We start from the raw sequence: 54948 nt of genomic DNA, 5'->3' as shown, positions 1-54948 counted from the left end.
GATACGGGGAGTCGGGTCAGTTACTGTGTCTGTGAGTACTGCTCGACCCACTCCTGCAGACTGATACCCATCGTCGCCTGCGTGATGGCGTTCGAGGAAGCCGAGTTCGCGCTCTTGACGAGTTCGGCTTCGAGTGTTCGCGTCGGAATTTCGCCGATGAAGTGTGGAATCGCTCGCTGGACCGCAAGCGGGCACCCAACTTCGTGTGCGAGCGCGTAGCCCGAAAGCGAGTGCGGAATCTCCTGTGTCGCGTACTCGGGGTCCGGGTTCGTCAGGCGGTCCTCGTCGACGAAGTCGACGTACTCGTAGCACTTTCCAACGTCGTGGAGGAGACATGCGGCGACGACGACGTCGAAGTCGGGGTCTGCACCGTGGAAATCTCGTTGTTCTTCGGCGGCACCGATGGCGATACGTGTCACGCCACGGACGTGCTCGACGTTCGTCACCTCGTGAATGTTCCACGCGTACGGGATGTCCTCGATATCTCGCCACCCGCCTCGTTCGAGGCCGAGACACCACGCGTCGACGACTCTCTCACGAAGGTCGTCGTCCTCAATGTCGGCGAGTTCAGGAAAGGCAGCCTCGACCTGTTTACGGTAGTCGGTGGCGTTCATCCGGCCATCACTCCCCCGTCACGTCTTTCTGGACCGTCTCCTGTCCGACGAACCGTGGCCGGTCTTCGAGCGAGAGGAAGTTATCGACGTCTTCGCGCGGGGCTTTGGCTTTCGGGTGGTCCGGGTCGTAATCACGAGACGACTCGTGACCGAGTCCCGCTCGGAGGGCGTCGAGACTCTCGAAATAGAGTTCCGCGACGCCGTCGAACTCGGCGTGTTCAGGGTCCGTCGGGACGACACGGGCGTAGCGAACGACGCCCGGAATCTCACGCGCGAGTGGCACGTGGTTGTTCGCCCAGTGGTCGAGGAACTCCTCGTGGGTCATCCCGTCCTTTCGGACGAGGAACGCGGAGTGTTTGTACAGACCGGTGGTGTCGCCGCCAGTCTCGTCTTTCTCGATGAATTCCTCTCCGATGAGTCGCGGGCGGCGTTCGATGTCGAGGAAGTTGTCCACGTCTACTCTGGCTTCCTTGGCTTTCCCCATCGCCGGGTCGTAGTCGCGCGAGCCCTCACTCCCGAGTGCGTCGTGGAGGGCGTCCAAGTCGTCGAAGTACAACTCTGCGATGCCGTCGAACTCGGCCGCCTCGGGGTCTGCCGGGAGCACCGTCTGATACCTGACGACGCCCTCGATCTCGCGAGCGATGGGCGTGTGGTTGGTCTGCCAGTAGTCGACGAACTCCTCGTGGGTCATCCCCTGCTTGCGGACAAGCAACGCTATATGCTTGTACATGCGTACACCATTCGGTTCACGTATACCGTCATAAATCATGAGGTATGGGCACGTGTCACGGCCGCCACCCACCGCGGCAACGTCGTCCCCGTCTACAACAATTTAATACGATGTTCGTGAGTGGTACTACCATGCCTTTCCACGAACGGGAATTCATGAGTGGAACCCGCGGTACGATGGCCGTCGACTGGGAGCAACGAATCGACGTCAAGCGTATGCGCGAGGAACGAAAAGCGCGTGCCCTCGAACGTATGCGAGACGCAGGACTCGGCAGTATGCTTCTCATCGACGACCCGAACATCCGGTACGTGACCGGACTGGCGATGACGGGTGGGTCGGGCGCAGACCACTACTCGCTGCTCATGGAAGACGGAAACGTCGTCCACTGGGACACCGCCGACCACGCGAGTAATCAGAAGTACAACTGCCCGTGGCTGAACGACATCAGATACGCCTGCCCCGGACTCGGGAACGTTCCGCGCGCGTCTGGCCGCGACTCCGCCCGCTCGTTCCTCATCGACAAGATGGCACAGACAGTCGTCGACGCGCTCGAAGACTACGACCTGACGAACGAGCCAATGGGTATCGACTCGGGACACACGGGCCTTCTGAACGCGTTCGAGTCAAAAGGCGTCGACGTTCGCCCCGCCGAGACGGCGCGGGTGATGGAAGACGCGCGGAAGACGAAGACCGACGACGAAATCGAGTGTCTTCGACAGGTCGCCGCAATCTGTGAAGCAGGGTTCCAGGCCATCGTCGACAACGCGAAACCGGGGAAACGAGAGTCAGAAGTGTGGGGCGACGCAGTCCGCGAACTGTGGCGACACGGCGCGATGGCACAAGGTGGCTACATCACTTCTGGGCCGAACACGTGGCCGAAACACCAGGCGAACACCACAGACCGAATGATTCGGCCCGGTGACCTCGTCTACGCGGACTTCTACAACATCGGCTACCTCGGCTACCGGTCGTGTTACTACCGGACGTTCTCGATGGGTGAACCGACCCGGGAACAGAAGGACGCCTACGAGACGGCACGAAACAACCTCTACGCCGTCCTCGACGAAATCGAACCGGGAAAGACCACGGACGAAATCGCGATGGCGTTCCCGGACATGGAGGGCGAACACGCCGACTGGTACGGTGCCGACGAACACTGGCAGCTGACGACGAACCACTGGGCACACGGACTCGGCCTCCAGCTGTACGAAGTCCCGCTCATCTGGCGTGGTCTCTCGCCGGACCACCCAATCGAGATCGAAGCGGGGATGACGATGGCAGTCGAGACACAGGAACCCGCCGGCAGACAGGGCGTCCGCGTCGAAGAGATGGTCGTCGTCCGCGACGACGGCGTCGAACTGCTCAGTCAGTGGCCCGTCGAAGAGATAACCGTCATCGACCACTGACGAACAGGGGACTGTTTCGACACGCTCGGCGTGGGCGTTCTCCCTGTTCCTCAACTATCCACTTATTTTGTCATTTCAGAGTGTCGAGCCCATCATACAGATTGTACAATTTTTACAATTTTTACAAATTGTAACTTCGATGGCGGTTCAAACCCATCTACAGGTAAGTGAGAAACGGGTTCATCCAGAACACTGTCGAAGATAGACCAATCAGATATATGATTATTCGTCGTCGAGTTCGGCTGGTTCGACCGATGCGTGTCTGACCACTGCATCGAAGTGTTCCAGCGGGAGTGCGTCGCCGTCTCCGATACCTCGGCCGGGAGTGTTCACGAGCATCTGGTCGACGAACCACTCCGCGACGAGTGCGTTGCGAGCGTCGTTCGAGGTTTCGAGTTCTCGTTGCGCGTTCGAGAGGAGGAGAGACGCCGTGACGACGTCGAAGACGTAGTCCGCGAGTTGCTTGGCCTCGTGTTGGGCGTACTCGGAGTCGGCGTCAGCGAGCGTGGTGAGCGCTCGCGTCAGGTCCTCGACTTCTCCGCGAACGGTGTCTACGAGGTGGTTGAGAGAGGGAGAATCGACTGACGAGAGCAGCGAGTCGACGTGAGAGAGAAGCGTCTCGGGCACACCGTCACGCTCGAACGTCCGTAGCAAATCGAGCGCGAGGATGTTCGACGTTCCCTCCCAGATTGGAAGCACCTGTGCGTCGCGGTAGAGTCGATGTGTGACGAAATCCGAAACGTATCCATTGCCGCCCTGAATCTCCATCGCGTACGACGCTGTATCGACGGCCATTCGAGCGGTCCGCTGTTTTGCAATCGGAGTGAGCGTCCGCATCAACCGGTACGCTTCGTCGTCGTCGTGGTCGCGTTCGTATCTGTCGAGCCACTTCCCGGCTTCCATCGCGAAGGCGAGTGCCGCCTCGTAGTCGACGGCCATGTCGAACAGGTCGCGCTTCATCAGTGGGTACTCCTGTACGGGATTCCCGAACGCGTCGCGGTTCGCCGCCTTGATTTTACTCTCCAGAAGCGCTCGGCCCATGATGCCAACTGCGCCCACCGCGTTGGTGATGCGCTCCCAGTTGAGCATCGTCGTCATATATTTGAATCCGCGTTCGGGTTCGCCGACGAGATAGGCCGTTGTCCCGTCGAACTCGACTTCGCCGGTCGGGACGCTTATCGTCCCGAGTTTGTCTTTGAGGCGGCGGTACAGTTGGTCGTTCAACGCACCGTCCCGAGTTTGGTGCGGGACGAGAAACAACGACAGGCCGGCAGTTCCGTCGGGTGCACCGGACCGGCGAGCAAGCGCGAGCGTTCCATCTGCGTCGATGTTGCTACAGAACCACTTCTCGCCTGTGAGTTCGTAGGTTCGGGGGTGAACCTCACCACCGTCTCCTTCGGCAGGCATCGGTTCGGACGAGTTGTCCTCCGAGGAATCGGAGTTAGACGGACTTGCATCTGAAAACTCGGTCTCGACAGGTTCTGCAATCGTCTCTACCGCCCCAACGTCGCTCCCACCCTGTTTTTCGGTGAGAAACATCGCCCCTTCGATGAGCGACTCGTACGAGCGACTCGTGAGTCTCTCGAAGTAGTCGTGGAGTTCGTCGGCGGTGTCGTGGTTCCGCAAGACGAGTGCCGCGCCGGCAGTCATCGACACCGGACAGACGAAGCCCGTATCGACGTACGAGAGCAGCAACTGCATCGTGAGCGTGTGAACGAGTCCGAGAGGTTGCTTTCGACCCGACGGCGGGTCGAACGCGTCCGCAACGATTCCTGATTCGTAGGTGAGGCGGTCGTTCTCCGCCTGGGCAGGATGGTATTCGACGTGGTTCCAGAGATCTCCGTCTTTGTCGTAGGTGTGGAGTTCGGGGCCGTTGTCGTCGACGACGTCGGCGTTGTCCGCGATGGTCCCGCCCACGAGTTCACCGAACTCGTCGAGACGACTCTTCGCCCACGAAAACTCACCGTTCGGGTAGACACGCTGGGCCTCCGCCCGAAGTGCGGGGTCCAGACGCCAGTAGTTGACCTGGCGTCCTTCGTCGAACACACTGTAATCGAACGGTGTCTTTGTCATGTGTCACCAACAATCACAATCCGTGGTAAATGTGTTCCGGAACTTCCTGTCGATTGCCACGAGTTTCTGGAGACTGCAGCCAGAACCCCATCGTCACGAATCGGTTCGACCGCGTTCGGCGATATCGAAAGAGAGCTGTCGCTGCAGCGAACGAGACGAGTCCCACGTGTCAGGAGACGAGGTGCGCCATCTCAGTGATGTTACTCCGGCCGAACGACTTCGTCACACGAATAACATTCTGCGAACACACCAGTTGTCCCCGCACTCGCTTCGTACTCGATGAGTTTCTGCCCGGGCGAAAGCTCAGCTCCGCACTCGGGGCAGTGGCCGATGGGCGATGAATCACTGTTCATAGTCTGTTGGGGGTGGAGTCCGGCGCGTCTGGTTTCGATATTCAACGCCCGTCACAATAGGCGTTTCCCGCGTCACGTGAGCGGGGCGGGGTATTTCACCACCTCCGCGTGACTGGGCCGTCACGAGTAGTACCGGTAGAGAACCGACACAAGTCCGATACCGCCACCAACGACACTGAGAATCGATACTCCACGGACCAGGTCAGTCAGTGAATCCTCGCACTCGACGACAATCGTCGGGTCGCCGTCGTATTGGTCGTGACAGGCCTGAATATCCTGGTGAACCCAGATACCAATCCCGAGGCCGGCGAGGAGGCCGAGAACCGACAACACGACTACCGTCCCCCGAATCAGACCCGTCGATTCCATCGACGATACTTGTCGACACAGTGAAAAAAGGTTGTGGTGACTCAGACTAACCGCTGTGGGCCGGATTCGACACACCCGATACCGACCGAGAACTCAAATCTTATCCAACCCCAGTGTGTGCAGTTTACCCATGCAACCACGCCCATCTACCTTCTCTATCGTCGCTCGCGACCCAGACCAGAACGCCGTCGGCGTCGCCGTCCAGTCGAAGTTCATCAGCGTCGGGTCTGTCGTCCCGTTCGTGAGTGCCGACGCCGGCGCAATTGCGACACAGAGTTTCGCGAACGTCGCGTACGGCCCGGACGGCCTCGACTTGCTCCGTGAGGGCCACACCGCAGACGAAATGGTCGAGAGACTCACTGAGGCGGACGACGACGCACCGAGTAGACAGGTCGGTGTCGTCGGCCAGGACGGGAGTGTCGCCGCGTTTACCGGGAGCGACTGTTTCGACGTTGCCGGCGACGTTCAGGGAGCGACCTACACCGTGCAGGGGAACATCCTCGAAAACGAGGAGACGCTCGACGCGATGGCGGAAGCCTTCGAAACGACCGACGGTGGACTGCCAGAGCGATTGCTCGCCGCCCTCCACGCCGGCAACGACGCCGGCGGCGACAAACGAGGCGAGCAGTCGGCGGCGATGTACATCGCCAAACCCGACGGCGGGTACGACGGTGGCAACGACCGCTGGGTGGACGTTCGGGTCGACGACCACGAACACCCGATAGACGAACTCGAACGCGTGTTCAAACTCTACGACATCACACTCCTCGAACGCGAGGAACCCGACGAGACGGTATCACTCTCGGGTGACACCGCAGATGCGGTCTGTGCGACACTCGCGGACCTCGGATTCCACGACGGGACGTCGTCCGGCGAGTTCGACGAATCCGCCCGCGACGCCCTCGAATCGTTTCGCGGGATGAACAACTTCGAGAACCACTCGCTTCCCGTCCTCGAAGACGCAATCGCTCGTGGCTGGGACGACGCAACTGGCGATGGAGAAGCGAGACTCGTGAACGCAATCTGGCACGGACTCACGCGACTCGACAGAAAATAAGTCGGCGACGTGCCGAGAGAGACCAAAAGTCGGCCACCTTCCGGGAGAGAAAATACGTCGGCGACTTACCGGGAGCGAACCCGTTAGTCGAGTTTCCCGTTCAAGACTTTTGCCGCGACGAGCACGGGGTCCCACGTCGGACTGAACGGCGGCGCGTACGAGAGGTCGAAGTACTCCAGTTCGCCGACGGTCGTCTCGGTGTGTACCGCGGCGGCGACGGTATCGATTCGTTTTGCGACGCCCTCACGACCCACCATCGCAGCACCGAGGACTCGGTTCGAGTCGCGGTCACCGACCATCGTGATGTGAATCGGTTCCGCGCCGGGGTAGTAGTGGGCCCGTGACCGTGATTTGATGGTGATGCTGACCGGGTCGAATCCGGCTTCACGTGCTTCGTCTTCGTCGATGGTCCCTGTCCGTGCTGCTTCGAGGTCGAACGCCTTCACGGCGGCCGTCCCAGCGATATCCCCGACCGGTGTCGGGTCGCCGGCCATCGTCTGTCCGATTGCTCGTCCAGCCCGGTTGGCGGTGAGCGCGAGAGGGACGTAGTCTGGAGCGCCGGTGACGACGTGCCGCGATTCAGCGCAGTCTCCGGCAGCAAAGACGTCGTCAGCACTCGTTCGCCCGTATTCGTCGGTTGCGATGGCCCCGGTTTCACCGACATCGATTCCGGCCTCACTAGCGAGTTCCGCGTTCGGGGCGACGCCGACCCCAACGAGTGCGAGGTCGACATCGTAGCGCTCGTCGCCGGCGAGAATGCCGTCGAGACGTCCATCAGTTCCCGAGAATCCGTCAACTGCCGTTTCTAGATGGAGTTCGACACCCACCTCTCGCAGGTGTTCTTCGACGTGTTCGGCGACCATCTCACCGAACGGTGCGAGGACGTGCGGGAGCATCTCGAAGAGGTGGACTTCGACGTCGTGCGCGTCGAACGCCTCGGCCATCTCGATACCGACGTATCCGCCGCCGACGATGGCAACTGCGGACGGTGACTCGTCTCTCACTGCGTCGTGGACGGCCTTCGCACTGTCGAGACTGTGGAGGGTGTGAACACCGTCGAGCTCCATTCCCTCGAACGGTGGTTCGATAGCCCGCGCTCCTGTCGCGATGAGCAGTTGGTCGTACGGTTGTGAGAACTCACCGTCTGGACCGTCGACGGTCACTTCGTGAGCGTCGGTGTCGATCGCGACGACTTCGTGATAGCGCCGCAGGTCGATATCCCTGTCTTCGATTAACTTCTCGGGAGGGACCTGGAGCAAGTCGTCGAACTCCTCGACGGCACCTTTGATGTAGTACGGCATCCCGCAGGCGGCATAAGAAACGTACTCGCCTTTCTCGAAGACGACGACGTCGCGCTCGGGATGTTCGCGCTTGAACTTACTCGCCGCGCTCAACCCTGCGGCGTCACCGCCGACGATGACTATCGGTTCCATACACGCATCTTCACAGAGGAGCCGTTAATATATTGCCCTGATTCTACAAGAGCACTAGTGAAACGGAACCGAGCCAGTCGCCGTGAAATTACGAAGAAAGTTCGTCGATGACCGAACGAAGCACGTCTTCGCCACGCATCCCGACGACGCGCTTTCTCGGTTCTCCGTCGGCGAAGAAGAGGACGTTCGGGACGCTCTGGACTTTGTATGCACTGGCGAGTTGCTGGAACTCGTCGATGTCTACTTTCGCGGCGACGGCATCGGTCTCTGCCGCGAGCGTCTCGACGATTGGTTCGAGCATCTTACACGGGCCACACCAGTCGGCGTAGAAATCCACGAGGACGACACCGTCGCGGCCAACGACGTCTTTGAACTGGTCGGTAGATTCGATGTGAATCGGTTCGTCTGTTGCGAGTTCCGAGTCGGACATGTACGGAACCGTACCCGCTCTAGTGCCTTAACGGTATTGTTTGATATTCACAATTCCCTCTGCGCACAATTCCACGCTTCAGAAGCAACTCTGCTTTTCAAACAGGAACGACAGAAGTAACAGGTGTCACACGCGGGTTTCGTTTCGTGTTATCTCTCAACCGAAGGAAGCGGGAGGAAAGAAAGGTCCGCTCACTTATCCGAGGAGGTATTTCAGGGCGGGGCGTTGCTGGACGAACTCCATCTTCTCGATGATGGCGTCGAGGCCGAGGATTCGGCCCGCGGCGAGGGTGCCGACGATGACGAACATCAGGAGACCGAAGAGGTCGCCGTTGACGTAGCCGTGCGCCCAGTCGGCGTTCCCGAGGTAGAAGAACACCATCAGGACACCGCCGAAGAAGGCGGCCAGACGGGTGAACGCACCGACGAGGATCGCGAGACCGATGAGCGCCTCACCGACGGGGATCATGAAGTTCGTGAAGGTGAGCAACCACGGGGTGTTCGCCGCGAAGACGAAGAAGCCGTGGATTGGCGACGCTGCAGTCGCGTTGGCCAGCCAGCCACCAGCGTTGAACGCTTCGGGGCCGATGAGTTTGGTAACCCCAGCGTGGAGGAACCAGTAGCCCGTCAGGATGCGGACGAGCACGAGCACGTATCCCGTGACGCCCTGCGAGTAGTCGAAGTCCATTCTGCTGCCGAATATCTCAATTTGTCCAGTCTGAGTCATTCTGATTCACCTTACAACTGAACAGTCGACTGGAAAGAGAATATAAAGAGAGCGTGGTTGCCAAATCCAGGGAAATGGGAATCACCGATACTTACGGCTGGAAAGTAGCATCCCAGAGCGTGTCAGTTTGTGACACGAATTGGGGGAATCCATCATAACTGTGCGATAAGGTCGCGCGAGATATCGTCTGCAGTGTAGACAGTTCCGCCGTATTCCTCGGCAAACGCATCAGCGTCGGCTTCGTCAGAAAACGGAATCAGGTCAGTGCCCATTGAGCCCTTGATGTCAGTCCCGACGGCGTAGAACAGGTCTTCAATCGGACCGAACGCTTCGGAGTCGAGATGTGCCGAGATGAACGTCGACCCACCCTTGTCGAAGAGTTCGTACTCGACGGAACTGTAGTCAGTGAGGTATCCACTCGATACCGTCCATCCATCGCCCTCGCGGTGGAATTTGTTGGCGAACGTCTCCCACGCACTGCAGAACCGAGCAGGATTGTCGTGGGCTTCCGGCTTGGTATCTTCGTAAAATAGTTGCCCGGCAGGCCCGGGATGCTCTTCGATGACCATCCCGCAGTGGTCACACTGCTTGTGTCCAGTCAATGCAATCGGACGAGGAACCTCGGCATCGCGACCATCGCCGAGACATCCCGCGAGCGCACCGGCCACAGCGAACCCAGTGACAGTCAGATATCGGCGTCTCGTCGGAGAGAACTCGAATGGGTCGTCGTCCATAGCCGACTCTAGCCGAGAGTTGCGCAAAAGTAGACTGGTTCAATCACCACAATACCAAGAAGAATATAATTGCTATTAGAGTCCGGTTGTCCCGTTTGAGTGAAAATAGGAGAATGGTATAGTTCTCGAATTGAATTACTCTAACAGAGGTGGGTTCGAAGTGCCGTTTTCACTGGTCAGCACCGACGCGAGGCCGAAGAACTCAACACATTTGAACCGAGCGCCCCTCTCGGTTCGTGAATGACGACGCCGACGCTCCTCGTCGCTGGGACCGCAAGTCACGTTGGAAAGAGCACCGTTGCGGCCGGACTCTGTCGTCTCTTTTCGGACCGTGGCCTCGTCGTCGCACCGTTCAAAGCACAGAACATGAGCAACAACGCCCGGGCGGTGGCAGTCTCGGACGGTGACGGATTTGGTGAAATCGGCGTCTCACAGTACGTGCAGGCTCGTGCCGCCAGAGTCACACCCGTGACAGACCACAACCCAGTCCTGCTCAAGCCACACGGCAACGGCGCTTCACAACTGGTCGTCCACGGGAGTGCAGTCGGTACCAACACCGCTGGCGACTACTACGCCGACGATTGGCACCGCGCCCGCGACGCCGCCCAAACGTCGTACGACCGACTCGCCGACACGGCCGACGTCGTAATCGCAGAGGGTGCGGGCTCGATCGCCGAGATAAACCTCCACGACCGAGATTTAGCGAACGTCGAGGCCGCTCGCTTCACCGACGCCGACATCCTCCTCGTCGCCGATATCGAACGCGGTGGCGTCTTCGCCAGTATCGTCGGGACGCTCGAACTGCTCCCAGCAGACCTCAGAGAACATGTCGTCGGTGTCGTCATCACGAAGTTCCGGGGCGACCCGAGTCTCCTCGAATCGGGACTGGACACCCTCGAAGAACGGACCGGCGTTCCCGTCCTTGGCGTCGTCCCGTACGACGACCCCGGACTCCCAGAAGAGGACAGTCTCTCGTTGCCAGCGGGCGGAGAGTGGAAAACAATCGGTGACGACGACGGTGTCCCCGACTCACAGTCGGTGACAATCGGCGTGCCACGCCTCCCGCGCATCTCGAACGCGACGGATTTCGAACCGGTGGCCGAGGTACCGGGCGTTCGGGTGTCGTACCTCCCACTCGATGCCTCACTCGCGGGTATCGACGGTGTCGTCCTCCCCGGAAGCAAGAACACCGTCGACGACTTGCTCGCGCTACGTGAGGCGGGGTTCGACGCCGAACTCGACGACTTCGACGGGCCACTCGTCGGCATCTGCGGTGGCTATCAACTCCTCGGAGAGCGTATCGACAACGCCGATATCGAGGGAATGGGAGACGACGAGACAGTCGATGGACTCGGCTACCTCCCGACTGTGACGACGTTCTCGACAGAGAAGCGAGTCGAGGCCGTCTCGGTCGAATTCGACGGTGCGGGCCCCTTCGCCAGTGTTTCGGGACCCGTGACGGGCTACGAGATACATCAGGGCACGACTCGTATCGTGGGCGATGCAGCGCGACTCGCCGGCGACGGGGCAGCAGTTGGGCGGGTCGCTGGGACGTACATCCACGACCTGTTCGCGAACGAGGCACCGCGAGACGGGTTCGTGAACGCGGTGTACGAACACGCCGGACGAGAGCGACCAGCAGTGAAGAACGAGACAGCAGACCCGTACGACCGAGCGGCGAATCTGATTGCATCCAACGTGAGCGTGGAGACGCTGCTCGACTCAGTCGGGTTGTGATTCGCGTCGTCAGACTTCTCGAATCGCTATCTTGTGGTGGCCGATGTGGAGATATTCGAGGCGAGAGACGGTTGGTGAGCGTGGAATGTCTATCATCCCGAGTGCTTCGTCGTAGTGAACTGCGCCACCTTGATTTACGACGAGTGTTCCAGAAACCACAGCACCGAAAACCTCTGCATGGCTAACGACCACAGACCCAGTTCCATCAGTTCCAGCGGGTGCGTAGATGACACCAACAAAGACTGGTGAAGCAGCACTGCTCGCTTGAATCGAGGCGTTAAACGCCGATGGTCCATAGACACGGAATTGCGGAGAGCTTTCGTTGTCAACGTAGACGGTCGACCCCTTACCCATGAGGAAATTACCCTCTTTCCCGTCTACTTTCGATTCGGCTTCACTGAGCATGTAGACGGTGACGTTTCCCGTCCCGTTGACGATGATGCGAGAGTATGGCGCGTTGTTCGAAGACGACATCGCGATGTAGTCACGAACGGCGATTGTGATGTCACCACCAGTCGTGTCGAGGTACAGTGTAGACTGGTCGATAGAGATAGTGGTCAGGTAGTACTGTCCAGCATCGAGTTCTTTGGGTCCGTCTCCCTCCCCAATCGTGATGCTATTATCCACAATGACACCAGGGTGGTCCGCATTATCGTTTGTAGTCCGAATTCTCTCGACTTCGTTGCTGATGAATCTGTCTATGGGCTCGATGGTTGCAACGCCGGGAATCTCGTACACATCGCCTGTGTGGGTGAACGAAGCTTTTTCGGCGTCGAACTCTGCTTTATCTACGACGTACGCGTTGCCGTCGAGCAACGGACCGCCGTTCGTGTCGATTGTCTCACCGACGTACAGGTCCCCTTGGATACTCGAATTACCACCGAGAATGACGCCACCGACGGCGGCAACGTCGCCGTTTTTCCCTTTCGTCGTGGCGTAACTACCGTTCGACGAGTTGTAACTATCTGTGTAAGACCCCGTGCCTGCTAGTTCGAACGTCCCAGTCCCCGACGTGGCGACGATTCCATTCTGAATCGAGAACGTCGACGGGAGCGCGAGGAACTTCACAGACACCGTCTCCTGTGCGTGGTCGTAGGTCACGATGCCGTCAGTCTCGTCTTCGAAGTATTGCCCCCACGCCTCGTAGTAGTCGCTCTGGACGGTCACGATGATTTTGGCGTTATCGAGTTTGTGCGGTCTGCCATCGGTCACGTTGGGGTACCAGCGCTCGAACGACCCCGTCTCGACAACTTCGACCTCTCCGTAGAGGTCGTTCGACTCGGTGATGTTCACGACAGGGATGGTGAGCGTTCCATTCCGGTAGTGGAACTCTGGACGTGCGACCATCGTCGCTGCGTCACCATCAGACCGCCAGACACCTCCGCCCTGGTATGCGACAGTGGTCTCTCCACTCTGGTAGATTGCGGTTCCGAGCGTGACGTTGAGCACCCGAGTTTCGGGGTCTGCGTAGTCGGTGTCGGCATCCTGAATTTCGACGCGCATCCACCCATCGTCGGTGGTCCACAGTTGGCCGTCACCCGCGGAGAGTCCGAGGTCGACGAGTGCTCGGTCGGAATTCTCGAAGGCGACGGTACTCGCCCCGGCGTCGAGTTGCCGCATGGCGTGTTCTGCCTGCGACACCTGCACGTTCTGGCGGCTATCGCCAATGGCCGCTCCACCGACGACGAGGACCGTCATCGTGCCGAGGAGGACCATCGAGAGCATAAGCACGACAGCGACTCCTTCAGACTGGGCAGTCGTATCTCGGACGACTGCGTAGAGCCACGGAACGCGAGCAGAAGACTGCCTCCGGGAACGACCTCCGTTGCGACGCGGCGAACTCATGAGATGTTCCTGCTCGTGTCGACGATAACCCGTTCACCGAGGTCGAGTTTGATGGTCTCGTTCAGGGCACGGTTGCCACGGAACTTCGGAATCGCGAGGTAGTTCTCGATTTCGTCGTCGTCGATGCGGGTCGAGAGCGCAAAGACCACGTCGGCGTGATAGAGCGTCGTGTCGCGTTCTTCGGGCACTCGATTTCCGTCGAGGCAGTGCAACACGGCGATGCCGTCAGTCTCGACCATCCGTTGCTTCAATCGCTGAAGGAGTTCGACGTACGACAGGTGGTCGAGTCGTTCGAGCACGTCCGTGGGGTCGATGATGAGCGTCGTCTCGTTGGGAATCGTCTCGATGAACGAACTGACACCTGCTGCCGGGTCAGCGAGGTCTACCTGCATGACTGTGACCGAATCCGCGTCTCCTCGTGCGTTCAAGACTGCTTCGACGGCGTTCTGAGACCGCTCAGTCGTCAGATATCGTGTCGGTCGCCGGGGCGCAAGTTCGTACAGAAAGAGTTCCGACTGGCTTGCAGGTGCACCGACGAGTGCGACGACACTCCCCATCGGAATGCCACCGAGGAGCATCTGGTCGAGAACGTCGATTCCGGTCGAGAGTCGGGTCAGCATCCACCCCACCTCCGTGGTCGAACTATCGCGTCGGGATTCGAGCAGTCGAAGGAGACCCGACACGAAAGCGAAGTGAGTACCATAATACAGCAGTACGTATGCGGGTATCACGCTTCGTTAGTCACACCCGACAGAAGTTCTGCCATTCCTGAACCGACGGTTACGGACACGTATCACGCGGTAAGACAGTCCTAACGAACCGAGTGTATCTGGTGGTGACGTGTGGAATCGACAGAAGTCAGAGTGAGTTACTCCAATTCGACGACAACGTCGACGAACGTGACCGACGAGCGCTCGCCGTCGAACGTGCAGGTGGTCGTCGTTCCGCTCACACTACACCCAGTCACACCGGGTTGTGATTCAAAGTACGCACGCCACGCCGTTGCCATTTCAGGAGAGGGCGAGACGAGACTCACCTCGACACCTCCAGACGTAGTGTTCGTTCGCGTCGCACCGCGTTCGAGTCGGATGAGAACGTCGGTCTGGCCGGCAACCGAATCGGTCGATGAGGCAGCCTTCGTGACAGGTACGAGAACGACCGTATCATCGAATTCGGACGCGACGACTTCTGGGTCACGAACGACGACGAATCCGCCGTCGGCCTGTTCGCGGAAGACTGCACCACCAACGTAGGTGATGCGAGTTCCATCCGACCCATCGTAGACGAGTGGACGGAGTGTTTCCGTCGCGAGGACACCACCAGATTCGTTTTTGACTGTGACAGTCACCGGGTCACCGAACGACAGACTCGCTTCGGAGAGTTTGACCTCAGTCGCCCGACTCGGTACACCGCGCACCGTGAGTTCGGTCACCGTGTCTGCAACGGTCGTCATCGAACGTTCGGCGTTGGTGCTGCGCTCGACATCCTGCACGTGTAGCAACGCGGGGTAGCCGAGCGCGAACACAAGGGCGACGGTGGTGATGACCAACGCGAACACGAGGACGAACGAGAGCAGTTCGCTCGAACCCCGGGTATCAGTCATCGCGCACCTCCATCGAATCGCCGTCGTACACGATTCGGAGCGTTTCGCCTTCGACACGAGTCGCGGTTACGTTCGTATCTGAGACGAATGGAACCGTCACGGAGTGTCCGGATCCTGTAGTCGTGAGCGTCAGGTCGTACTGGGGGCCGCTTCCCGAGATTGCAACCGAATAGCTCCCGCCCGAGACAGTCGGTAATTCGACTGTTCGTTCGACCGTGCCCGCGCTTCCAGTCGACTGAACGAGCACGTCGGTCGCTTCGAGTTCCGCGGCGAGTTGCGTTCCGGCGATGGTCAACCCCTCTGTCGTCGCCCGGTCGTGCTGGTCGGTGACGATGTCCGCCGCGACGAAGACGAGACCCGAGATGAGTAACGTCGCGATGCCGAGCACCTGAATGTAGTTGACCGTCGAGGAGACAGCTCGGTCGGATCGGCTGAACTTAGACATTTTCGGCACCTCCAGTGACACTGATCGGTGTCTCGTATTCGAGGTTCGGCAGCTCGTATCGGAGGATTACGTCGAGTTTCGTGACGACCGCTCGCGCCGTGGGGCCGTCGTCCGCGGTGGCCGCGTAATCTGATTCACTCGCCACGTCGTCTTCGACGACGAGCGTGTAGGTCCCAATCGCTTGGTTACCGTTCACGAATCGGACCGTGTCGCCATCGATGGACGACAGAATGAGGTCGTCAGTGCCATCGACCGTCCCGTTGACGAGGTCGATGTCGACCGAATCAGTCCCACTCTGTGAGACGTTGTAGGTCGCAAACGTCCCCTCGGAGTGGACGACGACAGTGGCGTTATCCACGTCCCACGGCGACTGGAAGACGAAGACCTGCCACGAAGTGGTAGTATTGTTGAGTTCGACGTAGAACGCCTTGTCTTCGAGGACCGAGAGCGTGGTGACGTTCGAGGAGTCGAGTTCCGCGGTCGCGGAATCGACACTGAGTTCGGACGACTGTGTCGAGTTCACGCTCTGGAACAACGTCCAATCAGTTGTTCCAGAGGCGTTCGTGAACGACAAACTGGCGTTCGTCTGCGAGACGCTCGTCAACACGTCGACGTCAGTGACGGTCACAGACGTCGCACGACCAGTTGCGGCCTGTTCCCGGGCGGAAATCGTATCCCAGGCTGTGACGCCAGCAGTGATGTTCGCCTCGGCAGCAGTCCGTGAGACGTGGGCATCGTCGTTGACGCTGTCCACGAGTCCCGCGAGTGCGTGTTCGGTATCGTCGCGGTACTCAACCGTATCGAACACGTCCGCTCGGTCGTTTCCGCGGGCGGCGAGCGTCTCGGTGTAGATGGCTGCGTTGAGTACCACTGCGAGGGCGACGAGGAGAATCGCGAGGATGAACGCGCCGACGAGGAGGAGTTGTCCTCGGTCGTCACGGCGATTCCGCATCAGAGACGCCATGCGACCACCTCCACCTGCACGACGTTGTAAACGGGACTGTCGGGAGACGCGTCAGGGATGTAGAAGGACGATGCGTTCGCGAGCGTCGTGTTGGTCGCCGTTCCGCTGCTGTCGAGGAGTACGTCGTCGTCGTAGAGCGTCACCGTTCGAACCGCACGAAGCGCGTCGTCACTGGGGGTTCCCTGTTCGACGAGGTGTCTCGACACGATGGTTTCGGTGGCCGAGTCGTTGTAGTAGTAGACGTTGACGTTGTACGCGTAGCCGTTGTCTGTGAGCGTCCGGTTGAGTGAGTCGCCAAAGTCGGTTGGAATCCCCGCGACGTAGTATCCGTCCGTACCAGTTCCGTGGTACGTACCGTTGTCGTCTGTCCCGACGTACGAGTCGTTCCAGTACCGGAGCGACGGCGAGAGCGTGTCAGAAGCGGCGGCGCTCGCGAGGACGCCACGTGCGAGGTCTGCCTGTTGTGTTTCGACTGCGCCTCCGGCGGTTCCTGTGGAGAGTGCGGTGATTCCGGTCGCTTGCAGGGCAAACACGAGCGTCCCCAACAAGAGGATTGCCGCCGCGATGCCCTCGACGGTGAAGACCTGTCCACGGTCGTTCATCGCCACACCCTCACTGTGAGAAGGACGTCCTCACCCTCCACAGAGACGACGCGGCGGACGACAGCGACAGAGCCGTCTCTCGGTGGAACGTCACCGACGCTGTGGAACTGTTCGAGTGGGTCGCCTGTGAGGTTCCCCTCGGCCGTGACGTTCACCGAGTAGCCAGCGGCCACACCCTCTGGGTCTGGGTCAGTCCCTTCGAAATACGTCGTCGCAGTGGTTCGGTCGAGTTCCCCGGGTGAGGTGGGTGACCCAAGGTACGCACCTGTTAGTCGCGTCGCCACGCGTTCAGCGACGACCGGAAGTTCTGCATCGTCGCTGTAGGGCGCAATCATTCCGGGGACGAACTGAACGAGGAAGCCGAGGACGAGCAAGAACAGGCCGACGCCCACGACGAAGTCGAGTCCTGTCTGTGCTCGCGTGTCTCGCGAGGAGCGGCCACCGAACCCGAAGAGACGGGGACCGAGTGTCATCTAGCCCACCACCGACCAGACGAGAAGCGAGACAGAGAGCATCGCGACGACGTATTTGAGGCCGCTTCGAACGTCTGCTTCCTGGATGTAGCCGCAGATGACGCCGGAGATGATCGCCTGCAGCGTCACCGCGTGGAAGAACAGCAACGAGAGCAGCGGCGCGTTGACACCGGAACCGAATCCGGTCGCGTCAGAGGCGTTCGCCGAGAGTCTGGTCATCACGTCGATGAACTGCGTCTTGAGGATGGCCATGACCGCCAGCAACGTGAGGAACGTCATGACGATGATGACGACCTGCATCCGTGTGCGCGTCTTCTGTTCGCGCTCGATGTCGTCTTGGTTCTCACTGGCCTGTGCGGCCGCAGAGAGAACAGACGAGATGTGGTTCGACGCCTCCTGTGCCTTCAAGATGAGTTTGAGCGTCCGAGCGAGTCGCGGGAGGTGATACCGGTTGTTGAACTCCAGTAACGACTCTTCGAGACTCATCCCGTAGTCGACTTTCGCGTACATGTTCTCGAACTCGCGGGCGAGTTTTCCGGGCGTCGTCTCCGCGACGGTCTTGATAGATTCGAGGAGCGTCAGCCCCGTGTCGTTCGCACTCGACAGTTTTCGGAGGTTATCCGAGAGGTTGTGCAAGACAGCACGGCGCGACCGAACGTTCCACTCGTGGAACACCGCAAGGGGCGTGAAGACGAGGTACAACGGGACGTAGAGGTAGAGAATCGTGCCACCGACTGGGTTGGCCAGAATCTCGCTCCACGACGAGGGAGCACCGTTCGCAACCGCGAGTCCGACGATGACCGCAGACACCGGAATCGTGACGACCAGCGTGTACAGCGGGTGGTCGCGGAAGAAGTGGTGCGGGCGCGTCAGAATCGCGACGGCCTCGTGGCTTCCCTCGTAATCGCGGATGCGGTCGAAGATGCTGTAGGTGCCGATGAATCGCTCGACGAGACCAACATCAGTGAGTCCTTCCTGTGCGTGGGCGACGTAGTACGAGTCGTCTTCAGGGCGGAGATAGCCGGACCCCGGGTCGTCGCGGCGAACCGTCGCGAGCATCACGAGGAACATGACGCCAAGCAGCGGGAGGAGGCCGTAGACGGTCAAGTAGAGCATCGCGTCCTGGACCTGTCCGAGAAGACTCATCGCCGCGAGGATGATGATGAGGAGCAGGGGAAACAGCGAGAGCGTCATGTACATCTCGCCGAACAGTTCCAGCGTATCGAGCGCCATCTCCTGTTCGTTCCGTGCGGTGCGCATGTGCTTCGACCGCTTGTCGTCGAAAAAGCGCGTCAGGTCGCCACCGCTGTTGATGATAGAGAGCATATCGACGAGGAACTGGCTCAGCTCTTCGCTGGGCGTCACAGACGCCTGTTCGCGAATTGCCGACCGGTAGTCGGTGTCGAAGTACTCAGTCTCCCAGACGATAGACTGGAACTCTCGTGCCGCCTCGCCGTAGGTGTCGTCGGCACGGGCGACGGACTCCAGAATCTCGAGTTGGTTCAGGCCACCGACCGAGAGGGCGTACATGAACGAGATGACGTCGGGGAGGAGCAGGTTGATTTCACGTTTTCGCGCCGACGAGCGAGTGAACGGAACCGTCACCATCCCGCCGAACGCCGCCACGAACCCGAGCGTACCGAAGACGAGTCCGGTCACGAACACGATGAACGGAACCTTGAGCGTCAGCAAGAACGCTCGAGTCGCGTCGTCGATCGTGAAGATACCGAGTGTGGGGGCCGAAAACGTCGCTGCCGAGACGAGACCGGTCGCGAACAGTGAGTACCCGGCGACGATGCCGAATATCCAGAGTAAGACACCGGAGAGGAGCCCGATGGCAACCGTCCGAGAGAGGTAGAGTTCGACCGTATCAGGCATGCGCGACTCGGCGAGTTTTCGTTCGAGTTTCGTGACGAACTCGCTGTCAGTGACGAAGACCCGGCGTGTGAGTGGTAAGAGCCAATCACCGAACGCGTCGAGGGCACCGACTTCGAAGTCGTCGTCGAGACGGCCCGCTTCGAGACTCATCTCGATGCCTCCGTCTCCACACCGACCGTCGCAACGGCTGACCCGACTGCGAACGTGTCGACGACAGCAGCGAGACGCTCAGGGTCGGCGTCGATGCCTGCGGCTTCGAGGACGGCCGTGAGCGACGATTCGGTCAGGTCAGTCCCGGCCGATTCGAGCAGGAGCGTCGCGTAGACGTACTCCATTTCTTACCTCCCGTCTCCGTCGTGGTCAGTTTCTGCGTCAACACCGCCGTCCCCGAGTGCTTCAGCGTCGTCAGCAGCAGGGGCCGTCACGTCGTCCGCTTCGAGGAGTGCAGGAACCTCGTCGTCATCGGCCGGTAACTGCGGGGGCATCGGGATGACAGTCGGGGCGACAGCGTCGGCGAACACGTCTCCGAGACCCGTCACCGTGTAGTCGCTGTACTCGGGGAACAGCAATTCCGCTGCCTCTGCCAGTATCTGTTGTGCGTATTCGTAGACTTCCTCACTCGGGTCGGGGCGGGGGACGAGCGCCTCTTTTTCGGGTTGGATGTCGATTTTGACGCTCTCCATCTTGCGGAGGTCTTCGAGACTGCGCTCGAGGCCGTCTGCGGCGATGAGCGCGAGCACCATGTCGGGGTCGGCGATGAACGCCTGAATCGTCGCTGCGACCTGTGCGTACTCGTTCAACCCGTTGGCGATGATGTACGCGAGCACGACTTTTCGTTTGAACAACTCGAGTTCGAGGCGCTCGCGGTCCCACCCGAAGTCGAACATGAGTTTCTCCAGCGTGTTCGACGTCCCGGTGGAGACGTATTTGTCGCTGCCTGCCTGCCACTGGAAGATGTCTTTGACGTTGATTTCGTCGTTCTCGGGGTCGTAGTGGTTGATTTCGGTGATCGCCTTCGTCCGTCGAACTTTTCGCCCACGCACCCGCGTCGACGTCTGGACAGAAACGAGGTCGAGGGCGGTGAACATCGATTTCGAGACGTTGATGGGGTCGGTCGTAAAGCGCTTGATGACCTCACCAACAGAGTCGGCGTGGAACGTCGTCAGCGTCGTGTGGCCCGTCGACATGACCTGGAAGAGCGTCCGCCCTTCTTCACCACGCACTTCGCCCATGACGATGTAGTCGGGGCGTTGTCGGAGTGCTGCTTCGAGCAGGTCGAACTCGTCGATATCGCCCGTTCCGTCCTGTGTGAACGACGGGCGAGTAACTGCAGACACCCAGTTGCGCTGGGGCAGTTCCACTTCCCGCGTGTCTTCGATAGAGACGATTTTCGCGTTTGACGGGATGAACAGCGAGACGGCGTTCAACGAGGTCGTCTTTCCGGATGCCGTCCCGCCGGCGAAGATGAGCGAGCGCTTCGACTCGATCGCGAGCCAGAGATACGCCATCTCGTCCAGCGAGAAGGTGTGCCAGTTGACCAGATCCACCGGCGTGAACGGAACGTCCTTGAACTGTCGAATGGTGTAGTTCGTCCCGTGACCGCTCACTTCCCACCCGAGGGTGAGCTGTGCGCGTGACCCGTCTGGGAGCGTCGCATCGACCTGTGGCTGGCGTTTCGAGATACCTTTTCCAGAGCGCTGGGCGAGTTTGATGACGAAGTTGTCGAGTTCGCGCTTCCCGTGTTCGACGTTGGTGATGACCTGTTCGTAACTGCTGTGGTAGACGAACACCGGCGAGTTGTAGCCGTCGCACGAGATGTCCTCGACGTTGATGTCGTGTTTGATGGCGTCGATTCGGCCGTAGCCGATGAAGTCGCGCTTGAGGAAGTAGAGAATCTTCGCGACCTGCGCTGGAGTCAGCGTGTCCGCGTTCTCTTCGAGAAGCGCTGGTTCCGGTCGAATCGAATCCAGCGGAACGCCGTCAGTCGTAACCGGTCCCTCTGGTTCGCCCGCGGTGATGGCGAGGAGGCGTTTGAATCGGCTGAGTGTCGAGTTCGCGGCAGTCTTCGACGCGAGGTCGTAGCGGTTGAGCATCCGGTAGGTCAACCGTTCGATAGTCGCAGCGCGTTCGTCGAGTTCCCCATCGACCGCAACCTCGTCGCTCGAATATTTGATGGCCGTGCGGAGTTTGCCCGAGATGAACTCCTTTACTTTGAGCTCTATCTCGTTGAGGTACGGCTCGACGACGTAGTACTTCTTTTCGTTCTCGGTCTGCGAGTGGAAGACGATGACGAACGCGTACGGTTTGTTGACCCAGTAGCGTTCGACTTCGACGAAGAACGGTTTCTTCTCGACCGGAACTGCCTTTTCGAGGTCGTATCGGCTGACGAGCGTCGGCCGCCCGTCTGGCGACGAAAAGAACGCGTCTTCGTCGATATCGGGGTCGACCTGCACGGTCCGGAGGTCTGACAGTGCTTTCAACCCAGACATCTGCGCGCTCGCGTCGCCCACGATTCCCGGGAGTTCGTCCGGGTCGAACCCCAGATACGCACTCGGGTCGAACGGGACGACTCTGCCCTCGTTATCACGCGGTGGAAGCCCGTTTTCGTCGTAGTAGTATTCGCGCTTGAACTGTTCCCAGGTGTAGCGGGGTCGAGACGTGAGCGAGATGCCGGTCTGGTCGGTCAGCACAGTCGCGTACGCCGCGGCCGTGGCTGCTGCATCCCCGATCCGGTCCGAAAGGTCGTCAGGGTCGAATCCGAGGTAGGAACTCGGGTCGAAGGCCACCCGGTCCCAGTCGTCTCCCCGTGGGACGGTCCGACCGAGGTCCGACCGCCGGAACCGACTGAGGAACCCATTCGCCGAGTCGTTGCTGCCCTTACCATACAGCGTGGAGACCTCATCTCTGTAGCCGTATTCGTTCATGAAATCTGCCCACGTGTAGGCACCTTTCGTCACGTCGCGTGGATGGATTGTCGAGGTCGTCGACTCCCATCGGGAGTTGTCGTCGAGGCTCATCGAGACGCTCCCACGGTGCCAGTCACACGAGAACACACCGTCCCAGCCGAACGGGGTCGTTCTTCAGGAATCTCAGAAGTTACCATTTGAGATAACAAACACCTAGAACATCCATAGTTACCAACCGGCTATCAGGAATCGGCTGCCTCCCAGAAACCGGTTAGGGCCATCCTTCTGCAGTTCTCCCACGGTTCAACGCGGGTGATTGGAGGCGAATGGGATGAATTCGGTCTCTGAGATGCCGAGAGAACTGAGCGTCGCTGCGCCGGAGGTCCGGAACAATATCACCCGCTGTGACAAAATTGATACCACTGGAGACGAGTGTCAGTTGTATGTCTCAATCAGCCGTTCTCCTCAACAGACTCGACGAAGACACCTGTACGTTCTGTGATGGTGACCTCGTCGTCAGTACGTACAAAGGGAACGACGCAGTCGTCTGCGACGAGTGCGGAACGCCCACGATTCAACTCTGGTGACGAGCGTACCCACCAAACAGGTCGACGGCTCAGTTGGTCGCCTCGTTCGCCGCGAGACGAATCGCGCCGAACCGAACGAGGTCGGCAACCTCCTCCAGTTCTCCATCGAGTGGCCGATCGTCGGTTAACGGCGGAACCACAGACCGAACTGCATCGCGGACTGCCCCTGTTCCTGTTCCGAGTTCGAGACCCGACTCGAGGAACTCCGCTGCCTGTGCACCACAGAGGAGTTCGACGCCGACGATCGTCGCGACGTTCTCTGCGACGACCCGGGCGTTCAGCGCACTCTGCCCACTCATGCTCACGTGGTCTTCCTGTCCGCCGCTCACTGGCGTCGAATCGAGCGACGGTCGCCCGAACGAGCGACATTCGTTGAGCAGTGCGGCAGCGGTGTACTGCGCGATCATGTACCCCGAGCGCAGACCGCTGTGTTCGGTCAAGAACGGTGGCAAGTACGATTCCTGAACGTCGGGGTTGAGCATTCTGTCTGTCCGTCGTTCAGAGATAGCCGCAAGCTCAGTGAGCGCACCAGCGGCGTAGTCGAGGCGGAGCGCCAGCGGTTCGCCGTGGAAGTTTCCTGCGGAGACGACGGCAGCCACGTCGGTTCCGGGAGCACGCTCGTCCACGGTCCCCGCCGGGAAGACGAGTGGGTTGTCGGTGACGCTGTTGAGTTCGACTTCGACCGCTTCGCGCAGATGTTCGACCGCGTCTCTGACGGCCCCGTTGACCTGTGGGAGACAGCGAATCGAGTACGCGTCTTGGACGCGCTCGCAGTCTTTGTGTGAGGCGAGAACGGTCGACCCTTCGGTGAGGCGTCGGATGGCTGCCGCACTCGTTTGTTGCCCACGATGTGGTCTGACCTCGTGAATCGCCGGGTCGCAGTTGGCTGTCGTTCCCATCGTCACTTCCGTCGTCAGCGCACCCGCCGCGTCCGCCGCATCGACGATTCGCTCGGCATCGACGACGAACAGCGACGCCAGACCGACCGTGAGTTGCGTGCCGTTGATGAGCGCCAACCCTTCCTTGGATTTGAGCGTGACCGGTTCGAGACCAACCGACCGTAACGCGGCGTCGCCCGAAAGTCGCTCACCCGCGACGTGAGCGTCACCCTCACCGATGAGGACCAGTGCCATGTGCGCCAGCGGAGCGAGGTCACCACTCGCCCCGAGACTCCCGCGAGAGCGGACGACGGGGTGGACGCCTTCGTTCAGCATCGAGACGAGAAGGTCGACGACAGACGGCCGAATTCCGGAGTAGCCTTTGGCGAGCGTGTTCGCTCTCGTGACCATCATCGACCGAACTTCGGAGCGAGTGAGTGCACGACCCGCACCCGCCGAGTGACTCCTGACGAGGTTGGTCTGGAGTCGTTCGATATCCTTCCGGTCGATGTGTGTCTCGACGAGGTGGCCGAAGCCAGTGTTGACACCGTAGACTGGTTCGCCCGAGTCGAGGACCGACTCGACGCGAGCACGAGACTCGCGCATTCGTTCGCGTGCGTCGGCATCGATTTCGACGGACGCATCGTGTCGGGCGACGGCGGCCACGTCTTCCGGCGTCAGCGACTCGCCGTCGAGGACGACAGTGTCGGCGAGGTGGGCAGCGTCACTCATGGACGACCACCCCCGCCTTCAGGACAGTCTCGACTGGATTCGTGTCGAACCGATAGGAGAGATGTGTCGCGTTCGGCACGTCGAGGACGACAGCGTCTGCTGGACTGCCGGAGGAAAGCGTCCCGGTTCCGTCAGTCCGCCCGAGTGCGGTGGCCGCGGCGCTGGTGATTCCACGGATGGCCTCGTGCGGCGTCATTCGCATTCCGACGCTGGCGAGTGTGGCGACGAACCCCATACTTCTCGTGAAGCAGTTTGGGTTGAAATCAGTGGCGAGGGCAACTTCGTGGCCGGTGTCGAGGAAAGCACGAGCATCAGCGTACTCGGCACCGAGTCCAAACGCTGTCCCGGGGAGCATGACCGGTGTCACACCCGCATCGACCAACGTCTCCCGTCCGTCGTCGTCAGTCGCGAGTAAGTGGTCTGCGCTCACCGCTTCGACTTCGGCAGCGACTGCTGTACCACCGATGGCGGCGAATTCGTCTGCGTGAATCTTCGGCGTGAGGCCGAACTCACGCCCAGCCGCTAAGATACGACGCGACTGGTCGGCAGTAAAGACGCCCCGTTCGCAGAACACGTCACAGAATTCGGCGACACCCTGTTCTGCGACAGCAGGGAGTTGCTCAGAGACTACTTCTTCGACGTATTCGTCGGCATCCATCCCACGAGGAACTGCGTGTGCGCCCATGAACGTCGGGACGACATCGACTGGATGGCCTTCGCTAGCTCGGTCGATTGCGTCGAGCATCCGGAGTTCTGTCTCGGTGTCGAGGCCGTAGCCGGTTTTGACTTCGACTGTCGTCGTTCCGTGGGCGAGCATCGCGTCGAGGTGAGCCGAGAGATTCGACACCAACTCGTCGTCAGAAGCCTCACGAACGGCGTCGACAGTCCGAAGAATCCCACCACCTGCGGCGAGAATCTCTTCGTACGTCGTGCCCTGTAGTTTCGAGACGAATTCGTCCGACCGGTCGCCGGCGAACAGCGCGTGCGTGTGCGGGTCGACGAATCCCGGGAGGACCGTCTTTCCCGACGCATCGATGGTGGTCGTCGCATCGTGAAGTGGGTATTCGGCGAGAACATCATCGGTCGGCCCGACTGCGACGATGGTCCCATCGACTGCGGCGAACGCGGCATCTTCGGAGACGACGACACCGGTTTCGTCGTCGGGTCCGACGACCACCTCCGCTGCGTTGTGGACGACGGTCAGCTCACCGGAAGCAGCCGGTTTCGATGCGTCTTCTCTCGACGACTCACGCATCGGTCGTCACCCCCGAGAGGAAGTGAGCGATTGCACGGGCGGCGGCCTTCGATGTCCGGTCAGTGTCGTCCAGCGACGGGGCGCACTCGACGACTTCGAACCCAGCGATGCGGGAATCAGACGCGACGTGGTGGAGCATCCTGTACAACTCGCGAGTGGTGATGCCGCCGGGCGTGGGTGCGCTCACACCGGGTGCAGCAGTCTCGTCGAGCACGTCCATATCGAGACTCACGAAAACGACGTCGCAGGAGGCGAGTGAATCGAGCGCGAAATCGACCGTCTGGAGCGGGTCGCGACCGACTTCTTCTGCGGTCAGAATCGTCCCTCCGACCTCGCCCAGGAAGTCTGCGTAGGCCGTCGATGTCTCGAAGTGACGCGCACCGACGACGGCGAGTCGGTCGAGACCGGCTTCGTACAGTTGCCAGTATGGCGTCCCGCTGGACGGGCCATCGAGTGGGTCGCGACAGTCGAGGTGGGCATCGAAACTCACCACGCCGACCGACACGTCACGGTCCACAAGTGGCCTGACGTTGGCGACGGTAAGCGAGTTGTCGCCGCCGAGAAAGACCGGAAACGCACCTCGCTCATACACGTCTGCGGTTATCTCGGCAACCATCGACTGAACCGCGGCCACGTCGTCAGAGACCCCCTCGAACGAGATGTCTCCCACGTCGGCGACGTTCGAAACAGGACCGTCGTCGAAGTGGTGCGTCTTCACCGACGCAAGTGCCTCCCGTATCGCAGCGGGCCCCGCACGAGCACCGCGTCGTCCGATGACAGCACCGTCGTACGGTTCTCCGACGAAGACAGCATCGTACGCACCGACGTCTTCGATGCTCGTCTCGTGGACGATGTGGCCGAACTGTTCGTCGTTCGGGTCCGACGAGGTTCCCTCCCAGCGAGGTGGGTCACGAATCGTCATTCGTCGCCTCGCGCAGCATCGTACTCACGCATCGGGATGTGGACGCCCGACTGCGTCGCTTCGTCCAGTGCGTCTTCGTATCCGGCGTCGGCGTGTCTGATGACGCCCATTCCGGGGTCGGTGGTGAACACCGCACGGGCCTTCTGTGCTGCGAGGTCCGACCCGTCGAGGACGACGTGATTGTTGGTGTGGAGGGAGTTTCCGATTCCGACACCGCCGCCGTCGTGGACCGAGACGATGTCCGCACCGGCGGCCGTGTTGAGAAGCGCGTTGAGGATGGGCCAGTCTGCGACGGCGTCGGTGCCGTCGCGCATCGCTTCAGTCTCGCGATTCGGACTCGCGACGGAGCCTGCATCGAGGTGGTCGCGCGTCACGACGACAGGGGCGGAAATCTCACCTGCTGCGACGAGTTCGTTTATCTTCAGCGCGAAGCGAGCGCGTTCGGTCAGGCCCGACTCGTCGGTGTGGTAGCCAAGCCAACAGACACGCGATGGGAGGCCCTGGAACGACACCTGCTCTTCTGCGAGGTCTATCCACCGCATCAGCGACTCGTTTTCGGGGAAGAGGTCGCGAATCGCTTCGTCGGTTCGGTAGATATCCGCCGGGTCGCCCGAGAGTGCGGCCCAGCGGAACGGGCCACGTCCACGGCAGAACATCGGCCGGATGTACGCAGGGACGAATCCGGGGAAGTCGAACGGCGAGCGAGATTCCATCTCGCTGCTTCCCGCGTGTGACGCGGGAACGTGTATCATCCCGCGGTGCGTCTCGACCTGTCCGCGGATGTTGTTGCCGTACTCGAAGGCGACTGCACCACGGTCCTGAAGTGTGAGGATGGCAGCGACGTGACGCTCCATCGTGTCGAGACTCGCTTCGACGTAGGCGTCCGGGTCGTCTTCGCGGAGACGGTCCGCCTCCTCGACCGAATAGCCACTCGGGTAGTAGCCCTCCAGTTCGTCGTGCGCGCTCGTCTGGTCCGTGACGACGTCGGGAATCTCGTCACGCGCGAGCAGCTCTTCGAGCATGTCGGCGGCGTTCATCTGTACGCCGACGCTGTACGGTTCGCCTGCTTCGACTGCCTCGTGTGCCTTCTCCAGTGCTTCGTCTAACGAGTCGGCAAAGTCCATCAGGTAGCCCGTCTCGACCCGTCGCTGGATGCGGTCGGCTTTGACTTCGGCAGCGATACAGACGCCGTGGTTCATCGTCACCGCCAGCGGTTGTGCCCCGCTCATCCCACCGAGACCGCCGGTTACGACGAGTTTGCCACGAAGGTCACTGCCGTACTCCTGTCGGGCGAGTTCGGCGAGTGTCTCGTAGGTCCCCTGAATGATTCCCTGTGTGCCGATGTACGCCCACGACCCAGCGGTCATCTGGCCGTACATGATTTTGCCTTGGGCTTCGAGTTCGTGGAAGTGTTTCCAGTCGTCCCAGTGGCCGACGAGGTTCGAGTTGGCGATGAGGACGCGTGGTGCGCGTTCGTGCGTCGTGAACTTCCCGACCGGTTTGCCCGACTGGACGAGGAGCGTCTCGTCGTCGCCGAGTTCTCGCAGTTCGGTGAGAATCGCGTCGTACGCCGCCCACGAGCGGGCTGCCCGCCCGGTTCCGCCGTAGACGACCAGGTCCTCTGGACGTTCGGCGACTTCAGGGTCCAGATTGTTGTTGAGCATCCGGAGCGCTGCTTCCTGTCGCCACCCCTTACACTCGATGTCCGTCCCAGTCGGTGCCCCCTGATACCGACGCCACTGCGCGCTCGGTTCACCGAGTCGGTCCTCGACATCGCTCGGTCGCTGTTCGTGCATACCTCTCACTTGGCGACCACGACGGGTATCGGTTCCCCCACCACGCGGAGGGAAGTTTATATAGTGTGACGGCACCACGACTCACCAGTGTACGAGGCAACGTTCCGCATCCGAGACGACAGCGCCTACGCTGCGGCCACCGCAGGGAACAGTGCGTCTATCGAGTTGTGGTGTAACGACCACTGTGACCTGCTGCACGTGAGCCACGAAGTTGGCGGCGATATCCTCCAGGAGGTCCGCGACACAGTTGGTATCGAAGCAGCAGTCGAACGCGGTGACGAACTCGTCGCGGTGACCGCAGACTGTCTCAGACATCACGAGATAGACGATATCGATGGATATCTTCGTCGCCACGGCGTCTTGCTCCTCCCACCGCTTCGGTATCACCGTGGTGCCAAAGTCTGTCGATTACTCGCCGTCTCTGCGAGCGCACTCTCGGCGTGCTTTCGTGACCTCGTCGAGAGTGGATACGACGTGAGCGTCGAGTCCAAACGCGAAGTGTCGTTCGCGAGCGGTGACGCCCCGCTTTTGGCCCCGCTCGACGCGATGCCGTCGCTCACGGGCCGGCAACGAGAAGCGTTGCGGCTGGCGTTCGAACACGGCTATTACGAACTGCCTCGTGAGACGGGGACAGACGCAATCGCCGCCGAGATGGGAATCTCACGTCGGACCGCCGAAGAACACCTCAGACGAGCAGAGCGAAAGGTGATGAGTGCAGTCGTTCAGTACGTCTTCTGACGACACGCAAGAGAGAATAGAGAGGGTGTATGCAGCTATCTTTCTCGCCGGTTTTATTTCTGTGCGAGGGATGAATCGGCTATGATAACGGAGATCTCGCTCGACGGTCGGACGCTTGTTGGCGTTGCTAACAGCGAGGATGGCGAGGTGAGTAGCGACACTCGGTTCGAGTTTGAGCAAGAGGGCGAGCGGGTCTACGCACACTACTCTGGTGGCGATATCGTTGATGGCCATCTCGTTGGAACGTTCGATGGGAGTGAATGGGATATCAGGTATTCACAAATCAACTCGAATCAGGAGACTGCCAGCGGACATTCGGTGGGCACCGTCGAACTGCTTGACGACGGCCGCATTCGTGTCGAAGACGAGTGGGAATGGGAATCACAGGAAGGCAGTGGCGAGTCGGTACTCGAAGAGGTGGCTTGAACCAACCCGCTGATGGGAGATACGCGCTCTATATTCAGCACAGTCTCGACAAACGATCACCGTCTGAGGATTACAACAGAGTGGATTGAGTATCCGCAAACTCCCCTGTATCCGATTTTCCGATTCAGTTCTCGAAGGTCTAATCAGAGACATCGAATACAGCAATACACATAATACATTCAACGACAACAACTACATATGCCAATCGACATCGACGCGTTCGAATCATCTCCGCCAGACCGATTACAGAATAGTGGTGAAACAAACGCTGAGCGGGTCATGCGGTTCCTCGCTGCACATCCGGACAAGGCGTTCACGCAGAGTGAAATCCGCGATGCGACCGACGTGAAGGCAGGGAGTATCAGCGTTGTCCTTGCTCGCCTGGAAGACCGTGGTCTCGTCCGACACAAGGGGACGTTTTGGGCGCTCGGGAAAGCCGACGAGGTTGCAGCGTATACCGATCTGCTCGAGAGTACGCGTGCTGCAAATGAACAACTTGGCGAAGAAGACATGGACGAATGGCTGGAACACGCCGTCGACGAGGAAGACGCTGAATGACCTACCAGCGTGGGGATGTCGTCTGGGGACCTGACCCATTCAAATCTGGTGAGAATCCACGACCGTGGTTGATTTTGAATAACGATACCCACCCATTCGGTGACGAACAGTACATGACGGTCACGTTGACGACGACACCGCACGACGAAACTGTCCCGATTGCAGAAGACGATTGGGTCGAAGGCGGGATGCCACGCCAGAGCTACGCATCTCCGTGGGCAGTTGCATCTCCAAAGCACGCTGCAGTCGTCCGGCGGCAGGGCAGACTCTCCGAATCGTTCGTTCAGTCTGTGATCGACGAGATGCAGACGTATCTCGAACCACAACATATCTCGACGTAATCGGACCCTATGTCTGTGACTTCCGTACGCCGACTCAGTCATCAGCCACCGAATCGTCAGTGACCGACTTGCGCGCGCTATTCAGCACGGCCGCAGCAACCTCTCAGAAATAACGGGCTTCAACAGTGTCAAGAAAGGGATAGCACCAGACCGGACAGCATTCAGTGTAAAGACGTCCCCGACAGAAACGCACCGGGACGGTTATTCGTCTGCCTCAGATTCGACAGGCTCTCCGTCCATCATCCCGGGGAGTTGAATCGCCTGCGAGAGGTTGCTCCGCCACGTCTTGCCCGTCTCGACGTCTCCACGAATCTCAGCGAGGTCGTCAGAGAGGTCGGTGAGTTGGGCGTCGAGTTCGGACTCGGAGACGAACTGCCCGTCGAGTTCGTCGAGGCGTTCTTCGAACGTCGCTTCGTCCACCATCCGGTCTTCTAATTCCGTGACCTGCTGTTCGACGATTTTGATGGCTTCCTTCGAGGCGGTGAGTGCAGATTCGAGACGCTCGATGTCGTCGCGCATCGACTCCGTCTCCGTCTGCAAGTCGTCGAGTACTTGCTCTGCGGTTCCGTTTTCGTCGAGGAACGATTCGAGTGCCGTGGTGTACGCTGCAAGGTCGTCGACACGGTTCTGGACGTGTCGCAACCGAACGTCGACGGACGTTGGTGCCGAGACACCGAGCGCCTCACGAATGACCGTGCGTTCATCCTCTGAGAGGTCACGCGTGGACAGTTCTGTGACGAGTGCATCGACGAGGCTGTCGTCGTCGGATTCGGTATCCAGTTCGGCAGCGTCCAACTGCGAGTCCTCGTCGGTCGAGCGTTCCTGGTCGCGTTCGTGGTCTTCGTCCGTGCCGGTGGACGATTCTTCTTCAGACGTCGACTCGACCTCGTCACCCTCTTCGTCATGGGGTTCTTCGTCGAACAGCGTGTCGTCGGAGGGAGTCTCTGGATTCTCAGGGTCGGCCTGTGGCTCAGTCGAATCGACAGCGTCCGACTCCTCGCCGTCGTCCACCGCAGTTTCGGACTCGTCGTCCGCTTCTTGCGTGGGGTCTTCGAGTTCGATTGGAGAGTGAGACTCGTCCGTTTCGTCGCTCTCCGACGCATGTGCCTTCGAACCCACGAACTGGATATTCGTTGGGTCGTCGTGCTGGGTCGATTGGTCGGTGTTCCATCCGCCAGGCAGAGAGCCCAGGTCCTCGACTCGCGGAATCTGGCTGTCGAAGCTGCTACCGCCACCCCGGGTGAAGTCGTCGCTGGGAGCGCCTCCCCGGGTGAAATCGTCTTCGAGGTCGGTGTCGTCGGTGTCGAGTTCGTCGGTTTCTGTATCTTCGGTCGTCATGGTCATTGAGTCGTCGCTGTCGGTCGCCGGTTCGTCACCCAGTAGGTCGATGGTCACAACTGCGTCGGTGAGAAATGCTTCGAGCGTGTCTGCGGAGAGTTCCTTGATGCCGTAGAGCGTGAACGTTTCACCGTTCGGTTCGAGTCGCTCGGTGTAGACTAACTCTCTGTCTGCCGTTTTCGTCCACTTATCGCCGCCGTACTTCGGGTGCGGCCCGATGTTCTCCATCGGAAAGTCATCTGGGACCGGTTCGGACAGACGCAGCCGAACAGAATCGTCTCTCGCCGAAGAGATCTCGAACCGGACCACTGAGAGGCCCTCGTCGTTCGCCCACACCGTCTTCACGACGGTGATGCCGCGGATTGCTGTCGTGAAGCGTTGACTGATACGCTCCATCTCGCTAAAGAGTGGGGTCATCTCGCGTCACCCCACTCGTGGAGCGTGCTCTCGACGGAGCGACCGATCGAGAGCACCTCTCGTCGCTCGGATGGGAGCGACCACTGTCTACGGACAGTTCCGGCCTCGTCGACGAGCCAGAGCCCACTGTCAGGTACCTCACAGTCGCGGGCGGAGGTATCGAGGACGTCGCGCTCGTTTCCGACGAGGACGAACATATCGATACCGTCGATGAACTGTAGCCACGCGATATCCGAGAGCGGGTCGAGGAAGTCACCAGTGGTAGAGACGTGTTCGTCAGCCGTGACGACGAACAGCGAAAGTCGGTTATTGGTGGTCTGGTTCCCTGTGAGATTCGTCGACGAGTACTCACCGGAACCGGAGTTACCGTGTGGTGGTGCGTGAATTTTCTCGGGAGTCATCGAGTTACGCACCCCACGTCGTGCCCGAAATCCCTGTTCGGAGCTGCGCTCGCAGGCGGCGATGGAGCGACGCAAGTGACCAGCGTGTCTCAGCGTGGTTTGCATCGCCCATCTTCGCCAGATGCGAGCTCGCACCGTCCCAAACCCAACTCGAACGTATCCGACCGGGAGCAACCCGCACAGTCGAATGTGTCCCCCAGACACACTTGTGCGGGGTCACCCGCGACCCTGCCGTCCGGTGTGTAACCGGGTTCGCCCCCCACTCGAACCCAGTAGCACCGGAGTTGTTGTCAATCAATTGTCCACCCATACCTGAAATTAATTATTTCCTACATACTTGTATGTTCCGTCGATAAATCCCCTAAACGGCTAATTTATTGGGTATAGGGCATCTTTCCCGAAGTATCGGATGGCTTTCGAATGCGGTTTGAATCGAAAATGGGGATAATTCAGACTGAACGTTCGGATTGGACGAGTAGTTAGCGGGCAGAAATAGGCTACTATAGGCATATACCGCCAGTATTTCAGTATTGTTTTAATTTAGCAATATTCGTTCAGTGATATAGATTCCCGACCATCCATGTACGATCGCGTGCTGGCCTGGCCCAGACGACCACCAAAACGTACCGATACCGCAATTCATTGGTAGCAGGTCGGCTAACGAAGCGTGTGAATCAAAAGACAGCATCCGGAACGTCCCTTCTCACAGGCCACAGCGGCCGGATGTTGCTCACCGTCTCGCTCGCGTGGGCAATCGTGCAAACAGGACGGTTTCTCCTCTCACCACTCCTCCCGACCATCATCGCCGAGTTGCAGATAACCGAGGCGACTGCCGGCATCACCCTCGCACTGTTCCAAGGTTCCTATGCCATCACCCAATATCCCGGTGGGGAGTACTCTGACCGGTGGACGCGGGCGACACTCATCGTTCCCGGACTGGCCCTCCTCGTCGTCGGATTCGCAGCATTTGGTCTCGCAGGAGGGATTGTCGGGTTCGTCGTCGCTGCCATCGTTACCGGTCTCGGGAAAGGATTCTTCGCCATCCCGTCTCGGGCGCTCCTCTCTGACCTCTTCGTCGAGCGACGCGGGCAAGCGCTTGGTCTCTACGCCGCCGGAACAGACCTCGGGGGGCTCCTCGCGTCCGGCCTCGCGATCCTCGCACTCACTTACGCGACGTGGCGCACCCCGTTTCTCCCCGTCGCCGTCGCGCTCGGTGGACTTACCATCCTCTACGCTTCGTGGTCGTCTGAGGGATACACGGTCGGAAGCACTGAACTCGACGTATCTGGAACCCTCACGCGACTCCTCGCGAGCCCAGAACAACGGCGGTCGCTCGTCGCCTTTGGCCTGTTTTACTTCATGGTCGGCGGATTCATCAACTTCTTACCGACCTTCCTCATCGAATCGAAAGGATTCGACCAGCAGTTGGCGAGTGCGACGTTCGCAGTCGTGTTCGCGGTTGGCTTCGCTACCAAACCCGTCGCAGGCGGGTTGAGTGACCGGTTCCGTCGTGAGTCCATCGCTGTCGTGGGACTCGTGCTTGCCGCCGGTGCGCTGGCACTCCTGTCGTTCACAGACGCACGAACCCTCGTCTACCTCTCGATCGTCGTTATGGCCATCGGATACAAGATGGAGTTTCCAATCGCCGACGCGATTATCATCGACAACGCGCCGGACAGTGACAGAGGTGCTGACCTCGGGGCAGCACGCGCGTTCTTCCTCGGCGCGAACGCAGTTGGGCCTGCCTACGTCGGTATCGTCGTGACGTATCTGAGCTACGTCGCTGCGTTCGCGGGACTGGCAGTCGCGCTCCTCGTCGCCGCAGGATTACTCTACTGGGACACACGAACCAAACGCGCGTAGAGAACGACGCACTAGTTCTGGGACTCAAAAGACGAAGTTTTGGTTTGCGCACTCCCGTGTAGTCGCATGTGTCGAATGCGACCCGCGAGTGACGGTGCTCGTTTGCTTGGTCGTCAGTCTGCCATCGGTGCCGGTGCCTCGCGCTCCACCTTGTCCGTGGATTCGGCGTCTCCGTCGGTGAAGAAGACGCCGTGTGCACCCTCGCGCTCCTGTGCGCTGGCGGCGACGCGGACGAACGTCGCCTTCTCTCGGGCGGCGGGAATCGTGTGGCCACCGCTGTAGCTCACGCCCGAGCGAATTCCTGCGAGGAACTCTTCGACGAGCGGTTCGACAGGGCCTTTGTACGGCGTCAACGCTTCGACGCCTTCGCCCGCGTCCACGTCACTCTGTTTGTCTTCACGGTCGGTGGCCGCCTCTGTCGAGGCCATCCCACGCGAGCGTTTGTACCTGTCTCCGTCGACTTCGACGACGCGACCCGGTGCTTCGTCGGTGCCGGCGAAGAAACTACCCATCATCACGGTATCTGCACCCGCCATGAGTGCTTTGGCCGCATCGCCCGACGTGCGAATGCCACCGTCTGCCATGACGTGAATCCCGAGTTCGTGTGCCGTGTCCGCGCAGTCCGAGACAGCCGTCAGTTGCGGATACCCCGCACCGGCAACTTTCCGAGTCGTACAGTGCGACCCTGGGCCGACACCGACTTTCACACAGCCAGCGCCCGCCTCCCAGAGGTCTTCGACGGCGTCGGGAGTAACGACGTTCCCTGCGACGATTTCGGGGTCGAACTCGTCGCGGATACGTGCGACGGCGTCCAGACACCGCTCCATGTGTCCGTGTGCGATGTCCATCACGATGGCGTCGGCACCTGCGTCGAGTAGGGCCTCCGTTCTATCGAGGTACGATTCGTTGATGCCGATTGCACCTGCGACGGTACCGCCCGATTCGGCGACCTGCCTAACGTGGTCCGCCTGCGTCTCGATGTCGAGGAATCGGTGGATGACACCCATTCCGCCGAGATTCGAGAGCGTGTCTGCGAGCGTCGCTTCCGTGACCGTGTCCATCGCCGCGCTGACGAGTGGTGACTCCAGGTGGAGGTTTGGCGTCACGGTAGTCGAGAGGTCCACGTCGCTCCGGCTATCGACCGGCGACCGCTGTGGAACCAGCAATACATCTCCATACGAGAGACCTGTGCGAATCTCCATTGTAACCCTCCACAGCCGAAGAGACGTGTCGATATAACCCCAACGGAGACGGAACGAGTCGCCGCCGAACGAAAGTATTAGGACCTCGCCTTCGTCTGTTTAGCAACACACGGCACCGCGTCCAGTGCGAATCTCCAATCGATTGTAACCCCAATTTGTTCGCAGTTCGCGGTCCGTGTGGCTACAATTCTCTCGAGCGAAAGCTCGGCGCGAGCACCGGTACACGGAACGAATGTCCGAGTGTATTCGGAACTGTTATTTTCGAATGGCAGCTCAAAGACAGTTGCCGAACCGACCAACGACACGTCGGTGACGGTAGGTGGTCAGAGGCACCTCCCCACGCATCACCACAGATGTGGTCCCCTTCCCCCGGTTTTCTCTCTCGAAGTCCGAAGAAATTTCAATCCCGCGAAGCGTCAGTCACCTATGCAAACCGTCATCCTCGCTGCCGGGCGTGGGACTCGTATGCGCCCGCTCACCGACCGGAGGCCCAAGCCAATGCTCCCTGTTGGTGACAAGCCGCTCGTCGCGCACACCGCCGAGGCGGCTATCGAAGCCGGAGCGTCTTCGCTGACTATCGTCGTTGGCTTTCAGGCGGACGATGTCCGGGCGTACTTCGAAGAACGCAACCTTCCGGTTCCAATCGAGTTCGCTATTCAAGAAGACCAGCGAGGAACCGCAGACGCCGTTCGCGCTGCAGCAGCGAATCTCGACGGCGACGAACCGTTCGTCGTGCTCAACGGAGACGCCCTCTACGACGAACCGTCGTTGCAAGAACTGTACGGCGAACGAGCGGCAGTCGGATCGTACAGAGTTCCCAACCCAAGTTCCTACGGTGTTCTGGCGATGGACGACGAAAAATTCGTCACCGGTGTCGTCGAGAAGCCCGAGAACCCGCCGTCAGACCTCATCAACGCTGGTGCGTACGTCTTCCCCGCCGAGGCCCAGGCGTGGCTCAACGTCTCCGAGAGTGACCGGGGAGAACTCGAACTGACCGACGTCCTCGCACGGACCTGCGACGAGTACGACGTTCGCGGTGTCGCGTTCGATAGATGGCTCGACGTAGGCCGGCCGTGGGAACTACTCGAAGCAAACGAATGGAAACTCGCCGAACTCGAACCACGTATCGACGGCGACGTCTCAGAAAACGCCGAACTGAACGGCCCGGTCGTCGTCGAAGAAGGCGCGACTATTCGCGCTGGCGTCGTCATCGACGGTCCGGTGTTGGTCCGGCGAGGGGCATCAGTCGGGCCGAACGCCTACGTTCGAGGACACACTGCCGTCGGTGAAAACGCGAAAGTCGGCCACGCAGTCGAGGTGAAAAACAGCGTCCTCATGGAAGGCGCAACGGTCGGCCACCTCTCGTACGTCGGCGATAGTCTCCTCGGACGCGACGTGAACTTCGGTGCCGGAACCAAAGTCGCAAACCTCCGCCACGACGGCGAACCGGTTCGGCAGATGCTCAAAGGGGAACTCGTCTCGACGGGACGGCGAAAGTACGGCGTCGTGCTCGGCGACGGCGTCAAGACGGGAATCAACTCGTCACTCAACGCCGGCGTCCGCTTGCCGACCGACGGAACGGTAAAACCCGGTGAGTCGGTCCTCTACGACAGAGTCGAAGACGGCCCACAGCAAACCGAAGAGTGAGTCGTTTACGCGTGGGTTACCACGGATGGAGTAGCTACTCTTGACACCACTCGTGATAAATATCTGACAGCAGTGACACAGGAGGCATTCGATTTATCGCTCGATTTGTGGTGAGACAGCAACTTATAGTCGACAACGCATGAATATCCACGAAGATTGGTTCGTGGTGTGTGACAGACAAAATAATTTCTGGGCGGAGACAGTCTCGAATGTCCCACCGTGAAGCCTAAAATGCCCGTAGAACGAACGAGAGTGTATGTCGAATAGCAGCCGGTTCGTGGTCGCAACACACGTGCTCACGAACTTAGCCGTGCGAAGCGATGAGCGGCTGTCTTCCGACCGTCTCGCCTGGAGCGTCAACACCAACCCTGTCGTCATCCGGCAACTCCTTTGCTCGCTTCGGGAAGCGGAACTGGTGGACTCGAAGCGCGGCCCGACTGGCGGGTTCACGCTCGCACGCGACCCAGATACCATCTCACTCCGGGATATTTACGACGCAGTGGAAGACGGCGAACCGTTCTGCTTCCACGCAAACGAACCGAACGACGAGTGTACGGTCGGAGAGCACATTCAACCCGTTCTCAACGAACTGTTCGAACCCGCAATTCAAGCGATGCTCGACGAACTCGATTCCGTCACCGTCGCCGACGTTCACGAAGCCGTCTTCGACGCCGCCGGCACCGACACGCTCGAAGCGTAAGCGAGTTAGGCAGTCGTTTCTGTGGGCTCAGCCTCGACGGCCGACTCATCGATGTCGAGCCATTCGTCCGCCCACTCTTCTATCTCTTCGAACACGGGGCACAACGAGACTCCCTTGTCGGTCAACGAGTAGTACGTCGCAACAGGTGCGTCTTCTTCCAACCGGCGGTTAACGAACCCCGTCTCCTGTAAGTCGTCGAGGACGCGAGAAAGCGTCCGGGAACTCGCACCAGTCGAGCGCTTGAGTTCGTTGAACCGTTTTTCGCCGTCCTGTAAGTCGTGAAGGACGATGAGACGCCACTGCGACCCGATTTGTTTGAGAGAGTCGATGATGGGACAGGGGGCGTCGTCGAGCGTCATTTCGGAGGCCATAGACTGCTGTAGGCCGCAGACGACTTTAGTGGTTCGGTTAATTTACCTGATTTCACTCCGTTACCAGATACGGATGTGAGTGCTCCCCGATTGGGATGAGCGAAGTGGTTCTGCCGTTGTAGCGCATAGAGTACTCATGAGAGAGCCACATACGTGTTCAGCAATCGTCGTTGGAGAGAGCCACACCTCGGGTGTCGGTATCTTCGAGTTCGACGCGGCAGTCGTGATTCTTCAGGGTGAAGAACTCAACATCTGGGTCGGTGAGGAACACTTTATCCTGGACCTCGAAGGCTGCGTCCAGCGTGGACAGTTCATCCTCGTCATGCAGCAGTCGGGCGGCAGTATCGCCCGTATCGTCGAGACGAACTCGCCGTCGGCACCAGACCAAACGCACCCAGTAGAAATCGAACACGAGTTTCGGTGGGGAGACGACGGAATCGACACCAAGCCAGTCGTCGAATACTGGCGGCGAGACGACATCGACGCCGTTGAAAGCGGCCCGATTCGTCTGTCAGAAGGAGATACGGTCATCAAATACATTCGGCCGACGAGACGGTGAGCTAGTTCCGTTGGGAGTTGGAGTGCACAGCGAGTGGCTCAGAATGGATAACTAGTGATTCCAGAGGCAGTTTTCCAGAGGGAGTGGCTCCGAACCGACTCGGGACGCGTGTGGTCACGCGAGTAACCGAGAGAGCAAGACGAAGACGCGTTTGAGGTTCTCCGAGAGACGCGTTTGGTTCTCAGAGTGGAGGGTAATCTCGTCGTCGAGTGCGTGAATCTCGATGGTTCGTCCGCGGTCGTTCATGTCTTTCAGTTCGATACCCTGTATCGACGCCAGTGGGACGATGAGATAGCGAAAGTCCTCGTCCGTGATATCGGCGTTGCACTGGTCACCGTAGACGTGCAGACTGTTCTCTGTAATCGCAATCTCGTACCCGATGTAACTCATCCCAGCGAGTTCCGCACCAGCACGGCCACCCTTTACTTTCCCTTTCAGTTGGGAAGGTTCGAGGAGGATTCCGTCTACCATACTGCCCGGTTTCAACCCACGACTCGTAAGTATTCGCGCCCAGTTCTCGGTGTTGATTTTCACCGCACCGAACGGCGTTCCATCGCGTTTTTCACTACTTCGGCGAACGCGAGCAACGACCAGACCTGTTCGAGGCACCCGCATTCTCGTCGCCCGCCCCATCAGACTCGATGATAGAGTAGGTCTTCGTTAGATAGTTGACGATGAAATCGACGGTAGATGGGTCGTACGTCCAGAACCCACGGAATTCAGACCCGGGCGGGTTCTCCTCTGCGACGAGTGCACATTTGTAATCATCGACGCCGTTCCCATCGTAGACGACGAACCACGAGTGGCGGATCTCCTCGGTGCGAGCCAGATGGAGTTGGAACTCATCGACCGTTGGCACGGAGTCTGACGGGTAGATGTATGCGTGGACGAACAGGTCGTCACGACGGCCTAGTTGCCGATAGGAGGTGAGTTGCTTCCGAAGGTTCGCATCCGTCTGAAATCCAGCGTGGAGTTCGCCTGCACCGACTCGCCACGCACGGTCTTCGATCTCACGAGTCGCGTTGAGCATCTGCTTGCGGTCGTACGACCGAAACAACGTCTCGTCGAGGTGGTCCAGTATGGGAACGTACGACTCTCGCTCGAATCCGGGTTCGATATCGTCTCCGTCTTTGAGGACTGCATTTACGTCGACTGCGGTGTGGAAACTTTCACCGGTTCCAAGAACAGCGAAGTTCGATGGGCCCTTCGACGTCGTCGCTTCCTGAACCGAAATGTTTCGGTCCCGAAAGTGCGCTGCGAGACGCTCGACTGCGTCGTTTCGGGGGTTGAAGACAGTGAGCGTCTGCTCGTCTGCAGCGACGCCAGCGATCAGTTCGCTGAGGGACATCCTGAGTCGGCCAACGAGTCACCACTATATGATTCTTTGCACGGAATTACCACGATGTATAATTCTCAGAACTACTCGAAATCGAGTTCCCACAGTCGTATGCGTCTCGTTATCTCGTATCGTGGATTCTTAACTATGGACCTGTAGGTCGTACGTTATGTATGATTTCGGGGTCTGACCGGTTATCGTCACAGGCCGAACGCGTTGAGGGCGGGATCGAAGCGTGGTTCGCCCGCGAAGCACCGAGCATCGTCGCTGGACTCGAAGCATCGCAGTTTATCGGCCCAGTCACCGCCGCTACGGCGTGGAGGCTCATCGCCGCAGGGAACGCATCGGAAGCGGTCGAACTCGTGCTCGAAGAAGTAGACGAGTCGTGGAGAGGGTAAGCGACAGCTCGAACCGCAAAAACGCATTTCAAAACGAGCAGGTCTGGTCTTATTGGTCGCGCGTGGTCGTATCGCGGATGTACAGTTCGACCAGCGCATCGAGGAGGTGGGGGGCGAGTCCGAACCGAACGTCGACGCTGTTTTCTTCCCGGTCGTAGGAGAGTTGATGCACGTCGATTGCAGCGAGAAGCGTCCGCATCGAGTCGACGACGTAGTTGCTCGCGCCGGCCTCGACCCGTAAGTCGTCACCGAGGTGGATAGATAAGCCATCGACGACAGTCTCGTAACACGTCTTACTCGGAGAGCCAACACGCTGGCTTCGTTCGATGAGTCCGAGCGAAGAGAGTGTCTCGAGACGACGGTAAATCGTCGATTCAGAGACGCTACAGTTCTCTGCGAGTTCTTCAGCGGTCATGGGGGACTGTTTACACGCGAGAAGCACTTCGCGTGAGACGCTGTCTCCGAGTGCGTCGAGAAGTTCGTCGTCGTTGGATTCAGGGGGAACGTCGGTACTTTCGGATGACGTGACGTCCTTGGTCTCGTCCGTCAACGGACCATCAGGGTCGTCTGACGAGGAAAGCACGTTGTCAACGAGGTCTCGGCGCGTCATGCTGACCTATCAGACGTTGGCAAACGATATGTAATCCACGCCTACAGTTTTCGAATACTTTCAGTCGAACTGATGCGTTCTTTCGGTCGAACTACCGCGTTCTTTCGGTGAATGACGCGCACTATCGGGGCGTGAGTCTGCAAAAACGTGGAACGCTCAACGAGCTCGGCGGACCTTCGTTAACCGAAAAAGCGGCTACGACAGACGGGCGGAGGCACGAGGAACTGCGGACACGATGGTGTGAACGTTGTGTCACACCAGTCGCTCACTCACTCGACTGTGACGCACTTCGCGAGGTTCCGTGGCTTGTCGATTGGTCGTTCGAGCAAGTTCGCAGCGTGGTACGCTACGAGTTGGAGTTGGACGTTCGCGAGAATTCCCGCAACTTCGGGGTGAGTGTCGGGAATCGTGAGCACGTGGTCTGCGAACTCGACGACTTCTCTGGATTCGTCGCTGGTGACGGCGATGACTGGCGCGCCACGGGCCTGAACTTCCTTCATGTTGCTCAGCGTCGCCTCGTCTTCGTGGCCAGTGAAGATTGCAAACACGGGCGTGATTGGGGTGACGAGCGCGAGTGGACCGTGTTTGAGTTCCGATGCCGCGAATCCCTCGGCGTGCTCGTACGATATCTCTTTGAACTTCAGCGCGCCTTCGAGGGCGACGGGGTGGGCAGATCCACGTCCGATGAAGAAGTACGCGTCGCTGTCTTCGTACTCGATTGCGATCTCACGAGCAATGGACGTGTCGAGTATCTCCTGGACATCCCCGGGGAGCCGTGCGAGTGCGTCAATCAGTTCGCGAGAGTCTGGAGACTTGGTGCCGTTGTAATCTTCGGCTATCCGTTCGGCGAGGAGTGCGAGTGCAGCCACCTGGGACGAGAACGTCTTGGTGGCAGCGACCCCGATTTCTGGACCTGCACGCAGCAGCAACTCGTCGTCACACTCACGAGTCATCGACGACCCGACGACGTTCGTGAGGGCAAGCGTTCGTGCCCCTGCGGCACGGGCCCGCCGGATGGCATCGAGCGTGTCGGCCGTCTCACCGGATTGGCTCACAGCGATGACGAGCGTGTTTGGCGTCACCGGCGGTTTGATGACCGAGTACTCACCGGACATGAACGCGTACGCGGGGATACCACGAGCGTTGAGCAGCGACGCCGCGTACATCCCCGCGTGGTGGGAGGTTCCCATCGCGACGAGGTGAATCTGCGAGATGTCGGCGAACGCTCCGGGTGGGAACTCTTCTAACTCGGCACCGCCAGTGTGCGTGTTGAGACGGCCCTGCGTCGTTCGACGCAGCGCGCCGGGTTGCTCGTTAATCTCCTTGTACATGTAGTGTTCGTAGCCCCCTTTCGTCGCCGTCTCGGGGTCCCACTCGATGTACTCGATTGGTCTATCGACCGACCGCCCAGCGGAGTCGGTAATCGTGTAGCCGTCGGGCGTGGTCACGACGAAATCACCGTCGTGGAGGTAGACCACTCGTGGCGTGTGTTGGATGAACGCCGGAACGTCGCTCGCGAGGTAGTACTCTCCGTCGCCGACGCCGAGGACGAGCGGCGACCCCGAGCGAGTCGCGAAGATGGCCTGTTCGTCCCCGATGATTGCGGTGATGGCGTAACTCCCAGAGAGCGTGCCAATCGCAGCGCGGAACGCCGCTTCAGGAGACGCACCGTTACGGAGATTCTCCTCGATGAGGTGTGGCACCACTTCGGTGTCCGTTTCGCTGCTGAACGTGTGGCCCTTCGATTCGAGTTCTGCGCGGAGGGGCTGGTAGTTCGAGATGATACCGTTGTGGACGACTGCGATACGACCCGATTCGTCGGTGTGGGGGTGTGCGTTGCCGTCGGTGACACCACCGTGGGTGGCCCACCGAGTGTGGCCGATGCCGAACGTTCCCGAGATCGGGTTCTGCTCGACTGCCGCCACGAGTTCCGACACCTCACCGACGCGCTTGGTCACCGAGATTCCGTTCTCGTTCTTCACAGCGATACCTGCAGAGTCGTAGCCGCGGTACTCCAAGCGTCGGAGTCCGTCGATGAGCAACTCAACTGAGTTCTCGGTTCCGATGCACGCGGTGATTCCGCACATCAGTGCATCACCTCCACGCGTTCGCGGACGTCACCGTGGACGGTCGTTCCAGCGCCGACGATCGCTTCGGCACCGACGCGACTTCCCGGGGCGAGCGTCACGTTCGGTCCGACGTGCGCACGATCGCCGACGATGCTCCCGAGATAACGGTCGGTGTACAGGCGACCCTCGAGGATGACATCCGCACGCCCACCGGGCGAGACGACGCCATCACCGATATGCGCACCAGTGCCGACGACAGAATCGCGGAGCACAGTCGTCGTATCGACACGGGCGTCAGTCGAGAGGATCGACCGCTCGACGACACTGTTGGCACCGACGGTGACGTTGTTCTGCAGACAGGCGCACGGCCCGATGACAGCACCCGGCCCGACGACGCAGTCGTCGCCGATGACGACCGGGTGTTCGATAACTGCCCGCTCGTGAATACGGGCAGAGTCCGAAATAGACGAGGATTCGAGCCGTGCGAGAAGTGTCTCAGTCACCGAGAGAAGACCCCACGGGTGCGACGGGTCGAGCCAGCCACCGTTGACGATGACCGAAGAGACGAACCCATCGAGGTAGTGGATGACGTCCGGAAGCCGGGTCTCACCGTCGTGTGAGGGTGTCCGTCGTAATGCATCGAAGACGGTCGAATCGAAGACGTACACACCCGCGTTGACGAGATAGCCCTCGTTGGTGACAGGGTGTTCGTCGATATCGGAGATACGGCCGTCGGTCTCGACGACGACACCGTACTCTTCCGGTGTGTCGGAACTCGCGACAGCGACCGTCGCGACCGAGTCGGTCACCGAGAACCGTTCTAACGCCTTCGAGACGATGTCAGCGTTGATGATGTTGTCGCCGTTGCAGACGACGAACGAGTCACCGACGTATCCCTCAGCCTGTAAGAGGGCGTGACCGCTTCCGAGTCTGGACTCCTGGTGGACGAAGTCGATATTCGCGTCCGGATACCGGGCCGACAGATGCATCTGAATCCGGTCCGACCGGTATCCAACGACGACGACGACGTGGTCGATGCCACACTCGAACAGTGAGTCGAGGACGTATTCGACGACAGGTCTGTTTGCCACAGGCAACATTGGCTTTGGCTGGAACGTGGTGAGTGGCCGCAGTCGACGGCCTTCACCCGCCGCGAGGACGACTGCTTCGGTGATTCGGTCGTTCATGCCGGGTCCCCCACGACGTGTGCCACCTCAGGAACGACGTGTGCCACCTCAAGACGAGTTCGTGGTCGAGAGTAAGTCATAACAGAGTCTGGGGGAGCGACGGGGATTGTTATACAGCCAATTCTCGCTGCAACAGTCGAGTTAGGGGACCATGTGTGACAGAGTGGCATGGCGTGCAGCCTGTGAAATCTACAGGGCTGGTAGTATCGGGGGTCCTAATCGACCACACTCGGTGAGAGACAGTAGATCGGTCTACTGTCGGACAGACGGGTACACTCGGGGGAAACCCCCGAACTTCAGCAAAAACAGGGCAGCGTCGTTCGAAGATTAGGCGCTGAGACGGCCCTTGTACGATTCCATCGCGGTGATGGCCATGAGCGTCGCGGTGCTCAGGACGGCCCATCCTGCTGCGGGGACCTGTTCGAGGCCTGGGAATCCGAGGAGTCCAGCGGAAACGGTTGCTGCCACACCGGCCGCAATCGTGAGGTTACGCTTGGGTGACGAGACGAAACTCACTGGCTCTTCAGTCGATTCCTCCCCACCCGAGACATCTCCGTGGAGGTATGCTTCGAGCTGTTCCGCAGTATCGAGCAACGTGATGTCGCCGCGGTTCTTGTCGAACTCGATGATTCCAGCGGAGTCCATCTTCGGGAGGTGGCACTGGTAGAGACCAATGTAGACGCGCTTGCGTTGACTCGACGAGAGAGCGTTGATGTCGATGCCGTTTTCTTTGGCAGCGATGAATTCGGCCATATCTCCGAGTTTTGCTTCACCGTCGTTGTTTTTCAGATATTGGAGGGCGTCGCGGCGTCGTTGGTTCTTGAGTATCTCGAAGATGATGTCCTTCGAGAGCTGTTCTGGTTCGTGTTGCTCAGAGACATCCTGTGCACCACCGGTCTTCTCTGCGAGCTGTTCAGGTGCCGTCTGTTCGACGGCTTCAGTGTTGGTCTGTAGCGAATCTGTAACCATTGTATGTTCCTTCCTCCCCCACTTTCGAAATTGCTAAATTTCGACCATCTCTGCGGATTAGTCTGTGATACTTCTCGTGGTTTTCGAATCCACCACGGGTTAGTCACAGCCACAGGTTGGGTGCTCCACCAGGCGCATCCAACACACGAGGGTTAACGAGTCAATACGACAGTTGAGGATATATACCTGCCTGACAGTCCCACACTCTGATTTGTCCGTGGGAATCTCTCTCAAAATGTGCGAGTAAAGTGAATGTAACAATCTATGTTAAATCTGATTTTCAATTACTCCGATAGTATTAGAGATATTTTCTACTCGTGGAGAGTCTCTCGTTTTTACATGGATTTGACTTCCAGAATTCACTGAACTTTCAGAATGCTGATGGCTAGAAATCGAATATTGAAAAATCACTAATGTCAAAATGTGGGAGTACCAGATACATATGTCAACAGAGCCCTCGACACGGGCACGCACAGTCTACGTTGTTATTCGACGAGTGATTCGAACGCATCTGACGGTGCGCCAGTCTGCCCTTCGAGGAAGTACTGCGCAAGTACCAAAACGAGGAGTGCTGTGGAGACGAACGCGGCAACTGCGGCCCACGACAACAGTGAAAACACGGGGAGTTCAGCCCACAGTCCGATAATCAACAGCCACCCGACCACGCCTAACGAGCCGTAGTACTGAGTCCACGATCGCTGTGTCTCGGGCTGCATCCAAAAGAACCCTTGTGTAGCGACATCGGAGACGAGTGAAACGGTTCGTTCCTCTTCGTCGTATCGGACGAGCCCTGCTGACTCGAGTTTGGGGAGGTGGGTCTGGTACAACGAGATATAGACTCGCTGGCGTTCTTCGTCGGTCACTTCCTCGAGCGTGGTCTCGTTTTCTCTGGAGGCGACCATCGCAGCAAGTTCCTTCAAAGAGAGGGGACCGTCCGCTCGATGGAGGAAATACAGGATTTGCCTCCGGCGAGAGTTGCTGAGGATGCGAAACAGTTCGTCTTTTGATAGAGATGTCATCGTCGTGTGCGGACGGCCCCGCGCACGACGCGCGTATGGACCAAACTCCGGTTGAACAGAGTACACCCCATGTGACCTTTGTTATCGTGACATTTCTGCTATCCCCGGTGCTACTATTGGGAGAAAATTAAGTTCATGTTCATTAGACATTCAGACATCGACAGACGGTCAGTGACGCGGTTTTATCTCGATGTTCGGGATGATTTCCTGTTTCGAGCCTGTTGAGAAAAGTCAATCGAATGGAACGTGAGCGATTTCGTATATCGAGCGGTAATGAAACCAATTATCTAGTATAGAGGTGGCTAACAATACCAGAGTACGGCGATATTATGTGTTGAGACTACATGTTCGAACTGACTGGCTTCCAACGAGACCTGCTGTACGTGATTGCTGGAGCAGAACGCCCATCCGGCCAAGAGATAAAAGAGATGATCAGCAGAGACGTCGGTGAAGTGAATCATGGTCGCCTCTACCCAAACCTCGACGCACTCGTGGAACAAGGATACGTAAACAAAGGTCAACACGACCGGCGGACAAATTTCTACGAGATGTCCGAAAAAGGCCGTGAATCAATTCTCGCGCGTAGAGACTGGGAAGACCAACACGTTGGATTCCTTGGATAAACAAGCAAAAGTGAGTGCTCCGACACGAAACCGGGTCGAACGCCCGTCGCTTCGAACAGCTACTGATATGCTTCGTTCGTCTTAGTTGCCCCGTCGAGAGAGATCCCGACAGCACCACACTTCCAAACGAGCCTGGCGTATCACCTTTTCTTCGGTCACTGTGTGACCAGAGCGGATGAGTGGCACAGCCATCAGCTTGTCCACGAGCGATCGCTGTTGTCAACCGTGCCAATTCAACCATTGCCGAACTCGGTCCGTCTTTGGGAGCCTCAGACACGCTCATGGTGTTTCGGTACTCCCGTAGGCGGGCCGAGAGAGGCAGTGGAAACTGCTCGCAACAGACTGTGAGTAGTACAGTCAGTTCCCGCCTCGTTTGGTAGGAGGGTGTGTTGGGAGGTATGTTGGTGTGGGTGTTGGTTGTAGATTGGTTGTAGATTGATTGTAGATTAGTTGTGTCTTGGTGGTGAGTTGATGGCTTGTTGATGGTGTGTTTGACACCGGCTCAAGCCGACAGAACAGTGTCGAATCGGTGCGTAGACGCCTCGTTTCGGAGAACCCTACATTCGTCCAGTAAAGAAAGAGACAGGGACTGTGCTCGACCGGGTTTTAGCCAGACGGCGGGGAGTTGGCTCAGTTCTCACCGCCGTATCAACCACGAGTCGGGCAGAAAGTTATCACGTTTTGTGACATTGGAAATGGCCAAAATATACCAGATATCTTAGCATGTTTTCCTGTCCGTCAATATGGTGATTAATACGGCCATAAGTAAGTGATTAATACGACTATAATACGCCTACGTCACTCGATTCTTGGGGAAATTGCCAACTAGCGAGTTATTAGAAATACCGAATGTTGCCAAGCTAATAATAACGAATATAGATATTCATGTGTTCTTACTAATGTAATTATCGCAACATTTATGGCCCATATCCACAACTCCAGAGACATGGTAAGCGAACGGTCCACCGAGCAGGACCCCAAGAACAACGACCAGAACACAGTCGGCCGGCGCGGCTACCTCGCACTCGTCGGTTCAGTCACTGCTGCGGGTGCACTCGCAGGAGTCTCTGGGGTTGGCTCGGCACAAGAACAGTCCGACGATAGCTCCTCCAACAACGGTGAACACACGCTCGTCGTGGCAGGAACCGGGTCACTCTCGTCGTTCGAAGTGACTGTAGACGGAACGATTACACCCCTCAACTCGAACGATGCACTGAGCACGATGGGTGTCGTCGGACCAGCAGCAGAAGGAACCGTAAGCGGTGGTTCGCGGACGTACCGGTTCGCCGGTGACATTACGAACTTCCAAGCGACCGACTCCGTGTCGGTCTACGTCGACGGCGTCCGAATCCCCACCAACTCCTTCTGAGTGCGGCATCCTGACGGCTGTCGTCCCTCCACATTTTTCTCGACCAGACGACGGTCTACAGCGGCGGGCGACCTCGCAGCGAACGCGACGAACTGACCGTGAGTTACGACCGAAGATACCCGCTTAGCCACTCACTCGTCACGTCAGCGAATTCGACGGTCGACCCTCCGTACTCGTCGACGAACGAGTTGGCATCAGCGACGTCCGAAAATGGGAGCAGGTCAGGTCCCATCCCGCCGTGGACTGAACTGTCAACGACGAAGTCCATCTCTGTGGCGTCACCGAACGTGTCGGTACCAGTATGCGTGGAAATGAACGATTGTCCATCGTCATCTGTCACCGTGAAATCGACGAGAGAATAGTCAGTGACGTATATGGCAGTCGCCTCCCAGCCCATCCGCTCGTGCTCGAAGTAGTACGGGAACAGCCCCATGCTCAACGTGTGGAACCACGCAGGGTTGTCGTGGCCGCGAGGTGAGTTATCGCGGTAGAATATCTGTCCGTTTGGACCGGCGTGGTTGCCGATAACCATCCCACCCTGGTCGTCTTCTTTGCCACCGGAGAGGTCAACCGGGTCCGGTGTGGGGTCTGGGTCGCCACCGAGACAGCCAGCAACTGCCACGAGAGTACTACCGGCGATGGCTTTCAACGCCCCGCGTCGTGTTATCGAGGGAGATGAGTCAGAGAGGGGAAAGCGGTCGAGATCCATCGGTTCGATATCTCGAACTCAGCCGTGATGATAGTTAAACCATGAGATTGTGTGCGTCGAGTGTGGACCAGGAGGGATGAGTGAACGGCAGAATCGAGTGTGCCAGTGGTCAGGCGACGACTCGTGCACCTTCTGCGAGCGAACGAATCTCCTCGAAGAGATTATCAGCGTCCACAGGGTCGCGTGCCTCGACCGTGATTCGAACCAACGGCTCCGTCCCACTCGCACGGACGAGGAACCACCCGTCGTCGGTATCGACTCGGATACCGTCTATCGTATCGACGTTGTCGTACTGGGCGTGAACGTCCCGAGCGATACGGTCCATCGCTTTGTGTTTGTTGTCGAACGACAGACTGAGACGGCGAGTGGTGTACGCGTCACCACCGAGCGAGCGAATCTGTTCGGAGAGTGGACCATCGCGAGCGACGAGTTCCGTGAGTTTCATCGCCGCGTAGTGACCGTCCGGAGCGAGCGTCTCGTCGGGCCAAATCCACGCACCTGACGGTTCTCCACCGAAGATGTATCCCGGTCGTTCGACCGCTTCTGCGACGTGTACGTCACCGACTGGCGTGTACGTAACACGACCGCCAGCGTTTTCGACGACGTCCTGGACGAGGAGACTCGTATCGATGGGAACGGCGACGGACTGCCCCGACGTGACGGCGTCGCGAGCGAACAGGGCGAGAAGATAATCGCCGGAGACGTACTCTCCAGTTTCGTCCACAGCGACTAATCTGTCGGCGTCGCCATCGTGAGCGAGGCCGATATCCGCGTCGAGCGCAGGAACAGTTCGGCGAAGTGCGGACAGCGTCGTCCCATTGGGTTCGCTCTTCCGCGCCGGGAACCGGCCGTCTTGTTGTCCGTCCAGCGTGTTGACCGTCACACCAAGTTCGTAGAGGGCATCGACAGAGACACGTCCCGTTCCGTTTCCAAGGTCGAACGCAACAGCGACGTCGTCCAACGAGTCGGCTGATTCGAACGACGAGACGAGATGGTCCACGTGTCGGGCGGGCCCATCATGCCACGCCCGTTCGCGGCCGAGTTCGTCCCACGCAGCAGATGAGATATCGTTGCGGTTCAGTCGATGAACGATGTCGCGAGTTTGTTCTTTGTCGAATGCGCGGCCGTTCGGCGTCCAGAGTTTCAAGCCGTTATCCGACGCCGGGTTGTGCGACGCGGTGACGCCGATGCCGGCGTCCGCCCCAGTCCATCCGACGGCTCGGGCAACGGTTGGTGTCGAGACGACACCGAGACGGACGACGTCAGCGCCGCACTCACGGACGCCGACGCTAACTGCATCAGCGAGCACGTCGCCACTGAGGCGAGCATCTTGGCCGACGACGACTAATCGAGCGTCATGGCCGACGGCGCGGCCGATTCGTAGGGCGAGGTCTGCGGTCACGGTTCGGCCGACCGGACCACGGATTCCACTCGTTCCGAACATACCAAAAGTGATGCCGACAGAACGTTTTGGTATACGTCACCTACTAACACGCTCGAATTTTCAGGTGAATCCTACTCTCACGTGGGCAGCTGGAGGTCGCGGAGAAGAGACTCGTTTATTGGGAGGACTGTTCGGTTAGTGTACGGGGTGGGCGTCATCGAGATGCATTATCTCGATAGAACCCAGCGTGTCTAGGGTTACTCGATAGCCCGCGTATGAAAAAGAGAGGAAGGCGTCATCAGAACACTCGAAGAGCGTATTGAGGGCATCAGGGTCGATAGTGCCCGCAAGTGGTGGTAGTTGTGTCGGACGGATGTCCTCGATCGCTGCAATACTCATCACCACATTCGTGCTCAGAGGTTCGGAACTGTCTCGGTCGACTCGATAGACTCCTGTCTCTTCTTCGTGAGTAACCCGGGACTCTTTCCATTGGATCGTCTGTGCCATCATGGTGCTTGACGTTCCACGATGTGAGTTCATCACTCTTAAATCCGTGCTATTTGTGAACAGTTGTAATTCGTGAATATCACAGATTCGTATACGAGTAGTGGTGTTGGAAATTCGACACAATATCAAAAATCGGGACACTACGGAGTGGCCAACTGTCTCACCGACGTGGAAGCAGTTGTCGGGTCTTCTCACGGGCTTCTGCGGTCGAAATCTCTCGGTTGTACAACGCAGCACCGGGTTCGAGTAAGGGCCCACCGATGGTGAGCGGTCCAGTATCAACCGGCCCAAACCCGATGTCGCGTATCAACTCAGCGACCGTCTCGTTGGCCTCGGGGTCGTCGCCGGCCAGAAAGATGGCAAATCGCTCGTCTTCGGGAAGTTCCGGGTGGCCGAAGTCGCGGAGTGTCTCCCAGTAGATCGTGTTGAACGCCTTGACGACACGTGCGTCGGGGAGTTGTGCCGCAATGACTTCCGAAGACGTTCGGTCGCCTAGGTCGATGACGTGATAGTTCTCCGTGTACGGGTTCGTCGCGTCGACGACGATTTTCTCCGCAAACTGCTCCGCTGCAGGGAGGCCACGGCGGTTCCGGAACGGAAGCGCGAGGAACACGACTTCACCGAACTGTATCGCGCGTTCGGGCGTGACGGCGCGGATTTTCGAACCGAACATGTCGGTGAGGTCAGTGAGTGATTCTGGCCCCGTCCTGTTCGCGATGGCGACCTCGTGGCCCGCTTCGACGAAGAGTTGCGCCAGCGTCCCACCAAGTCGGCCAGCACCGAGAATCCCAATGTCCATGAACAAAGATGATTGTTTGACAAATTGAATCTTGTGTAGATTCTCACCCGAGGCGCACACGTCGGTCTCGACGAAGCACTCGAACGCCGGTCTCGAGGAACGGAAACCGTTCACCAGCGACCCCCCAGAACGTATCGATACCCCCGCTATCAGGAACGGATTGCGAGAACATATCAACAGCCTAGTTAGACGGGTTAGACACTGTATAACCGCTCCAGACCTTCTCGGATGCGATACGTTCTGATTTTCAGGACAATCATAAATTAATATATATGTTCACGTAGTACTCCTATGCACAGACGTCAATTTCTCGGTGGAGTCGGTGTGGGCATCGTGCTCATCTCCGGGTGTCTCGGCGGAAGCGGTGACACCACCTCCCCAGGATCAAACTCCCAGCAAGACGGTGGGAACAAGCAAAATCCAAAGCCAGCACCGACCACACCAGAACCGACGCCGGAATCGACGCCAGAGTCGACCCCTGAATCGACCCCCGAAGTCGACAGTGACGCACTGGAAGACCGAATCGACTTCACGCGCGAGGAAGACGACCCGGCAGTCGTCGGGACGCTTCTGACCAAAGGGCCGGTTCCCGGCGTCATCGTCTCCTCAGACCTCCTGTCCGCAAAAGCGTGGCAGAACTACGCAAAGGTCGACGAAGACGAGAGCGTTTACAAAGTCGGCCTCTCGGTTTCGGCGAGTTCGGCAATCGGTCGGCTTACGGTCCAAGGCAGGATGTACGATGCAGATGGAGAACTCATCAGCGAAGACTCCGACGTGAGCAACAACATCCCCAGTGACGGAAAGGCCCTCATCCACCTCAACTTCCGTGGCGACATCGACGAGATGTACTACTACGAACTCACGTTACTGACGCCTAATTAAGCGGATTTACACTCCCCTTGCGTAGGCTTCGAACTCTTTTCCCCGGACCGCGAAATACCCGACACCGACGAGTCCGACGAGCGACGCGAGACCGAACGCCAGCGTCGGATCTCTCGCGTAGAGCCACCCGCCGAGTACTGCGCTCGGGATGACGATGGTGTTTCGGATGAGATAGTACGCCCCAGTCACTCGACCGCCCGCGTTCTGTTCGGCAGGGCCGACGATGAGCGCCTTGTGTGCTGGTAATCCGGCGAACCGGAGTCCCGAGAAGGCAAAGAGGGCGACGAGCACCCACTGATTTGTCGGCGCGAAGATGAGGAGAGCGGGAAAGACAGCGTAGACGAAAAATCCCAGTGCGACGATTGGTTTGAGTCCGGTTCGTTCGGCGAGTTTCGAGACGGGGAGTTTCGTCACGATGGCGACGGCCATCTCGACGCCGAGTAAGATGCCGAAGAACGCGTCAGGACGAAGAGAGACACCAAATCCGGAGAACCCAACCGCGAGAAAGTCGGTGACGACGATGACGAAGAAGACGTAGACCATCCCGTTCGCAAACCGGACGAGCGTGTCGGCGACGAGGAGTGGTCGAAGCGTGTCGGGCAGCGAGCGCAGGTCCGAACGAAGTTGTGAGAGGCCTTCGAACGACTTCCCGAGCGAATCTTCGCTGGCGTCGTAGAGAACGTGTTGGACCACCGTGGCGACGATTCCGAATCCCGCCGCGACGACGAGGACGTATCTGAACCCGACGACGAACGACGCAGTGACGGCGAGGAGTGTCGCCGCGATGAGCGGGCCGAGCAAGAAGCCGATACGGCGAAAGATTTCCGTGCTGGCAAAGCCCATCGCCAATCTCGACGGGGGGACGCTCTGTTTGACGATGGCGAACGTCGCGCCGAGGCCGAACGACTTCCACGCCTGGGTGAAAAAGAGACCCACGAAGATCCACACCCACGGTTCGATCGAGGCGCCGCCGAGTGTCACCGGTGGTATCGACGGTGCGACGAACCACAGGAGAAAGCCAGCAGACGAGACGGTCCCAAAGAGTGTCAGCGAGAGTCGAGAGCCAAGTCGGTCCGAGATTGCGCCACCGGGGTACGGATAGAGCGCCCCGATGAGATTTCCGACGCTCCCGTACAGCCCAACGACGGTCGCACCCGTCCCGAGCACGCGAAGATACTCGGGGATGTACCGGCCCGTCATTTGAAACGAGAGGCTGAACGCCAGCATCGCGACCGAGAGGACGAACACGTCACGTTCGAGGCCGACGAACTGCCGAAACGAATCGAACGCGTCGACGGAGTCCCGACGTGCATCCATCAGTCGGAGGGTTCAGTCCCGGTACGCAAGAAAGTACGCGTGTCAGCGCTCTGATGGCGGGTCGACCCAGACGACGAGTCCATCGTCGGTTCGGACGATTCCACGCGTCCCATCGTCACCGAAGGGAGAGTCGTCGACTTTCGCTGGGTCGATATCCGTGACTCGGTGGACTTCGTCAACGAGCCACCCATAGACGTCGGCATCGTCCTCACCAGTGTCGAAAACGACCACACGCTGGGCCTCCGGGTTCGACCCGACGCCTAGCAGTCGTGCCGTGTCGACGAGCGTGGTCGTCACGTCACGGTAGTCCATCACGCCAACGACGTGCGGGGGTGCGTCCGGGAGTGACCGCGACTGTTGGCGGTCGATAATCTCCGTTACCGAGTCGAGGACGACACAGTATCGCTCGTCTCCGACGGCAAACTCGAGCACTTGCGTCGGTTGGTCGAGTGATACGTCGGCCTGATTTCCAACAGCCATCTAGGGGTCCTCGTGGTCGATTTCGTCGTCGACGTGGTCGAGCAAGAGTCCGACCTCAGAAATCTTCGCAGTCTGTTCTTCGGTCGCCGCTGCGACCTGATTGACTTCGGTTGCGACTTCTTCGGCCCCACGCGACGTCTCGTCGACGAGACTCGCAACCTCTTCTGTACTCGCAGCCTGC

General features: G+C 59.2%; 56 protein-coding genes (1 of these 56 running past the window's edge). 16 read left to right on the top strand and 40 right to left on the bottom strand.

Annotation, left to right across the window (positions count from 1 at the left end; all coding sequences use genetic code 11):
- Positions 1-20 precede the first annotated feature (20 nt).
- Together ACK3SC_RS17875 and ACK3SC_RS17870 are read right to left on the bottom strand one after the other, a co-directional pair.
- Positions 21-614 (bottom strand): HD domain-containing protein, encoded by a 594-nt coding sequence (locus tag ACK3SC_RS17875; protein ID WP_416841606.1) that lies wholly within the window; start codon positions 612-614, stop codon positions 21-23.
- A 7-nt stretch (positions 615-621) separates the two neighbouring features.
- Entirely contained in the window at positions 622-1344 is a 723-nt protein-coding gene (locus ACK3SC_RS17870) for an EthD family reductase (protein WP_416841605.1), read from the bottom strand.
- A gap of 155 nt (positions 1345-1499) precedes the next feature.
- Between ACK3SC_RS17870 and ACK3SC_RS17865 the strand changes: the two genes are divergently transcribed.
- A complete protein-coding gene (locus ACK3SC_RS17865; RefSeq protein ID WP_416841726.1) occupies positions 1500-2750 on the top strand; it encodes a M24 family metallopeptidase in 1251 nt (416 codons plus the stop codon).
- Between the two features lie 222 nt (positions 2751-2972).
- Here the strand turns inward: ACK3SC_RS17865 and ACK3SC_RS17860 are convergent, their stop codons facing one another.
- Both ACK3SC_RS17860 and ACK3SC_RS17855 read right to left on the bottom strand, forming a co-directional pair.
- Positions 2973-4823: an acyl-CoA dehydrogenase family protein gene (locus ACK3SC_RS17860; protein WP_416841604.1), complete on the bottom strand. Its 1851-nt coding sequence runs from the start codon at positions 4821-4823 to the stop codon at positions 2973-2975.
- 473 nt (positions 4824-5296) lie between these two features.
- Complete coding sequence (locus ACK3SC_RS17855; protein ID WP_416841603.1) at positions 5297-5545, bottom strand: hypothetical protein; 249 nt, start codon at positions 5543-5545, stop codon at positions 5297-5299.
- A gap of 130 nt (positions 5546-5675) precedes the next feature.
- On the opposite strand from ACK3SC_RS17855, the gene ACK3SC_RS17850 reads away from it, so the two are divergent.
- Positions 5676-6602: a DUF1028 domain-containing protein gene (locus ACK3SC_RS17850; protein WP_416841602.1), complete on the top strand. Its 927-nt coding sequence runs from the start codon at positions 5676-5678 to the stop codon at positions 6600-6602.
- An 83-nt stretch (positions 6603-6685) separates the two neighbouring features.
- Here the strand turns inward: ACK3SC_RS17850 and ACK3SC_RS17845 are convergent, their stop codons facing one another.
- From ACK3SC_RS17845 to ACK3SC_RS17830, 4 genes are all read right to left on the bottom strand, one after another.
- Positions 6686-8035 carry an FAD-dependent oxidoreductase gene (locus tag ACK3SC_RS17845; protein WP_416841601.1) on the bottom strand — a complete coding sequence of 450 codons (1350 nt, stop codon included), beginning with the start codon at positions 8033-8035 and terminating at the stop codon, positions 6686-6688.
- 88 nt (positions 8036-8123) lie between these two features.
- Positions 8124-8465: a thioredoxin gene (gene trxA, locus ACK3SC_RS17840; protein WP_416841600.1), complete on the bottom strand. Its 342-nt coding sequence runs from the start codon at positions 8463-8465 to the stop codon at positions 8124-8126.
- Between the two features lie 195 nt (positions 8466-8660).
- Positions 8661-9191 carry a DoxX family protein gene (locus ACK3SC_RS17835; RefSeq protein WP_416841599.1) on the bottom strand — a complete coding sequence of 177 codons (531 nt, stop codon included), beginning with the start codon at positions 9189-9191 and terminating at the stop codon, positions 8661-8663.
- A 152-nt stretch (positions 9192-9343) separates the two neighbouring features.
- Positions 9344-9925, bottom strand: a complete 582-nt coding sequence (locus ACK3SC_RS17830) for a nitrous oxide reductase accessory protein NosL (RefSeq protein WP_416841598.1) — start codon at positions 9923-9925, stop codon at positions 9344-9346.
- 240 nt (positions 9926-10165) lie between these two features.
- Here ACK3SC_RS17830 and ACK3SC_RS17825 point away from each other — a divergent pair, with 240 nt between their 5' ends.
- Positions 10166-11662, top strand: coding sequence for a cobyric acid synthase (locus tag ACK3SC_RS17825; protein WP_416841597.1), 1497 nt, complete (start codon positions 10166-10168; stop codon positions 11660-11662).
- Positions 11663-11671: 9 nt separating this feature from the next.
- Here the strand turns inward: ACK3SC_RS17825 and ACK3SC_RS17820 are convergent, their stop codons facing one another.
- From ACK3SC_RS17820 to ACK3SC_RS17775, 10 genes are all read right to left on the bottom strand, one after another.
- Entirely contained in the window at positions 11672-13507 is a 1836-nt protein-coding gene (locus ACK3SC_RS17820; protein ID WP_416841596.1) for a hypothetical protein, read from the bottom strand.
- A complete protein-coding gene (locus tag ACK3SC_RS17815; protein WP_416841595.1) occupies positions 13504-14127 on the bottom strand; it encodes an RAD55 family ATPase in 624 nt (207 codons plus the stop codon). The genes ACK3SC_RS17820 and ACK3SC_RS17815 overlap by 4 nt, the downstream gene beginning before the upstream one ends.
- A gap of 248 nt (positions 14128-14375) precedes the next feature.
- A complete protein-coding gene (locus ACK3SC_RS17810; RefSeq protein WP_416841594.1) occupies positions 14376-15110 on the bottom strand; it encodes a hypothetical protein in 735 nt (244 codons plus the stop codon).
- Positions 15103-15555, bottom strand: a complete 453-nt coding sequence (locus tag ACK3SC_RS17805; RefSeq protein WP_416841593.1) for a hypothetical protein — start codon at positions 15553-15555, stop codon at positions 15103-15105. Before ACK3SC_RS17805 ends, ACK3SC_RS17810 begins: the two co-directional genes overlap by 8 nt.
- Positions 15548-16519 carry a hypothetical protein gene (locus ACK3SC_RS17800; protein WP_416841592.1) on the bottom strand — a complete coding sequence of 324 codons (972 nt, stop codon included), beginning with the start codon at positions 16517-16519 and terminating at the stop codon, positions 15548-15550. Before ACK3SC_RS17800 ends, ACK3SC_RS17805 begins: the two co-directional genes overlap by 8 nt.
- Positions 16507-17121 (bottom strand): hypothetical protein, encoded by a 615-nt coding sequence (locus ACK3SC_RS17795; RefSeq protein WP_416841591.1) that lies wholly within the window; start codon positions 17119-17121, stop codon positions 16507-16509. Before ACK3SC_RS17795 ends, ACK3SC_RS17800 begins: the two co-directional genes overlap by 13 nt.
- Complete coding sequence (locus tag ACK3SC_RS17790) at positions 17118-17594, bottom strand: hypothetical protein (RefSeq protein WP_416841590.1); 477 nt, start codon at positions 17592-17594, stop codon at positions 17118-17120. Before ACK3SC_RS17790 ends, ACK3SC_RS17795 begins: the two co-directional genes overlap by 4 nt.
- Complete coding sequence (locus ACK3SC_RS17785; protein WP_416841589.1) at positions 17595-19622, bottom strand: type II secretion system F family protein; 2028 nt, start codon at positions 19620-19622, stop codon at positions 17595-17597. It lies immediately after the preceding gene.
- Positions 19619-19807, bottom strand: coding sequence for a hypothetical protein (locus ACK3SC_RS17780; RefSeq protein ID WP_416841588.1), 189 nt, complete (start codon positions 19805-19807; stop codon positions 19619-19621). The genes ACK3SC_RS17785 and ACK3SC_RS17780 overlap by 4 nt, the downstream gene beginning before the upstream one ends.
- Positions 19808-19810: 3 nt before the next feature.
- On the bottom strand, positions 19811-22489 hold the full coding sequence (locus ACK3SC_RS17775; protein ID WP_416841587.1) for a type II/IV secretion system ATPase subunit: 2679 nt from the start codon (positions 22487-22489) through the stop codon (positions 19811-19813).
- A gap of 332 nt (positions 22490-22821) precedes the next feature.
- Here ACK3SC_RS17775 and ACK3SC_RS17770 point away from each other — a divergent pair, with 332 nt between their 5' ends.
- Positions 22822-22965, top strand: coding sequence for an HVO_A0556 family zinc finger protein (locus ACK3SC_RS17770; protein WP_416841586.1), 144 nt, complete (start codon positions 22822-22824; stop codon positions 22963-22965).
- 29 nt (positions 22966-22994) lie between these two features.
- Here the strand turns inward: ACK3SC_RS17770 and hutH are convergent, their stop codons facing one another.
- The 4 genes from hutH to hutU are packed head-to-tail and all read right to left on the bottom strand — an operon-like array spanning position 22995 to position 28548.
- The gene (gene hutH, locus ACK3SC_RS17765) at positions 22995-24575 is read right to left on the bottom strand and encodes a histidine ammonia-lyase (RefSeq protein ID WP_416841585.1); all 1581 of its coding nucleotides are present in this window, start codon (positions 24573-24575) and stop codon (positions 22995-22997) included.
- Positions 24568-25830 carry an imidazolonepropionase gene (gene hutI, locus ACK3SC_RS17760; protein WP_416841584.1) on the bottom strand — a complete coding sequence of 421 codons (1263 nt, stop codon included), beginning with the start codon at positions 25828-25830 and terminating at the stop codon, positions 24568-24570. Before hutI ends, hutH begins: the two co-directional genes overlap by 8 nt.
- Positions 25823-26752 carry a formimidoylglutamase gene (gene hutG / locus ACK3SC_RS17755; RefSeq protein ID WP_416841583.1) on the bottom strand — a complete coding sequence of 310 codons (930 nt, stop codon included), beginning with the start codon at positions 26750-26752 and terminating at the stop codon, positions 25823-25825. Before hutG ends, hutI begins: the two co-directional genes overlap by 8 nt.
- Positions 26749-28548 (bottom strand): urocanate hydratase, encoded by a 1800-nt coding sequence (hutU, locus tag ACK3SC_RS17750; protein ID WP_416841582.1) that lies wholly within the window; start codon positions 28546-28548, stop codon positions 26749-26751. The genes hutG and hutU overlap by 4 nt, the downstream gene beginning before the upstream one ends.
- 87 nt (positions 28549-28635) lie before the next feature.
- On the opposite strand from hutU, the gene ACK3SC_RS17745 reads away from it, so the two are divergent.
- The 4 genes from ACK3SC_RS17745 to ACK3SC_RS17730 all read left to right on the top strand — a co-directional run bounded on the left by ACK3SC_RS17745 (position 28636) and on the right by ACK3SC_RS17730 (position 30611).
- Entirely contained in the window at positions 28636-29286 is a 651-nt protein-coding gene (locus tag ACK3SC_RS17745) for a helix-turn-helix domain-containing protein (RefSeq protein ID WP_416841581.1), read from the top strand.
- Between the two features lie 81 nt (positions 29287-29367).
- Positions 29368-29712, top strand: coding sequence for a hypothetical protein (locus tag ACK3SC_RS17740; protein ID WP_416841580.1), 345 nt, complete (start codon positions 29368-29370; stop codon positions 29710-29712).
- A gap of 198 nt (positions 29713-29910) precedes the next feature.
- Entirely contained in the window at positions 29911-30270 is a 360-nt protein-coding gene (locus ACK3SC_RS17735; RefSeq protein ID WP_416841579.1) for a MarR family transcriptional regulator, read from the top strand.
- Positions 30267-30611, top strand: coding sequence for a type II toxin-antitoxin system PemK/MazF family toxin (locus ACK3SC_RS17730; RefSeq protein ID WP_416841577.1), 345 nt, complete (start codon positions 30267-30269; stop codon positions 30609-30611). Before ACK3SC_RS17735 ends, ACK3SC_RS17730 begins: the two co-directional genes overlap by 4 nt.
- Before the next feature lie 201 nt (positions 30612-30812).
- Here ACK3SC_RS17730 and ACK3SC_RS17725 read toward each other — a convergent pair whose 3' ends face one another.
- Both ACK3SC_RS17725 and ACK3SC_RS17720 read right to left on the bottom strand, forming a co-directional pair.
- On the bottom strand, positions 30813-32366 hold the full coding sequence (locus tag ACK3SC_RS17725) for a hypothetical protein (protein WP_416841576.1): 1554 nt from the start codon (positions 32364-32366) through the stop codon (positions 30813-30815).
- Positions 32363-32767, bottom strand: coding sequence for a hypothetical protein (locus ACK3SC_RS17720; protein ID WP_416841575.1), 405 nt, complete (start codon positions 32765-32767; stop codon positions 32363-32365). Before ACK3SC_RS17720 ends, ACK3SC_RS17725 begins: the two co-directional genes overlap by 4 nt.
- 723 nt (positions 32768-33490) lie before the next feature.
- Here ACK3SC_RS17720 and ACK3SC_RS17715 point away from each other — a divergent pair.
- Positions 33491-34630, top strand: coding sequence for an MFS transporter (locus ACK3SC_RS17715; RefSeq protein ID WP_416841725.1), 1140 nt, complete (start codon positions 33491-33493; stop codon positions 34628-34630).
- Between the two features lie 113 nt (positions 34631-34743).
- On the opposite strand, the gene ACK3SC_RS17710 is transcribed toward ACK3SC_RS17715, so the two are convergent.
- Complete coding sequence (locus ACK3SC_RS17710) at positions 34744-35832, bottom strand: guanosine monophosphate reductase (protein WP_416841574.1); 1089 nt, start codon at positions 35830-35832, stop codon at positions 34744-34746.
- Between the two features lie 426 nt (positions 35833-36258).
- On the opposite strand from ACK3SC_RS17710, the gene glmU reads away from it, so the two are divergent.
- Positions 36259-37479 (top strand): bifunctional sugar-1-phosphate nucleotidylyltransferase/acetyltransferase, encoded by a 1221-nt coding sequence (gene glmU / locus ACK3SC_RS17705; RefSeq protein WP_416841573.1) that lies wholly within the window; start codon positions 36259-36261, stop codon positions 37477-37479.
- A gap of 256 nt (positions 37480-37735) precedes the next feature.
- The gene (locus ACK3SC_RS17700; RefSeq protein WP_416841572.1) at positions 37736-38179 is read left to right on the top strand and encodes an Rrf2 family transcriptional regulator; all 444 of its coding nucleotides are present in this window, start codon (positions 37736-37738) and stop codon (positions 38177-38179) included.
- 5 nt (positions 38180-38184) lie between these two features.
- Here ACK3SC_RS17700 and ACK3SC_RS17695 read toward each other — a convergent pair whose 3' ends face one another.
- Positions 38185-38550, bottom strand: coding sequence for a winged helix-turn-helix transcriptional regulator (locus ACK3SC_RS17695; RefSeq protein ID WP_416841571.1), 366 nt, complete (start codon positions 38548-38550; stop codon positions 38185-38187).
- A 136-nt stretch (positions 38551-38686) separates the two neighbouring features.
- Here ACK3SC_RS17695 and ACK3SC_RS17690 point away from each other — a divergent pair, with 136 nt between their 5' ends.
- Positions 38687-39109 carry a hypothetical protein gene (locus ACK3SC_RS17690; RefSeq protein WP_416841570.1) on the top strand — a complete coding sequence of 141 codons (423 nt, stop codon included), beginning with the start codon at positions 38687-38689 and terminating at the stop codon, positions 39107-39109.
- A 114-nt stretch (positions 39110-39223) separates the two neighbouring features.
- Here ACK3SC_RS17690 and ACK3SC_RS17685 read toward each other — a convergent pair whose 3' ends face one another.
- On the bottom strand, positions 39224-39580 hold the full coding sequence (locus ACK3SC_RS17685) for a hypothetical protein (RefSeq protein ID WP_416841569.1): 357 nt from the start codon (positions 39578-39580) through the stop codon (positions 39224-39226).
- Positions 39581-39674: 94 nt separating this feature from the next.
- A complete protein-coding gene (locus ACK3SC_RS17680; protein WP_416841568.1) occupies positions 39675-40457 on the bottom strand; it encodes a DICT sensory domain-containing protein in 783 nt (260 codons plus the stop codon).
- Between the two features lie 161 nt (positions 40458-40618).
- On the opposite strand from ACK3SC_RS17680, the gene ACK3SC_RS17675 reads away from it, so the two are divergent.
- The gene (locus tag ACK3SC_RS17675) at positions 40619-40843 is read left to right on the top strand and encodes a harpin-binding protein (RefSeq protein ID WP_416841567.1); all 225 of its coding nucleotides are present in this window, start codon (positions 40619-40621) and stop codon (positions 40841-40843) included.
- A gap of 49 nt (positions 40844-40892) precedes the next feature.
- Here the strand turns inward: ACK3SC_RS17675 and ACK3SC_RS17670 are convergent, their stop codons facing one another.
- The 5 genes from ACK3SC_RS17670 to ACK3SC_RS17650 all read right to left on the bottom strand — a co-directional run bounded on the left by ACK3SC_RS17670 (position 40893) and on the right by ACK3SC_RS17650 (position 46697).
- Positions 40893-41453: an ArsR/SmtB family transcription factor gene (locus ACK3SC_RS17670; RefSeq protein ID WP_416841566.1), complete on the bottom strand. Its 561-nt coding sequence runs from the start codon at positions 41451-41453 to the stop codon at positions 40893-40895.
- Positions 41454-41722: 269 nt separating this feature from the next.
- Positions 41723-43540 carry a glutamine--fructose-6-phosphate transaminase (isomerizing) gene (gene glmS, locus ACK3SC_RS17665; RefSeq protein WP_416841565.1) on the bottom strand — a complete coding sequence of 606 codons (1818 nt, stop codon included), beginning with the start codon at positions 43538-43540 and terminating at the stop codon, positions 41723-41725.
- Positions 43540-44709 carry a sugar phosphate nucleotidyltransferase gene (locus ACK3SC_RS17660; protein WP_416841564.1) on the bottom strand — a complete coding sequence of 390 codons (1170 nt, stop codon included), beginning with the start codon at positions 44707-44709 and terminating at the stop codon, positions 43540-43542. The genes glmS and ACK3SC_RS17660 overlap by 1 nt, the downstream gene beginning before the upstream one ends.
- 327 nt (positions 44710-45036) lie before the next feature.
- On the bottom strand, positions 45037-45678 hold the full coding sequence (locus tag ACK3SC_RS17655; protein ID WP_416841563.1) for a hypothetical protein: 642 nt from the start codon (positions 45676-45678) through the stop codon (positions 45037-45039).
- A 485-nt stretch (positions 45679-46163) separates the two neighbouring features.
- On the bottom strand, positions 46164-46697 hold the full coding sequence (locus ACK3SC_RS17650; RefSeq protein WP_416841562.1) for a transcriptional regulator: 534 nt from the start codon (positions 46695-46697) through the stop codon (positions 46164-46166).
- A 344-nt stretch (positions 46698-47041) separates the two neighbouring features.
- Here ACK3SC_RS17650 and ACK3SC_RS17645 point away from each other — a divergent pair, with 344 nt between their 5' ends.
- Together ACK3SC_RS17645 and ACK3SC_RS17640 are read left to right on the top strand one after the other, a co-directional pair.
- Positions 47042-47320, top strand: coding sequence for a PadR family transcriptional regulator (locus tag ACK3SC_RS17645; RefSeq protein ID WP_416841561.1), 279 nt, complete (start codon positions 47042-47044; stop codon positions 47318-47320).
- Positions 47321-48266: 946 nt separating this feature from the next.
- The gene (locus tag ACK3SC_RS17640) at positions 48267-48689 is read left to right on the top strand and encodes a hypothetical protein (protein WP_416841560.1); all 423 of its coding nucleotides are present in this window, start codon (positions 48267-48269) and stop codon (positions 48687-48689) included.
- Between the two features lie 103 nt (positions 48690-48792).
- Here ACK3SC_RS17640 and ACK3SC_RS17635 read toward each other — a convergent pair whose 3' ends face one another.
- The 4 genes from ACK3SC_RS17635 to ACK3SC_RS17620 form a co-directional block, all read right to left on the bottom strand.
- Positions 48793-49398, bottom strand: coding sequence for a nitrous oxide reductase accessory protein NosL (locus tag ACK3SC_RS17635; RefSeq protein WP_416841559.1), 606 nt, complete (start codon positions 49396-49398; stop codon positions 48793-48795).
- 109 nt (positions 49399-49507) lie between these two features.
- Complete coding sequence (gene glmM / locus ACK3SC_RS17630; protein WP_416841558.1) at positions 49508-50842, bottom strand: phosphoglucosamine mutase; 1335 nt, start codon at positions 50840-50842, stop codon at positions 49508-49510.
- A 135-nt stretch (positions 50843-50977) separates the two neighbouring features.
- Complete coding sequence (locus tag ACK3SC_RS17625; protein WP_416841557.1) at positions 50978-51292, bottom strand: HalOD1 output domain-containing protein; 315 nt, start codon at positions 51290-51292, stop codon at positions 50978-50980.
- A 157-nt stretch (positions 51293-51449) separates the two neighbouring features.
- On the bottom strand, positions 51450-52088 hold the full coding sequence (locus tag ACK3SC_RS17620; RefSeq protein WP_416841556.1) for an NADPH-dependent F420 reductase: 639 nt from the start codon (positions 52086-52088) through the stop codon (positions 51450-51452).
- Positions 52089-52379: 291 nt separating this feature from the next.
- Here ACK3SC_RS17620 and ACK3SC_RS17615 point away from each other — a divergent pair, with 291 nt between their 5' ends.
- A complete protein-coding gene (locus ACK3SC_RS17615; protein ID WP_416841555.1) occupies positions 52380-52970 on the top strand; it encodes a hypothetical protein in 591 nt (196 codons plus the stop codon).
- 6 nt (positions 52971-52976) lie between these two features.
- Here the strand turns inward: ACK3SC_RS17615 and ACK3SC_RS17610 are convergent, their stop codons facing one another.
- The 3 genes in view from ACK3SC_RS17610 to ACK3SC_RS17600 are tightly spaced (at most 42 nt apart) and all read right to left on the bottom strand, a layout consistent with a single transcriptional unit that may run on beyond the window.
- Entirely contained in the window at positions 52977-54287 is a 1311-nt protein-coding gene (locus ACK3SC_RS17610; RefSeq protein ID WP_416841554.1) for an MFS transporter, read from the bottom strand.
- A 42-nt stretch (positions 54288-54329) separates the two neighbouring features.
- The gene (locus ACK3SC_RS17605; RefSeq protein WP_416841553.1) at positions 54330-54767 is read right to left on the bottom strand and encodes a chemotaxis protein CheW; all 438 of its coding nucleotides are present in this window, start codon (positions 54765-54767) and stop codon (positions 54330-54332) included.
- Positions 54768-54948, bottom strand: the 3' portion of a protein-coding gene (locus tag ACK3SC_RS17600; RefSeq protein WP_416841552.1) for a methyl-accepting chemotaxis protein. The gene runs 824 nt beyond the window's last position; the window shows 181 of its 1005 coding nt (coding positions 825-1005); its start codon lies beyond the right edge, outside the window; it ends in the stop codon at positions 54768-54770.

The sequence above is a fragment of the Haloferax sp. DFSO52 genome (genome assembly GCF_048158745.1).
Classification (GTDB): domain Archaea; phylum Halobacteriota; class Halobacteria; order Halobacteriales; family Haloferacaceae; genus Haloferax.
This window is presented reverse-complemented; position numbering and strand designations above follow the sequence as displayed.

What these genes read in the sequence shown, in the direction of transcription:
- ACK3SC_RS17875 (WP_416841606.1), bottom strand. Translation starts at nt 614, where the DNA reads ATGAACGCCACCGACTACCGTAAACAGGTCGAGGCTGCCTTTCCTGAA.
- ACK3SC_RS17870 (WP_416841605.1), bottom strand. Translation starts at nt 1,344, where the DNA reads ATGTACAAGCATATAGCGTTGCTTGTCCGCAAGCAGGGGATGACCCAC.
- ACK3SC_RS17865 (WP_416841726.1), top strand. Translation starts at nt 1,500, where the DNA reads ATGAGTGGAACCCGCGGTACGATGGCCGTCGACTGGGAGCAACGAATC.
- ACK3SC_RS17860 (WP_416841604.1), bottom strand. Translation starts at nt 4,823, where the DNA reads ATGACAAAGACACCGTTCGATTACAGTGTGTTCGACGAAGGACGCCAG.
- ACK3SC_RS17855 (WP_416841603.1), bottom strand. Translation starts at nt 5,545, where the DNA reads ATGGAATCGACGGGTCTGATTCGGGGGACGGTAGTCGTGTTGTCGGTT.
- ACK3SC_RS17850 (WP_416841602.1), top strand. Translation starts at nt 5,676, where the DNA reads ATGCAACCACGCCCATCTACCTTCTCTATCGTCGCTCGCGACCCAGAC.
- ACK3SC_RS17845 (WP_416841601.1), bottom strand. Translation starts at nt 8,035, where the DNA reads ATGGAACCGATAGTCATCGTCGGCGGTGACGCCGCAGGGTTGAGCGCG.
- trxA (WP_416841600.1), bottom strand. Translation starts at nt 8,465, where the DNA reads ATGTCCGACTCGGAACTCGCAACAGACGAACCGATTCACATCGAATCT.
- ACK3SC_RS17835 (WP_416841599.1), bottom strand. Translation starts at nt 9,191, where the DNA reads ATGACTCAGACTGGACAAATTGAGATATTCGGCAGCAGAATGGACTTC.
- ACK3SC_RS17830 (WP_416841598.1), bottom strand. Translation starts at nt 9,925, where the DNA reads ATGGACGACGACCCATTCGAGTTCTCTCCGACGAGACGCCGATATCTG.
- ACK3SC_RS17825 (WP_416841597.1), top strand. Translation starts at nt 10,166, where the DNA reads ATGACGACGCCGACGCTCCTCGTCGCTGGGACCGCAAGTCACGTTGGA.
- ACK3SC_RS17820 (WP_416841596.1), bottom strand. Translation starts at nt 13,507, where the DNA reads ATGAGTTCGCCGCGTCGCAACGGAGGTCGTTCCCGGAGGCAGTCTTCT.
- ACK3SC_RS17815 (WP_416841595.1), bottom strand. Translation starts at nt 14,127, where the DNA reads ATGCTGACCCGACTCTCGACCGGAATCGACGTTCTCGACCAGATGCTC.
- ACK3SC_RS17810 (WP_416841594.1), bottom strand. Translation starts at nt 15,110, where the DNA reads ATGACTGATACCCGGGGTTCGAGCGAACTGCTCTCGTTCGTCCTCGTG.
- ACK3SC_RS17805 (WP_416841593.1), bottom strand. Translation starts at nt 15,555, where the DNA reads ATGTCTAAGTTCAGCCGATCCGACCGAGCTGTCTCCTCGACGGTCAAC.
- ACK3SC_RS17800 (WP_416841592.1), bottom strand. Translation starts at nt 16,519, where the DNA reads ATGGCGTCTCTGATGCGGAATCGCCGTGACGACCGAGGACAACTCCTC.
- ACK3SC_RS17795 (WP_416841591.1), bottom strand. Translation starts at nt 17,121, where the DNA reads ATGAACGACCGTGGACAGGTCTTCACCGTCGAGGGCATCGCGGCGGCA.
- ACK3SC_RS17790 (WP_416841590.1), bottom strand. Translation starts at nt 17,594, where the DNA reads ATGACACTCGGTCCCCGTCTCTTCGGGTTCGGTGGCCGCTCCTCGCGA.
- ACK3SC_RS17785 (WP_416841589.1), bottom strand. Translation starts at nt 19,622, where the DNA reads ATGAGTCTCGAAGCGGGCCGTCTCGACGACGACTTCGAAGTCGGTGCC.
- ACK3SC_RS17780 (WP_416841588.1), bottom strand. Translation starts at nt 19,807, where the DNA reads ATGGAGTACGTCTACGCGACGCTCCTGCTCGAATCGGCCGGGACTGAC.
- ACK3SC_RS17775 (WP_416841587.1), bottom strand. Translation starts at nt 22,489, where the DNA reads ATGAGCCTCGACGACAACTCCCGATGGGAGTCGACGACCTCGACAATC.
- ACK3SC_RS17770 (WP_416841586.1), top strand. Translation starts at nt 22,822, where the DNA reads ATGTCTCAATCAGCCGTTCTCCTCAACAGACTCGACGAAGACACCTGT.
- hutH (WP_416841585.1), bottom strand. Translation starts at nt 24,575, where the DNA reads ATGAGTGACGCTGCCCACCTCGCCGACACTGTCGTCCTCGACGGCGAG.
- hutI (WP_416841584.1), bottom strand. Translation starts at nt 25,830, where the DNA reads ATGCGTGAGTCGTCGAGAGAAGACGCATCGAAACCGGCTGCTTCCGGT.
- hutG (WP_416841583.1), bottom strand. Translation starts at nt 26,752, where the DNA reads ATGACGATTCGTGACCCACCTCGCTGGGAGGGAACCTCGTCGGACCCG.
- hutU (WP_416841582.1), bottom strand. Translation starts at nt 28,548, where the DNA reads ATGCACGAACAGCGACCGAGCGATGTCGAGGACCGACTCGGTGAACCG.
- ACK3SC_RS17740 (WP_416841580.1), top strand. Translation starts at nt 29,368, where the DNA reads ATGATAACGGAGATCTCGCTCGACGGTCGGACGCTTGTTGGCGTTGCT.
- ACK3SC_RS17735 (WP_416841579.1), top strand. Translation starts at nt 29,911, where the DNA reads ATGCCAATCGACATCGACGCGTTCGAATCATCTCCGCCAGACCGATTA.
- ACK3SC_RS17730 (WP_416841577.1), top strand. Translation starts at nt 30,267, where the DNA reads ATGACCTACCAGCGTGGGGATGTCGTCTGGGGACCTGACCCATTCAAA.
- ACK3SC_RS17725 (WP_416841576.1), bottom strand. Translation starts at nt 32,366, where the DNA reads ATGACCCCACTCTTTAGCGAGATGGAGCGTATCAGTCAACGCTTCACG.
- ACK3SC_RS17720 (WP_416841575.1), bottom strand. Translation starts at nt 32,767, where the DNA reads ATGACTCCCGAGAAAATTCACGCACCACCACACGGTAACTCCGGTTCC.
- ACK3SC_RS17715 (WP_416841725.1), top strand. Translation starts at nt 33,491, where the DNA reads ATGTTGCTCACCGTCTCGCTCGCGTGGGCAATCGTGCAAACAGGACGG.
- ACK3SC_RS17710 (WP_416841574.1), bottom strand. Translation starts at nt 35,832, where the DNA reads ATGGAGATTCGCACAGGTCTCTCGTATGGAGATGTATTGCTGGTTCCA.
- glmU (WP_416841573.1), top strand. Translation starts at nt 36,259, where the DNA reads ATGCAAACCGTCATCCTCGCTGCCGGGCGTGGGACTCGTATGCGCCCG.
- ACK3SC_RS17700 (WP_416841572.1), top strand. Translation starts at nt 37,736, where the DNA reads ATGTCGAATAGCAGCCGGTTCGTGGTCGCAACACACGTGCTCACGAAC.
- ACK3SC_RS17695 (WP_416841571.1), bottom strand. Translation starts at nt 38,550, where the DNA reads ATGGCCTCCGAAATGACGCTCGACGACGCCCCCTGTCCCATCATCGAC.
- ACK3SC_RS17690 (WP_416841570.1), top strand. Translation starts at nt 38,687, where the DNA reads ATGAGAGAGCCACATACGTGTTCAGCAATCGTCGTTGGAGAGAGCCAC.
- ACK3SC_RS17685 (WP_416841569.1), bottom strand. Translation starts at nt 39,580, where the DNA reads ATGGTAGACGGAATCCTCCTCGAACCTTCCCAACTGAAAGGGAAAGTA.
- ACK3SC_RS17680 (WP_416841568.1), bottom strand. Translation starts at nt 40,457, where the DNA reads ATGTCCCTCAGCGAACTGATCGCTGGCGTCGCTGCAGACGAGCAGACG.
- ACK3SC_RS17675 (WP_416841567.1), top strand. Translation starts at nt 40,619, where the DNA reads ATGATTTCGGGGTCTGACCGGTTATCGTCACAGGCCGAACGCGTTGAG.
- ACK3SC_RS17670 (WP_416841566.1), bottom strand. Translation starts at nt 41,453, where the DNA reads ATGACGCGCCGAGACCTCGTTGACAACGTGCTTTCCTCGTCAGACGAC.
- glmS (WP_416841565.1), bottom strand. Translation starts at nt 43,540, where the DNA reads ATGTGCGGAATCACCGCGTGCATCGGAACCGAGAACTCAGTTGAGTTG.
- ACK3SC_RS17660 (WP_416841564.1), bottom strand. Translation starts at nt 44,709, where the DNA reads ATGAACGACCGAATCACCGAAGCAGTCGTCCTCGCGGCGGGTGAAGGC.
- ACK3SC_RS17655 (WP_416841563.1), bottom strand. Translation starts at nt 45,678, where the DNA reads ATGGTTACAGATTCGCTACAGACCAACACTGAAGCCGTCGAACAGACG.
- ACK3SC_RS17650 (WP_416841562.1), bottom strand. Translation starts at nt 46,697, where the DNA reads ATGACATCTCTATCAAAAGACGAACTGTTTCGCATCCTCAGCAACTCT.
- ACK3SC_RS17645 (WP_416841561.1), top strand. Translation starts at nt 47,042, where the DNA reads ATGTTCGAACTGACTGGCTTCCAACGAGACCTGCTGTACGTGATTGCT.
- ACK3SC_RS17640 (WP_416841560.1), top strand. Translation starts at nt 48,267, where the DNA reads ATGGTAAGCGAACGGTCCACCGAGCAGGACCCCAAGAACAACGACCAG.
- ACK3SC_RS17635 (WP_416841559.1), bottom strand. Translation starts at nt 49,398, where the DNA reads ATGGATCTCGACCGCTTTCCCCTCTCTGACTCATCTCCCTCGATAACA.
- glmM (WP_416841558.1), bottom strand. Translation starts at nt 50,842, where the DNA reads ATGTTCGGAACGAGTGGAATCCGTGGTCCGGTCGGCCGAACCGTGACC.
- ACK3SC_RS17625 (WP_416841557.1), bottom strand. Translation starts at nt 51,292, where the DNA reads ATGATGGCACAGACGATCCAATGGAAAGAGTCCCGGGTTACTCACGAA.
- ACK3SC_RS17620 (WP_416841556.1), bottom strand. Translation starts at nt 52,088, where the DNA reads ATGGACATTGGGATTCTCGGTGCTGGCCGACTTGGTGGGACGCTGGCG.
- ACK3SC_RS17615 (WP_416841555.1), top strand. Translation starts at nt 52,380, where the DNA reads ATGCACAGACGTCAATTTCTCGGTGGAGTCGGTGTGGGCATCGTGCTC.
- ACK3SC_RS17610 (WP_416841554.1), bottom strand. Translation starts at nt 54,287, where the DNA reads ATGGATGCACGTCGGGACTCCGTCGACGCGTTCGATTCGTTTCGGCAG.
- ACK3SC_RS17605 (WP_416841553.1), bottom strand. Translation starts at nt 54,767, where the DNA reads ATGGCTGTTGGAAATCAGGCCGACGTATCACTCGACCAACCGACGCAA.